This is a genomic window from Streptomyces sp. NPDC053474 (genome assembly GCF_044544845.1).
GTDB lineage: Bacteria > Actinomycetota > Actinomycetes > Streptomycetales > Streptomycetaceae > Streptomyces.
On record NZ_JBITXV010000002.1, the window covers coordinates 55,528 to 111,466 of the forward strand.

Here is a 55,939-nt window from a genome sequence, read left to right on the forward strand (position 1 = left end):
GACGGTCGTGCCGTACGGCCGCATGCAGCTCGTCGAGGTGACCTCGGGCCCCGTGGAGCGCTACTTCGGCCTCGCCGGGGTCCAGCTGCACACCGCGGCGGCCGCCACGGACGCGCGCGTCCCCGGCCTCGACCCGCAGGAGGCCGAGCGCCTCCGCGACCGCCTCACCGAGCTCGGCGAGGCCCGATCGGCGGGGCTGTGACCGGGGAGCCGACCGCCGGGCCGCGCGCGGAGGCCGCGCCCGAGCCGCAGGCCGTCCGGGAGGGCCCGGCGGAGCGGCGGCTGCATCCCGTGACCCCGCTGCGGCGGGCCTGGGCGCCCGTCGCCGTGCTCATGGGCTGGGCCGTCCACGACCCGGACGGCGCCCAGCGCCGCATGGCCGACATGACCGCCACCTCGCTCGCCCTGGTCGCCACGGCGGTCGTCGTCGGCGGCTCCCTGTACGGCTTCCTCAGCTGGTGGTACACGCACTACGCCGTCACCGACACCGAACTGCGCATCCGTACGGGCCTGGTGTTCCGGCGCACCGCGCACATCCGGCTCGACCGGCTCCAGGCCGTCGACCTGACCCAGCCGCTCGCGGCCCGCGTCGTCGGCGTCACCAAGCTGAAGCTGGACGTCGTGGGCACCGACAAGAAGGACGAGCTGGCCTACCTCGGCGAGCGCGACGCCACCGCGCTGCGCGCCGAGCTCCTCGCGCGGGCGGCCGGTTTCGCCCCCGAGACGGCCCACGAGGTCGGCGAGGCGCCCTCGCGGCGGCTGCTGCACGTGCCGCCGCGCATGCTCGCCGTCTCCGTCCTGCTCACCGGCGCGCCCTGGCTGCTGCTGCTCGCCACGCTCGTCGTCCCGACCGTCCTGTGGTTCCTGACGCACAGCGTGTGGACGGTCATCGTGACCGGCATTCCCATGCTCGGCGGCGCCTTCGCCAGCAGCGTCGGCCGCTTCGTCGGGGAGTACGACTGGACGGTCGGCGAGTCACCGGACGGTCTGCGCCTGGACCACGGGCTGCTCGACAAGGCGCACGAGACGGTGCCGCCGGGCCGCGTGCAGTCCGTACGGCTCGTGGAGCCGCTGCTGTGGCGCCGGTTCGGCTGGGTGCGGGTCGAGCTGGACGTGGCCGGGTCGGCGAACGGCGTGCTCGTCCCGGTCGCCCCGCGCGAGCTCGCCGAGTCGGTGATCGCGCAGGTCCTGCCGGGGGTGCGGGTGCCGGGCCCGGACGAGCTGTCCCGGCCGCCCGCGCGCGCGTCGTGGTGCGTCCCGGTGTGGTGGAAGGGGCACGGGCTCGCCGTCACCGACGCGGTGTTCGCCGCGCGGCACGGTCTGCTCCGGCGGCGGCTCTCGCTGGTGCCGCACGCGAAGGTGCAGAGCGTGCGTCTCGTGCAGGGGCCCTGGGAGCGGTTCAAGGGCGTCGCCGACGTGAAGGTGGACACCGGGGCGGGCCGTACGGTTACGGCTCGGCTGCGGCCCGCCGGGGAGGCGGCGGAGCTGTTGCGGGGGCAGGCGGAGCGCTCCCGTACGGGGCGCCGGGCCGCTCGGCCCGACCGGTGGATGGCCTGACCCTGGCCGCCCTCCGCTACCGCGGCGGGGTTTCCCACCCACCCACCCGAAACTCCTCAGCGTTGCCGCCCCGGCCCCGACGCGGAGCGCTGCGGCTGAGTGGTCGGTTCCGCCGCTACCGCGGCGGAGTTTCCCACCCACCCACCCGAAACTCCTCAGCGTTGCCGCCCCGGCCCTCGGCTCAGGCGCGCAGCGCCGTGCGGAGGCCCTTCAGGTCGATCTGCTCCGTCTCGTCGTGCGCGGTCAGGTCGATGACCTGGCCCACGCCGCGCTCCGCGTCGGTCGTCGCGTCCGACGGCTTGAACTCGGCCTCGGCCTCCGCCTTGTGGACCGCGAGGGCCTCCTCGCCCACGACGTCGGCGAGGTCCTCGTTCTGCACGGCGTCGAGGGCGGCCGGGGCGGCGCCCTTCGTGCCGAAGAAGTCGAAGCCGCCCTCTCCGGCGGTCCTGCGAACCGGCGCGGGCGGCACGACGGCCGCCGCGGCCGGAACCAGCAGGTGCGCGCCGGTCGCACGCTCGTGGCCGTCCGTGGCCTCGTCGGGCTCGTCGGCTGCCTCGGGCTCGTCGGCCGCCTCGGGCTCGGCCTCGGGCTCGCCGTGCCGTCCCGCGAGGCGTTCGAGCGCCGCGTTGGCCCGCTCGTACAGCGAAGCCTCGGGCGTCTCGGAGGAGTCCTCCGCAGCTCCCGCGGGCAGCTCCCGCGTGGACGTCGTGGCCTCGATGGCGAGCAGCCGCTGCCCTTCGAGGGCGCTGGCCCGCTCGGTCTCCGCCGTCGCGTACCGGCGCAGCAGCGCGGCGTGTTCGTTGCGCAGCGCGGCCAGCTCCGCCCGCTTGGAGCGCAGCTTGTTCTCCAGCTTGGAGCGCAGCTCACGCGCCTCGTCGAGCTCGGACTCGCACTCCGCTATGCGCTCCTCGTAACGCCACTCCTCGCTCGCGCGCGCCCTGCCGAGCTCCGCGACCCGCTTGCCCGCGGCCCGGTCCCAGCGGCGCATGACGACGGAGCCCAGGACGGCGCTCGCGGCCGCGGCGGCGGCGAGGCCGCGCAGCACGACGGGTTCCGCGAACAGCCAGGCGCCGCCGGCCGCGGCGAGGGAGAAGCCTGCGACCGCCGACGGAGGAAGCAGCCTGTGCAGTGGTGGGGAATGGCGGTGACGTCCACGTGGCATGGCCAGAAACTTACCGCGCGTAGGCGAAGTCTGGTGCCCCGCCCGCCAAAATCCCGGTGCCCCCACCGCAACTCCCCACCCCGCCGAACCACTTCTTCTCCGACCGGCCACTCCACCGCCTCAGGACGGATTCCGCAACCCGGCACGCGATCTCCGCGCCTACTTCTCGATCAGGCCCTTGGACTTCAGATAGTCCTTCGCGACATCGCCTTCCTTCTGGCGCTCCTCGTCGACCTTGCGGTTCAGTTCGATGAGGTCGTCCGTCGTGAGCGTCTTGGTGAGCTTGCCGAGGGCGTCGGCTATCTCCTTGTCGCCCGCCGACTTCTCGTTCACGACGGGAAGGATGTTGTCGGCGTTCTGGAGCTTCTTGTCGTCCTGGAGGATCACGAGGCCGAAGTTCTTCAGCGTCGCGTCCGTGGTCGTCGTCAGGACCAGTTGGTCCGTGCCGTTCTTCACGGCCTGCTTCGACTGGGTGGTGCCGACGCCCTTGGGGTCGATTCCGGCGACGTCGATGCCGTACTTCGTCTTCAGGCCGGGGGCGCAGAACGGCCGCTCCTCGCATTCGTCACCGGCGGCGATCCTGACCTTCTCGCCGGACTTGCCAAGATCCGAAAGCGTCTTGAGCTTATGCTCCTTCGCGTAATCCTTGGTCACCGCGAACGCGTTCTGATCGACCGCGTCACCCGCCGGAAGCACCTTGAGGCCGCGCGCCTTCGCCAGCTCGGTCAGTTCGCCGACCGTCGCCTTGACGTCACTGGACGCGACCGGCTCGGCGTCCGAGCCGTTCTTCTTCCGGTTCAGGAATTCCGCGAGTGTGGCCGCGTATTCGGGGGTGACGTCGATGGAGCCCTTCTTCAGCTCCGGCTCGTACACCTCGCGGTTCTGCACGGTCTTCACCGACGCGTCGTATCCGGCGTCCCGCAGCACGCCCGCGTACAGCTCGGCGAGCACCTTCTGCTCGGTGAACCGCGCCGAGCCCACCACGATCGCGCCCTTGCCGCCGACCGAGTCCTTGTCGTCCTCCAGGCTGTCGCCGCCGCACGCGGCGAGGCCCGCGCCCAGCGTCACGACGGCCGCGGCCGTCCCTGCCATCCGTCGCGCGCGACGCGTTCTGCTGTTCATCGGTGAACCACCATTCGAGAGTTTCAGGACCACAGGTGTAGAGAGAGGAGGGCCCGAGGCCCCGTCAGGCGCTCAGGCACGCATACGGGACCGCCCCCGCATCGGGTCGCAGGCCCAGCCGACCGCGACGAGCACACCCTCCACGGCCAGGGCGAGCAGCGCCACCAGGAAGGCGCCCGCGACGACCTGCGGCGTGTTCTGCAGATTGAACCCGGCCGTGATGATCCGGCCCAGGCCGCCCTCGCCCGCCATCGCGGCGAGCGTCGCCGTGGCGACGACCTGCACCGCGGCCGACCGCACCCCCGTCATGATCAGGGGGTACGCCAGCGGCAGCTCGACCCGCCCGAAGACCTGACGGCCGCTCATCCCCATGCCGCGCGCGGCCTCGACCACCGAGCGGTCCACCTCGCGCATGCCCACGTAGGCGTTCGTCAGGAGCGGCGGCACGGCGAACAGGACCAGGGCGATCAGCGTCGGCACGTCCCCGTGCTCCCCGAGCGGGGTGAGCGTGAGCAGGATGAGCACCGCGAGGGTCGGGACCGCCCGCCCCACGTTCGAGATGTTCACCGCGAGGGCGCCGCCCTTGCCGATGTGCCCGAGCAGCAGGGCGATCGGCAGCGCGATGGCGCACGACACGGCGAGGCAGACCCCGCTGAAGTAGAGGTGCTCGGCGAGCCGGTGCCACACCCCCTTCTCGCCCTGCCAGTTGGCGGACGTGGTCAGCCACTCATAGGCACCGGATATCGCGTTCATACGGGCTCAGCCACCTTGCCCACACCGGGGGCCGCGTCCGCCTTGCGCGAGAAGCGGCTCGTACGTATTCGCTGCGCCCGGGTCCACGGGGTGAGCCAGCGCTGGAGCGCGAGCAGCAGCAGGTCGGCCGCGAGCGCGAGCAGGACGCACAGCACCGACGCCGTGAGCACCTGGGCCTTGAACTGGGTGTCGAGGCCGTCGAGGATCATCGTGCCCAGGCCGCCCTTGTCCACGATGGCGCCGACCGTGGTGAGCGCCACCGTCGAGACCGTGGTGATGCGCACGCCGGCGAGCAGCGAGGGCAGCGCCAGCGGCAGTTCGACCTCCCACAGCAGCCGCAGCGGGCCGTACCCCATGCCCTTGGCGGCCTCCCGGGCCTCCTCGGGCACCGCGCGCAGGCCCGCGAGGATGTTCCGCACGAGGATCGTCAGGGAGTACAGGACGAGGCCCGTGACCACGAGTGACGCGGACAGGCCGAAGAACGGGAGCAGCAGCGAGAACATGGCGAGCGACGGGATCGAGTACAGCACCGTCGTCACGCCGAGGATCGGGGCGGCGAGGAACCGCCAGCGCCGCGCGAGCAGGGCGAGCGGCAGCGACACCGCCACGCCTATCGCCACGGACACGGCCGTGATGCCGATGTGCTGCACCGTCGCGTCGATCAACTCCTGACTGCGCGAGCGGACGTACTCGCCGCAGATCCAGTCGTTCGTCACGAGACAGTTCCGCTTGCTCACCCGCCCCGCCTCCCCCGATTCCCCGAAGCCATGCCGATCGCGCGTGTGCTCCATCGCACACGCGCCGCGTGTCCTGTCGACCGCACAGGCCGACCCGGTGCGCGGGCCGCGTGCGCCGACCGCGCGCGGCCCCTCCACCCGGGCCCCGCACGGACCGTGACACGTGCCCAAACGCACACGTCCATCTGTCCCGCGACCCTAACGCCGAGCACTGACAATCGCCGAGACTCGTCGTGCGGGCGCAACACGGCCTTCACAGACGTGGGCGCACCATGGCCCTCTCAGCACACGCGCCACAATGGGGACTCATGATCCGGTTCGAGCATGTGACCAAGCGGTACGCGGACGGCACGACGGCCGTCGACGACCTGTCCTTCGAGGTCAACGAGGGTGAACTGGTCACACTCGTCGGCCCTTCGGGCTGCGGCAAGACCACGACGATGAAGATGGTGAACCGGCTCATCGAGCCCACCAACGGCCGGATACTCCTCGACGGCGACGACATAGCGGACATCGACCCGGTCCAACTGCGCCGCCGCATCGGCTACGTCATCCAGCAGGTCGGCCTGTTCCCGCACAAGACGGTCCTGGACAACACGGCGACCGTCCCGCACCTCCTCGGCGTCAAGCGCGCCAAGGCCCGTGAGCGCGCCGCGGAGCTCCTCGACCTCGTGGGCCTCGACCCGGCGGTGTACGGCGACCGCTACCCCGAGCAGCTCTCCGGCGGTCAGCGCCAACGCGTGGGCGTGGCGCGGGCGTTGGCGGCCGACCCGCCGGTGCTCCTGATGGACGAGCCGTTCGGCGCGGTCGACCCGGTGGTGCGCGAGCACCTCCAGAACGAGTTCCTCCGCCTTCAGCAGGCCGTGCGCAAGACCGTGTTGTTCGTCACGCACGACATCGAGGAGGCGGTCCGGCTCGGCGACCGCATCGCCGTCTACGGCCACGGCCGCATCGAGCAGTTCGACACCCCGTCGACCGTCCTCGGCGCGCCCGCCACGGAGTACGTCGCGGACTTCGTCGGGGCGGACCGGGGCCTGAAGCGCCTCTCCGTGACGCCGATCGAGGAGGGCGACCTGGAGCAGCCGCCGGTCGTGCACCTCGACGACGCGCTGCCCAGGGAGCTGGACGCCCGCTGGGCCGTCGTCCTGGACGGCGAGAACAACCTGCACGGCTGGATCTCCGCGGAGCACGCGCGCGTGGGCACCGGTACGGTGCGCGAGTACGCGCGGCGCATGGAGGCGTGGCTGCCGGTGGGCGCGAGCCTGAAGCAGGCGTTCTCCACGATGCTCCAGCACGACGCGGGGTGGATCGCGGTCATCGACGAGCGCAGCGAGGGGCGGTTCCTCGGGGTGCTGACGCCTGCGCGGCTGCATGAGGCGCTGCGGCGCTCGACGACGGCGGACGCGCTGGACATCGCGCGCGGGGACGTCGAGCTGGAGAGCGTGGCTTCGGTGACGGGCGGCTGAAACGGTTGCTCGGCACCCCGATGCCGAGCAACCGTTTCAGCCCTCCCGAGCGGGCCCCGAGGGCTACCGCACGTCCGAACCGCCCGTCAGGCGTTCGCTCATCCACACCAGGGACCCCGGGATCTCCCGCCGCCACGTGTTGAAGTTGTGGCCGCCGCTGTCGAGGATCATCGACGAGACGCGCGTCGGCGGCTTCACCTTGTCGATGAACTTCAGGGTGTCCTTGTAGTTGCCCTCGCCCTTCTTGCTGCTGCTGAGCAGCAGGGAGGTCTTCGGGGGCGGCATGTGCTCCAGGTACCACATGAGGTTGGCCTGGTTCTCCAGGTCCTTGTCCCCGTGGAAGAGGTTGCCCGTGGTGACGTCCTGGGCGGCCTTGTAGTAGCCGGACAGGCTCGCCCCGGCGCCGTAGACGTCGGGGTGGTGCATCGCGAGCTTCAGCGCGCAGTAGCCGCCCGTGGAGTCGCCGATGATGCCCCAGGAGTCGGGCTTCTTGCCCGCGCGGTAGTGCTGGGTGATGGCGTCCGGCAGGTCCCGGGCGAAGAAGGTCTCCGACTGCGGGCCGCCGGGGATGTCCACGCACTCGGTGTCGCGCGGCGGTGCCACGGTCGGCCGGAGCATGACCAGGATCATCGGCTGCATCTTGCCCTGGCGGGCCTGCTTGTGGGCGGTCTGCGGGTAGTGCAGGCCCTTGATGAGCGCCTCGGCGGTCCCGGGGTAGCCGGTCAGGACGACGGCCGAGGGGAAGGTGCGGTGCTTGTACTGCGGCTGGAAGTACTCCGGCGGCAGGTACACGTACGCGGGGCTGGCGATCTTCGAGTTCCGGCCCTGCACCTGGACCTTCTGGATCTGGCCACCGATACGGGGCGTCTCACCGCCGGGGACGTCCACGGTCTGCGTGTCCGTCACCTTGACCGGGCCCTTCTCGCCCTTGAGCACGTCGTGGTCCACGACGACGCCCTGCTCGGTCTCCTGGCCGAGCAGATCCGCCCAGCTGGCGTAGAACCCGAACGCCTGGTTGGTGTAGAGACCGATGGACGCGAAGACCGCGACCTGCGTGGCGAGGAGCAGCCCGACGCGCCCGGTGATGGCACGCCAGCTGCGACGTGCGAGCCGCGGCCACAGCCAGATCGTGCCGATGAACAGCAGCACGGCCAGCGCGATCGCGAGTGCCAGCACTTTGTTGCTCGTGAGACCCATGGGAAGATCCTGCCTGCGCTTTCTGCCTGTTCGCTCCCGGGGGCCGGAAGGGCGGGCTCCGGTATCGGGGCAGAGCCCTGGGCCCGGGTCTGGCCGGGGGGCTTTCCTCGGCCTTGCCATGCCTTTTCCGCCAGCTTTGAGCTGGTTTTCCGGTTCGGAGTGAACCCGTGTCCCCGCAGGACCGTCCTAGAGGGCGCAATATTGCCGGTTGCCGGATTTGGCACCGGATCGAAGCTCTCTCGCGGAACTACGGGATGCGATGTCTGTCAGGATAGATGGGGAAATGTCGGGTGTGGTTCCAGGAGGTAAGGGTGGGCTGCGCCGCATCCTCCGCGGCCCCCGCCCCGAAGCCGTCCCCACCCTGGTCGCCAGAGCCTGCGCACTCGTAGGGCTCCTGAACGTGGCGGCGGGGGTGTTCCCCCGCTTCCGCCACAGCCGTCTGCACACGTTCGCCGAGGTCCTGCCCGGTCTGTTCGGGCCGTTCGCGGCCGCGCTCGCGCTCAGCTGCGGCGTGCTGCTCCTGCTCCTCGCGCACGGTCTGCGCCGCAACAAGCGCCGGGCGTGGCGCGCCGCCGTGGTGCTGCTGCCGCTGGGCGCCGTGGCACAGTTCACATACCGTCACTCGTTCATCGGTGTGCTGATCTCGATCGCGCTGCTCGTCCTGCTGCTCCGGCACCGCAAGGAGTTCGCCGCGCTGCCCGACCCGCGCAGCCGCTGGCGGGCGCTCGCCAACTTCGTGGTGCTCGGCGCCGGGTCCCTCGCGCTCGGTCTGGTGATCGTCAGCGTGCACCCGGACAAGGTCGTGGGCGACCCCAGCATCTCCGAGCGCCTGATGCACGTCCTGTACGGCCTCTTCGGCGTCGAGGGCCCCGTCGACTACACGGGCCGCACCCCCTGGACCGTCGGCTTCTCGCTGGGCGCCCTGGGCCTGCTCACCGCCCTCACCACCATCTACCTGGCCTTCCGTCCGGAGCACCCGGCGGCGCGCCTCACCGAGGACGACGAGACGCGCCTTCGCGAGCTGCTCGCCAAGCACGGCGGCCGCGACTCGCTCGGCCACTTCGCGCTGCGCCGCGACAAGGGCGTGGTGTTCTCGCCGAGCGGCAAGGCCGCGGTCACGTACCGCGTCGTGTCGGGCGTGATGCTGGCCTCCGGTGACCCCATCGGCGACGTCGAGGCCTGGCCGGGCGCGATCGAGCGCTTCATGGACGAGGCCAAGGCCCACTCCTGGACGCCCGCCGTCATGGGCTGCTCCGAGACGGGCGGCCAGGTGTGGACGCGCGAGACCGGACTCGACGCCCTGGAGCTGGGTGACGAGGCGGTGGTGGAGGTCGCGGATTTCTCCCTGTCCGGGCGCGCGATGCGCAACGTGCGCCAGATGGTCAAGCGGATCGAGCGCAATGGCTACGAGACGCGCGTACGGCGCATCCGTGACCTCGGCGAGCAGGAGCTGGAGCGCATCCAGCGGGCCGCCGACGACTGGCGGGGCACCGACACCGAGCGCGGCTTCTCCATGGCCCTCGGCCGCATCGGCGACCCCTCGGACGGCGACTGCCTGATCGCGACCGCCCACAAGACCGACGAACAGCCCGGTCCGTACGGCGACCTGAAGGCCGTGCTGCACTTCGTGCCGTGGGGCAAGGACGGCGTGTCGCTCGACCTGATGCGCCGTGACCGCAGCGCCGACCCGGGCATGAACGAGCTGCTGATCGTGGCCGCGCTGCAGGCCGCCCCGCAGCTCGGCATCGCGCGCATGTCGCTGAACTTCGCGATGTTCCGCGCCGCCCTCGCGCGCGGCGAGAAGCTGGGCGCGGGGCCGGTCCTGCGGGCCTGGCGCGGACTGCTCGTCTTCCTCTCGCGCTGGTTCCAGATCGAGTCGCTGTACAAGTTCAACGCCAAGTTCCGACCGCGCTGGGAGCCGCGCTTCGTGGTCTACCGCTCCAGCCGCGACCTCCCCCGGATCGGCTTCGCGGCCATGCAGGCGGAGGGCTTCGTGACCCTCGCGCTGCCGCGGTTCCTGCGCCGCCGCACGGCGGGGCCCCGCCCCTGCCCGCACCAGTCGGTGCGGTCGGCCGAGCAGCACGAGGTCCGCGCGGCGTAACACCCGCGCACCCGGGCCTAGGCTGGAGGCATGAGTACGTTGCGCGGGCGGGGATCGGTCGAGGGGCTCCCCCAGTGGGACCGCTGTGCGGTCATGGGTGTCGTGAACGTGACCCCTGACTCCTTCTCCGACGGCGGCCGCTGGTTCGACACCACGGCCGCCGTCAAGCACGGCGTCGACCTGGTCGCCCAGGGCGCCGACCTGGTCGACGTGGGCGGCGAGTCGACCCGGCCCGGCGCCCCGCGCGTGGACGAGGACGAGGAGCTGCGGCGCGTGGTGCCCGTCGTACGGGGCCTGGCCGCCGAGGGCGTCACGGTGTCCGTGGACACCATGCGCGCCGCCGTGGCCCGCCAGGCGCTCGCGGCGGGCGCGGTGCTCGTGAACGACGTCTCCGGAGGGCTCGCCGACCCGGACATGGTGCCCTCGGTGGCCGCCGCGGGCGCGCCGTTCGTGGTGATGCACTGGCGCGGCTTCCTCACGGACATGCACGCCAAGCCGGTGTACGAGGACGTGGTCTCCGAAGTCGTCGACGAGATCCACGCGCGCGTGGAGGCCGCGATCGCGGGCGGCATCGCCCCGGAGCGGATCGTCATCGACCCGGGCCTCGGCTTCTCCAAGGACGCCGAGCACGACCTGGCCCTCGTGGCCCATCTGGAGCGGCTGCGCGGCCTCGGCCGCCCGGTGCTCGTCGCGGCCTCCCGCAAGCGCTTCCTCGGCCGGGTCCTCGCGGGCCCCGGCGGCTCGCCGCCCCCCGCCCGCGAGCGGGACGCGGCCACGGCCGCCGTCTCCGCGATCGCCGCGCACCAGGGCGCCTGGGCGGTCCGGGTGCACGAGGTACGGGCGACGGCGGACGCGGTCCGGGTGGCGCAGGCCGTGACGGACGCGGGCGCCGCGGGAACGGCCGGAGCGGCGGGCGCTCGGTGACACGCGCCAGCACGGACATCGAGCAGGTCGAGAGGGCGAACACCGCCTTCTACGAAGCGCTGGAGCGCGGCGACTTCGACACGGTCACGGACCTCTGGCTGGACCCGGCGGACCTCGCGGACGGCACCGGCAGCGGCGGCCCGTCGAGCCTGACCAGCGCCCTCTCCCGCCTCCCCGTGGAGCTGGAGGACGACGAGGGCCCCGGCACTCCCGACGGAGCGGACGACGACAGCCGCGACGGCGGCGCCGACGGGTTCGGCGACGACGAGGACGACGGGGCCGCGATCTCCTGCGTCCACCCGGGCTGGCCGGTCCTCACCGGCCGCGGCGAGGTCCTGCGCTCGTACGCGCTGATCATGGCCAACACGGAGTACATCCAGTTCTTCCTCACCGACGTACGGGTCAGCGTGGCCGGGGACACGGCCCTGGTGAGCTGCACGGAGAACATCCTCAGCGGCGGCCCGGCGCCCCGCGACGGCGACGAGCTCGGCCCGCTCGTCGGACAGCTCGTGGTCGCCACGAACGTGTTCCGGCGCACCTCCGACGGCTGGAAGCTGTGGTCGCACCACGCGTCACCCGTGCTCGCCGAGTCGGGCGACGACGAGGACGACGAGAGCCCCTCCTGAGGGAGTGGGGCCCCGCCCCGAGTGGGTAGGGGCACCGGCGGACGCCGACGGCGAGGCCTTCCGGCGGCCCCGCGGGCGAACGCTGTCGGTGCCCGCAGGTAGATTCGAATGTGGCTGGGGTGCCGACCGCACTCGGCAGGGACCGGCCGTACCGACGACTGTCAGGAGTGATTCGCGTGGATCGTGTCGCGCTGCGCGGCCTGAAGGCCCGCGGGCACCACGGTGTCTTTCCGCGGGAGCGCGAGGAGGGCCAGACCTTCATCGTGGACCTGGTCCTGGGCCTGGACACCCGTGCGGCCGCTGCCGACGACGACCTGGCGAAGACCGTGCACTACGGCATCGTGGCGGAGGAGGTCGTGGCCGTCGTGGAGGGCGAGCCGGTGAATCTCATCGAGACGCTCTCCGAGCGCATCGCCCAGGCCTGTCTGAAGCACGACGGCGTCCTGGAGGTCGAGGTCACCGTGCACAAGCCGGACGCCCCGATCACCGTCCCGTTCGACGACGTGACCGTCACCATCACCCGGAGCCGCGTATGAGCCCCCACAGCGACCCCACCGTCCAGCCGGTACCCGCCTCCGTGGTGGAGCAGGTGGACGCCGCCGACACCACGCTCTCGAACCCCCACCGCGCCGTGCTCTCCCTCGGCGCGAACCTGGGCAACCGCCTGGAGACCCTCCAGGGCGCCGTCGACGCCCTGGAGGACACCCCGGGCCTGCGGGTCAAGGCAGTCTCCCCCGTGTACGAGACGGAGCCCTGGGGCGTCGAGCCCGGCTCGCAGCCCGCGTACTTCAACGCGGTGGTGGTCGTGAAGACCACGCTCCCCCCGGCCTCGCTCCTGGAGCGCGCGCAGGCCGTCGAGGAGGCCTTCCACCGCGTCCGCGACGAGCGCTGGGGCGCCCGCACGCTCGACGTGGACATCGTGGCGTACGCCGACGTCGTCTCGGACGACCCGGCGCTCACCCTGCCGCACCCGCGCGCGCACGAGCGGGCCTTCGTGCTCGCCCCGTGGTACGACGTGGAGCCGGAGGCGCGGCTCACCGGCCACGGCCCGGTCGCGGACCTGCTCGACGACCTCACCCGCGAAGGCGTCACGCCGCGCGCCGACCTGGAACTCCGCCTGCCCGAGTAGTCGTTAGGGTCTACCGAGAAGGCGGCAGCGGGACAGAGGCAAAAAGGGGCGACCTCCGGAATGAAGCAACTGCGCGTGAGGACGCTGGCAGGTCTCTTCGTCGTCGCCGGGGTGCTCTCCTGGGCGGGCGCCCGGCTGTGGAACTCCGTGGACACGCTGCCGCGCGTGCCCCTCGCCGCGCCCATCGTCCTCGCGGTGATCGCCGTGGTGCTCCTCGCCACGGCGATCTCGCTGCGCGCCCGGCTGCGGGCCCAGCGCGAGCGGCGGCCCGGAGCCAAGGGCGTCGAGCCGCTGATGGCGGCCCGCGCGGTGGTCTTCGGCCAGGCGAGCGCCCTGGTCGCGGCCCTGGTGTGCGGGATGTACGGTGGCGTGGGCGTCTTCCTGCTCGGGTTCCTCGACATCCCCGACCGCCGCGACCAGGCGTACTACGCGGCCTTCTCGGTGGTCGCGGGCATCGGCGTGATAGCGGCCGCGTTCTTCCTGGAGCGCGTGTGCAAGCTGCCGGAGAACGGCGACGACGAGCACGGCGGCGCGGCCCCGGCGGCCTGACCTCCCGCACCGCCCCGCCCCGCCCGCACCACCTCGCCACCCCGCCTCGCCCGCACCGCCTCGGACGTACCGCCTCGCCCGCACCACCTCGGGCGTACCGCCGACCCGGCCCGCCCGCGACGGCGCGACCGTCCCGGCCGCGCGGCTGTCCCGGTGGCGCGGCTGTCCCGGCAGCACCCCGGCTGTCCCGGCGGCGTGACACACGGCGCCGCAGCTGAGCGGCACGCACCGGACCCCAGCGGCGTATACCGGGCACCCCCGCCTGCCCCCGAGCGGCCCCACCCGACGCCCCACGGCGCCTCAAGGGCCCCACAGACGCCCGCGGCCCCCCGCAGAAGCTCCCGCTCCCCCGGAGGGCCGCTACGCCGTGTACAGGCCTCTCAGCCGCCTCAGCGCGCCAGTATCAGGCTCATCGCCTCGGCCCGGGTCGTCGCGTCCCGGAGCTGGCCGCGCACCGCCGACGTCGTGGTCTTGGCACCGGGCTTGCGGATGCCCCGTACCGACATGCACATGTGCTCGGCCTCCACGACGACGATCGCGCCGCGCGCTTCGAGGATGCGCATCAGGGAGTCGGCGATCTGCGTGGTCAGCCGCTCCTGGACCTGCGGACGGCGGGCGTACACGTCGACGAGCCGGGCCAGCTTCGACAGACCCGTGATCTTGCCGGAGTCCGCGGGGATGTAGCCGACGTGCGCCACGCCGTGGAACGGCAGCAGGTGGTGCTCGCAGAGGCTGACGATCTCGATGTCCTTCACCAGGACCATCTCGTCGTGGCCCAGGTCGAACGTGGTCGTCAGGACGTCCTCGGGCTCCTGGCGGAGCCCGGAGAGTATCTCCCGGTAGGCGCGCGCCACCCGGGCCGGAGTGTCGCGCAGGCCTTCGCGATCCGGATCCTCGCCGACCGCGATCAGCAGCTCCCGCACGGCGTTCTCGGCCCGCTTCTCGTCGAACTCGCCGATCGAGCCCTCGCCGGCCAGCGTCACGGGGTCGGTCATCTGTGCCTCGTTCCTGGTTCCTGTACTTGCGGACGGCCGAAAAGAGCCGTGCCCCCCAGGCTAGAACCAGGGGGGCACGGCATCCATTCCGGGCCTGCTGAGGCGCGCGGGATCAGCTCTCGGGGCGGTCCTCCGGGGCCACCTCGAGGGACTTGGTCTCCGCGCTGGAACCGCTGGAGGCGGTCACCGCGGAAGAGGCCCCGTTCGCGCCGTTCGTCAGGGACAGCTCCTTGGGCGAGAGCACCGGCGGGCGGGTCGACGGCGTGCGCCGCGTGGAACCCGTCCAGGCCGGGCGGGCCGGGCGCTTGACGATCGGGGCGAAGACCTCGGCGATCTCCTCCTTGCCGAGGGTCTCCTTCTCGAGCAGCGCGAGGACCAGGTTGTCCAGGACGTCGCGGTTCTCGACGAGGATTTCCCAGGCCTCGTTGTGCGCGGTCTCGATGAGCTTCTTGACCTCTTCGTCGACCAGCGCCGCGACCTCTTCCGAGTAGTCGCGCTGGTGCGCCATCTCGCGCCCGAGGAACGGCTCGGTGTTGTCGCCGCCGAACTTGATCGCGCCGAGCCGCTCGGTCATGCCGTACTGCGTGACCATCGCGCGGGCCGTGGCGGTGGCCTTCTCGATGTCGTTCGCCGCACCGGTGGTCGGGTCGTGGAAGACGAGCTCCTCCGCCGCGCGGCCGCCCAGCATGTAGGCCAGCTGGTCCAGCATCTCGTTGCGCGTGGTGGAGTACTTGTCCTCGTCCGGGAGGACCATCGTGTAGCCGAGGGCACGGCCGCGGGACAGGATCGTGATCTTGTGAACCGGGTCGGAGTTCGGGGAAGCCGCCGCGACCAGGGCGTGTCCGCCCTCGTGGTACGCGGTGATCTTCTTCTCCTTGTCGGACATGATCCGGGTCCGCTTCTGCGGGCCCGCCACGACGCGGTCGATGGCCTCGTCCAGCATGTGGTTGTCGATGAGCTTCTTGTCGCTGCGGGCGGTGAGCAGCGCCGCCTCGTTCAGCACGTTGCTCAGGTCGGCGCCGGTGAAGCCCGGGGTGCGGCGGGCGACCGCCGCGAGGTCGACGTCCGGGGCGACCGGCTTGCCCTTCTGGTGGACCTTGAGGATCTCCAGACGGCCCTGCATGTCCGGGCGGTCGACGGCGATCTGCCGGTCGAAGCGGCCGGGCCGCAGGAGGGCCGGGTCGAGGATGTCCGGGCGGTTCGTGGCGGCGATCAGGATGACGCCGCCCTTCACGTCGAAGCCGTCCATCTCGACGAGCAGCTGGTTGAGCGTCTGCTCGCGCTCGTCGTGACCGCCGCCGAGTCCGGCGCCACGGTGGCGGCCGACGGCGTCGATCTCGTCGACGAAGACGATCGCCGGGGCGTTCGCCTTGGCCTGCTCGAAGAGGTCACGGACACGGGAGGCACCGACACCGACGAACATCTCGACGAAGTCGGAACCGGAGATCGAGTAGAACGGCACGCCCGCCTCGCCCGCGACGGCGCGCGCGAGGAGCGTCTTGCCCGTGCCGGGCGGGCCGTAGAGCAGCACGCCCTTGGGAATCTTGGCGCCGACCGCCTGGAACTTGGCGGGCTCCTGGAGGAACTCCTTGATCTCGTGGAGCTCCTCGACCGCCTCGTCCGAACCGGCAACGTCGGCGAACGTCGTCTTGGGGGTGTCCTTGGTGATGAGCTTCGCCTTGGACTTGCCGAAGTTCATGACCCGGCTGCCGCCGCCCTGCATCTGATTCATCAGGAACAGGAAGACGACGACGATCAGGACGAAGGGGAGGAGCGACAGCAGGATGCCGACGAACGGGTTCTGCTTCGACGGCGAGACGGTGTAACCGTCGGGGATCTGCTTGTCCTCGTACTTGGCCTGCAGCATCTTGGCGATGTCGACGCCCTGGTCGCCGATGTAGCTCGCCTGGATCTTGCTGCTGCCCTTGACCTTCTGGCCGTCCTTGAGCTCCACCTTGATGGTGTGATCGTCACCGGTCGTGAGCTTGGCCGACTCGACCTTGTTGTCGTTGATGGCCTGCACGACCTGGCCGGTGTCCACCGTCTTATAGCCGCCGCCCGAACCGACGACCTGCATCAACACGACCACGGCAAGGACGGCCAGCACGATCCACATGACTGGCCCACGGAAGTATCGCTTCACGTCCATCCACACGGAGCGATGCCGCTCCGTACCTCCTGCCATAGTGAGTTTGATAAAAGACTGTTCTTCGGACGGTACCCCAGCATTGTCACCCGAAGCCGCACGGGACGGCTGGCAATCCCGCCTTCGCATGCTCCAACGGCGGGAAACGGCTGGGGGTTCCCGGGCGTCTTACGCCGCCCGGGCCACCCCGCGCAACTCGCGCGCCGTCAGCCGCCGTACACGTGCGGGGCGAGGGTGCCCACGAACGGCAGGTTGCGGTACTTCTCCGCGTAGTCCAGGCCGTACCCGACGACGAACTCGTTCGGGATGTCGAAGCCGACCCACTCGACGTCGATCGCGACCTTCGCGGCCTCCGGCTTGCGCAGCAGCGTGCACACCTTGAGGGACGCGGGCTCGCGCGAGCCGAGGTTGGACAGCAGCCAGGACAGGGTCAGGCCGGAGTCGATGATGTCCTCGACGATCAGGACGTGCTTGCCCTTGATGTCGGTGTCGAGGTCCTTGAGGATCCGGACCACGCCGGAGGACTGGGTGCCCGCGCCGTACGACGACACCGCCATCCAGTCCATGGTGACCGGGGTGGACAGGGCGCGAGCCAGGTCCGCCATGACCATGACGGCGCCCTTGAGCACGCCGACGATGAGCAGGTCCTTGCCCGCGTACTCCGCGTCGATCTTCGCGGCCAGCTCGGCCAGCTTCGCGTCGATCTCTTCCTTGGTGATGAGCACCGACTGGAGGTCGGTGCCCATGTCTTTCGCGTCCACCCGCATCACTTTCGGTCGTCCCACCGGCCCGCGGAGAAGAGTCGGGAAAACAGCTGGAACCAGTTGCCACCGGTCTTCCGCGTCAGCCTTGCCGGATCACCAGTCTGCCACCCTGCCGCTGAGCGACGACTTTGCCCGGGAGATTGATGGCGCCCTGGCCGCGCCATCCGGTGATGAGCCGGTCGACCTCTTCGATGTGCCGGGCGAACAGCGCGCCCGCCGGAGCACCGGCCTCGATGGCCGCCCGGCGCACGATGCGGCGGCGCACCGCGGGCGGGAGGGCGTAGAGCTTCGCGCACTCCAGGCGTCCGTTCGCGTCGCGTACGGACGTCTCGGCCTGGGCGGCCCAGGCGTCAAGGGCGTCGGCGTCGTCCCGGGAGAGCTGGGCCGTCCGGGCGAGGGCCTCCACGACGCCCTTGCCGAGCGCCTTCTCCAGGGCGGGCAGGCCCTCGTGGCGCAGGCGGGAGCGGGTGTAGGCCGGGTCCGCGTTGTGCGGGTCGTCCCAGACCGGCAGGGACTGGACCATGCACGCCTTGCGCGCGGTCTGCCGGTCGATGTGCAGGAACGGCCTGCGGTAGCGGCCCTGGGTGCCGGAGACGGCGGCCATGCCGGACAGGGAGCGGATGCCGGAGCCGCGCGCGAGGCCGAGCAGGACCGTCTCGGCCTGGTCGTCGCGGGTGTGTCCGAGCAGCACGGCGGCGGCGCCGTGGCGGTCGGCGACGGCGTCGAGGGCCGCGTACCGGGCGTCACGGGCGGCGGCTTCCGGGCCACCGCAGCGGCCCACCGACACGGCGAGCGACTCGACCGGGTCGAGGCCGAGGGCGGTCATGCGCGCGACGACCTCGGCGGCCCGCAGGTCGGAGCCCGCCTGGAGGCCGTGGTCGACGGTGACGGCGCCGGCGCGGATGCCCAGCTTGGGGGCCTCGAAGGCGAGGGCGGAGGCGAGCGCCATGGAGTCGGCGCCGCCCGAGCACGCCACGAGCACGAGCGGCGAGGGGAGCGGCTCGTGTGCGGGCGGCGTGGGGCGTGCGGTCGGGGAGGCGTGTGCGTCTGCGTGGGGGGCGTGCGGGGAGTCGAGTTCGCGCTGGGCGGCAACGTCGGTCAGTACGTCGTGAAGTACGCGGCGGACCGCCAGGCGTATCGCCGCGACCGCAGGATGGGGACCCATTCCGGTTGGTTCCCTTCATGAAGTTCGGGGGGTGAGCCTCGGGGCTGTCACTCAGCGCCCTCGCGTGGGGGTCGCGAGGTACGGATCCCATGATCCCCACACAATCGGTCACTGAGAGTGTGTCGATGGTGACAGAACCGAGCCGTTACCCGAGCATTGCACGCCTACCCATGGCTCACGGTCCCTCGGACGGGTGATAACGGGGGCGTTCTCCTGCCGTCGGCCGCATCTGTTCGCTCAGTCTGCCTTACGGTGCACCCGCGCGACCCAGTCCGCTGGTTTGGCGATCTCCGCCTTGGTGGGAAGCGTGTTCGGAGAGGTCCATACGCGGTTGAAGCCGTCCATGCCGACCTCGTCGACGACGGCCCGCACGAAGCGCTCCCCGTCGCGGTACTGCCGCAGCTTGGCGTCCAGGCCGAGGAGCTTGCGCAGGGCCTGGTCGAGGCGGCTCGCGCCGCGCTGGCGGCGCTCCTTGAACTTCTCGCGGATCTCGCCGACGGACGGGACGACACCGGGGCCGACGCCGTCCATCACGTAGTCCGCGTGGCCCTCCAGGAGGGACATCACGGCCGTCAGGCGGGCCAGGATCTCGCGCTGCGTCGGGGTCTGCACCAGGTCGACGAAGGAGCGGCCGCCGTCGTCCTCCTCGGCCTCCGGACGGCCGCCCGCCAGGCTCTGCGCGGCCTCCCTGATGCGCTCCAGGACAGTCATCGGGTCCACCTCGGTCTCGCCGAGGAAGGCCTGGATCTCGCTCTCCAGGTGGTCGCGCAGCCACGGCACGGACGAGAACTGGGTGCGGTGCGTCTCCTCGTGCAGGCACACCCAGAGGCGGAAGTCGTGCGGGTCGACGTCCAGTTCGCGCTCCACGTGCACGATGTTCGGCGCGACGAGGAGGAGCCTGCCGCCGCCGTTCGCCCCGGCGGGCAGCTCGCGGGTGGCGGGGGCGAAGGTCTCGTACTGGCCGAGGACGCGGGACGCGAGGAAGGACAGCAGCATGCCGAGCTCCACGCCCGTCACCTTGCCGCCGACCGCGCCGAGGACGGCGCCGCCCGGGCCGCCGCCGCGCCGGTCCTTCATCTTCTCCAGGAGGGGCTTGAGGACCTCCCGGAACCCGGCCACGTTCGCCCGGACCCAGCCCGCGCGGTCGACCACGAGCACGGGTGTGTCATGGGTCGCGTCGGTGCCCATCCTGGTGAAGGAACGGACGTGCTCCTCCGAGGACTTGGCGTGCCGGCGCAGCTCCGCGACCACGGCGCGGGCCTCGTCCCGGCTCACCTCCGGGCCCGGCCGCACGAGCCGGGTCGCGGTCGCCACCGCGAGATTCCAGTCGACCATCTCCGCACCACCGAGGCTCGTCATGCGTCAACGGTACGTGGTCGGCCGCGCGCGCGTACCGGGTTGGGGCGCCCTTCGGCCGGGCCCGCCGCCCGCGCCGGGGCCGGTGGGCGCGGCTACGGGGCGCAGCCGCAGGCGGCTGTCGCCGAGGCCATGGCGTCCAGGGCCGCCTGGGCCCCGCCCGCGTCCGTCGTGCCCGTCGTCATGAAGGCGAAGGCCAGGAGCCGCCCGTCGGCGGTGACGACCGTGCCGGCCAGGGCGTTGACGCCGGTGAGCGTGCCGGTCTTGGCGCGGACCAGGCCCGTGCCCGGCGACCCCTTCGGGTAGCGGTCGACGAGGGTGCCGGTGAAGCCCGCGACGGGCAGGCCGGTGACCACGGAGCGCAGTTCGGGGTGGTCGCGGTCGGCGGCGCGGGCGAGCAGCGCGGCGAGCAGGTCCGCGCTGAGCCGGTCCGCGCGGTCGAGGCCGCTGCCGTCGGCGAACTTCGCCCCCGACAAGGGGAGGTCGAGCTTCTTCAGGCGGGCGCGGACCGCCCGGGAGCCGCCGTCGAAGCTCGGCCGCTGGCCGCTCGCCCTGGCGGCCTCGCGCGCGAGGGCCTCGGCGATGTCGTTGTCGCTGTGGGTCAGCATGCGCTCGACGAGCACGGAGAGGGCGGGCGACGAGGTCCGCGCCAGCTTGCCCGCGCGCGGGGAGGCCTTGGCGCGGGCGGGCTCGCCCTGAACGTCGACGCCCCGCTCGCGCAGCAGGTCCGCGAACTTCAGCGCGGCGTCCGCCGCCGGGTCGGTGGAGCGCGGGGCGGGGCCCGAGGTGGAGTCGTCGAGGCGGCCCTCGTCGACCATGAGGGCGCTGACCGGCGTGATGTTCTCGTTCGGCCCGATGGGGTGCTGGGCCGGGCCCGCGTACCGGGAGGTGTCGTAGGCGAGCGTCACCCGGCCCCTGGTGCCGCGCTTCTTCAGGGCGCGGGCCGTGTCGTCGGCCAGGGCGCGCAGGCTGGCGAAGCCCGTCACGTACCGGCCCTCCTTGCGCGCGGTCAGGGTGGGGTCGCCGCCGCCGACGAGGACGACCTTCCGGGAGCCGGGTTCGAGGACGGTCCGTGTGGTGAGCCGGTGGTCGGGGCCCACGGCGGAGAGCGCGGCCACCGCGGTGGCGATCTTCGTGGTGGAGGCCGGGGTGAGGGCGTCGCCCGCGCGCTTGCCGTACAGGCGCTTGCCGGTGGTGACGTCGACGACGACCGCGGCCCGCTCGGGGCCGAGCGCCCGGTCCTTCAGGACCGGATCCAGGACGTCGGAGAGCGCCTTGGCGCCCGGCTTCGCGCGGGCCGGGGCGCCGAGCCCGGCGAGCACGGCCGGGGCGCTCGGAGCGGCCTGCGGGCCCCGCATTCCCGGAAAGCCGAGGTGATCTGCGCCACCCCCGGCTTCCTGAGAGGCGGCGGAGCGACGCTCCGCCGTACGCTGACCGGAGGAGTCCCAGGGCCCGGCCGCGGTGACCGCCACCGCCGCGACGGCGAGGCCCACGGCGGCGGAGCCCGTCGTGACCTGCCACGTCTTGGCTGTCCGGAGCTGTCCGGCAGGCCCGACGGCAAGCCGCCGCAGCAGCGGCAGCGGCCGCCGAAGCCACCGCCGAGTCATGCGCTCGTCCACGACGACCTGCCCCTTTCGCGATCACACATCTGCGTGAGGGACACTTAACCACCCGAAGTATGTGCTGATCATGGAGGAGCCACCCGTGGAGTTCGACGTCACCATCGAGATTCCGAAGGGTTCGCGGAACAAGTACGAGGTCGACCACGAGACCGGCCGCATCCGCCTGGACCGTCGACTCTTCACGTCCACCAGCTACCCGGCGGACTACGGCTTCGTCGAGAACACCCTGGGCGAGGACGGCGACCCGCTGGACGCCCTGGTGATCCTGGACGAGCCGACCTTCCCCGGTTGCCTCATCAAGTGCCGCGCGATCGGCATGTTCCGGATGACCGACGAGGCGGGCGGCGACGACAAGCTGCTGTGCGTCCCGGCCTCCGACCCGCGCGTCGAGCACCTGCGCGACATCCACCACGTGTCCGAGTTCGACCGCCTGGAGATCCAGCACTTCTTCGAGGTCTACAAGGACCTGGAGCCGGGCAAGTCCGTCGAGGGCGCCGACTGGGTCGGCCGCGCCGACGCCGAGGCCGAGATCGAGGCCTCGTACAAGCGCTTCCAGAGCAACGGCGGCCACTGAGCCGTAGGCACCCGAACGGGCCGTGTGACCCCTCCTGAGGTCACACGGCCCGTTTGTGTGCCCGGACGCATACTGAGACGAGCGAAAACGGCAACGATCAATTGAGACACCCCCACGGCGGGTGACCACATCCGCGAGAGCGGCGCGCCGGTGCGGGCGCATGGAAGGGAGCGAGGGGAAGCGGTGGCTGACCCGGAGGACGAGGACCGCAAGCCGCAGTCGGACGAGGCGCGCAGCGCCTTCGCCCCGGTGGGCGGGGTCGAGCAGACGGCGGTGCCGGAGGACGATCATCCGTCCTCGGAGTTCACGATCCCCACGGGGCTGAGAATTCCCGTCGTGCCCGAGGACAAGGAGTCCTCGGCCTTCACCACGCCGCAGGCGTACGACGGACGGCAGTCGCCGCCCGCCTTCACGCCGCCGGGCGGTGTGCCGATGGTCCGGCTCACCAAGGAGGCGCCCTGGCAGGACCGGATGCGCACGATGCTGCGCACCCCGGTCGCCGAGCGCCCGGCCCCCGAGGCCACGCAGCGGCACGAGGACGAGTCCGGGCCCGCCGTGCCGCGCGTGCTCGACCTGACGCTGCGCATCGGGGAGCTGCTGCTCGCGGGCGGCGAGGGCGCCGAGGACGTGGAGGCGGCGATGTTCGCCGTCACGCGCGCGTACGGCCTGGACCGCTGCGAGCCGAACGTGACGTTCACGCTGATCGCCATCTCGCACCAGCCCTCGCTCGTCGACGACCCCGTCACGGCGTCCCGTACGGTACGCCGCCGGGGCACCGACTACACGCGGCTGCAGGCCGTCTTCCGGCTCGTCGACGACATCAGCTCCGAAGAGGTCGACGTCTCCCCGGAGGAGGCCTACCGGCGTCTCGCGGAGATCCGGCGCAACCGCCACCCCTACCCGGGGTGGGCCCTGACAGCGGCGGGCGGGGTGCTCGCGGGCGCCGCGTCCGTGCTCGTGGGCGGCGGGGTCGTGGTGTTCGTCGCGGCGGCGATCGGCGCGATGCTGGGCGACCGCCTTGCGTGGCTGTGCGCCGGGCGCGGGCTTCCGGAGTTCTACCAGTTCGTGGTGGCGGCGATGCCGCCCGCCGCGATGGGCGTGGCGATCAGCCTCCTCGACCTGCCGGACGTACGGGCCTCCGCGGTGATCACCGGTGGTCTCTTCGCGCTGATCCCGGGGCGGGCCCTGGTCGCGGGCGTGCAGGACGGTCTGACCGGCTACTACATCACCGCCGCGGCCCGGCTCCTCGAAGTCGGGTATCTGATCGTCGGGATCGTCTGCGGCGTCCTGCTCGTGCTCTATCTGGGCGTGCAGCTGGACGCGGGGCTCAACCCGGAGACGTCGATCCACTCCACCGACCGGCCGTTGATCCAGATCCTCGCGTCCATGGCGCTGAGCTGCGCCTTCGCGATCCTGCTCCAGCAGGAACGATCCACCGTGCTGCTCGTGACCCTGAATGGCGGCGTGGCGTGGGTCGTGTTCGGCGCGCTCGCCCGGGCCGGGGACATCTCGCCGGTGGCCGCCACGGCCGTCGCGGCGGGCCTGGTGGGCCTGTTCGGGCAGCTGCTCTCGCGCTACCGGTTCGCGTCCGCGCTGCCGTTCGTGACGGCGGCGATCGGCCCGCTGCTTCCCGGTAGCGCCACGTACTTCGGGCTGCTGGAGATCGCCCGCAACAACCTCAACCCGGGGCTCGCGTCGCTGTCCAAGGCGGCGGCGCTCGCCCTCGCCATCGCGATAGGGGTGAACCTGGGCGGGGAGCTGTCGCGGCTCTTCCTCAAGGGACCGCGGCCGCCGCAGGAGGCACAGGGGCGCCGCGCGGCCAAGCGGACGCGCGGCTTCTAGTCCGTCCTGCCCGGTCAGTAGCGGGGGTGGCCCTGCTGGGGCTCTTCGGGGTGCTGCGGCTGCTGCCCCGGGTACGGGTGCTGCTGGCCCTGCTGCGGGAGCTGCTGGTGCGGGTACGGCTGCTGGGGCTGGTACGGCTGGCCGTCCGCGGGGGCGGCGTACTGGCCGTTGTGCTGGCCCTCGTACTGGCCGTTGTGCTGGCCCTCGTACTGGCCGCCGTGCTGGTTCCCGTACTGGCCCTCGTACTGGTTCCCGTACTGGTTGTCGTAGGGGGACGGCTGCTGGGGCTGGTACTGCTGCTGGCCCTCGTACGGGGAGGCGTACTGCTGGTGGTCGGCCTGGCCGCCGTACTGCTGGTGCTGGGGCTGCTGGCCGGGGTGCTGGTACTGCTGCTGGTACGGACCGCCGGGGTACTGCGGCTGCTGGGCCTGGTACTGGGACTGGTCGGGGTACTGGCCCGGGTACGAGGACTGCTGGTGCTGCTGGTGCTGCTGGCCCGGGTACTGCGGCTGCTGCGGCTGGTACGGGCGCGCGGCCTCGGGGGTGCTCGCGGGGGTGTCGTCCTGGGCCGCCGGGGGGGCCGGGGCCGCCGCCGGGGCCTGGGCGTCCGCCTTCTTCTTCTGCGAGCGGGCCCGCAGGAACTCGATGATGATCGGGACCACCGAGATGAGGACGATCAGGATGAGGATCGCCTCGATGTTCTTGTGCACGAACTCGTGCTTGCCGAGCCACGCGCCGAGCAGCGTGACCCCCGCGCCCCACAGGATGCCGCCGATGACGTTGAACGTGATGAACGAGCGGTAGCGCATGCCGCTGACGCCCGCGATGATCGGCGTGAACGTGCGCACGATCGGCACGAAGCGGGCCAGGACCAGGGACTTGGGGCCGTGCTTCTCGAAGAACTCGTGGGCCTTGACCACGTTCTCCTGTTTGAAGAGCTTGGAGTCCGGGCGGTTGAACAGGGACGGGCCGACCTTCTTGCCGAAGAGATACCCGGCCTGGTCACCGGCGATCGCGGCGATGCAGATCAGGATGCAGGCCAGCCACAGCGGAGTGTCCAGCTTGTCCGTCGTGATCAGCAGGCCCGTGGTGAACAGGAGCGAGTCGCCCGGCAGGAAGAAGCCGATGAGCAGCCCCGACTCGGCGAACACGATGAGGAGCAGGCCCCACAGACCGAACTGGTTCAGCAGGTAGTCCGGATCCAACCAGGTTGGTCCGAGCGCAAGCGTCTGCACGGTTCCGGGCTCCTGTGGGTGTGAGGCGTATGGCGGAGGGGGTGCGGGGCGGGCCGTGCGTAGTGATGGCTTCGGCCACGCTGCTCAAAGCTATCAACGCGGGCCGGGAGCGACAGGTTCCACCGACGGGATCACGCTAGCCGCACCGCCTCCGCCACTCACCCCCTCAGGAGCCCTGCCGCGCCGCGTTCGCCACGATCGCGTCGCGCAGGTACACGGCGAGCCCCGGGCGGATCGCGTCGTACGTGGCGGTGAAGCGCGGGTCGTCCACGTACATGGCGCCGAAGCAGACGTGCAGCTCGTGCGGGCAGGCGCAGTAGCTGTCGGCGATCAGCAGCCGGTGCTCCTCCGCCGTGTCCATCGCCTCCGGAGAGGCGGCGGGCGTCCCGGCGTCCATCAGGTCCGCCATGCGCGTGTGCAGCGCGTCCATGGCGCCGGTGATCCGCTGCCAGTCCTCCTTGGTGTACGAGGCCGCGCGGCGGCGCGACTCGGCGTACGCCTCCGTGTCGCCCCAGCGCTCCTTGACCTCGTCCTCGTACTGGTCGGGGTCGTGGTCTCCGAAGACCTCGAACTTCTCTTCAGGGGTGAGGTTGATCCCCATGCGTCTCGCCTCCATGGCGGTCTCGACGGCCGTGGCCATCTCCTGCAGCTTGGTGATGCGCTCGGTGAGCAGCCCGTGCTGGCGCCGCAGGTGCTCCTGCGGGTCGGACGCGGGGTCGTCGAGCAGTACGGCGATCTCCTCCAGCGGGAAACCCAGCTCCCTGTAGAAGCGGATCTGCTGGAGGCGGTCCAGGTCGGCGTCGCTGTAGCGACGGTGTCCGGCGTGGCTGCGCGTGCTGGGCGTGAGGAGCCCGATCTCGTCGTAGTGGTGCAGGGTGCGCACCGTGACCTTGGCCAGGCGCGCCACCTGGCCGACGGGATAGGAACCGCTCACCGCCCGCTCCTTTCGCTGCTGTCGTGCGGGTACGAGGACCAGCCTGGGTCCTCACGTCGCGTGAGGTGCAAGCCCGGATCGCTCGGGATGCTACGTCCCTTTTGCCCGCCTACGGTGGCCGGGAGGAGCGCCTGAGGGGCGCCCGACCCTTCGGAGGCACCGCCATGTCGCTGCACCGTGGCGCGGACGACCGCCGTGACGACCGCCCGCTGTCCGTGAACCCCTTCTTCGGAGAGGCGAACCCGGTGGGCGGCATGACCGAGGCCCCGCCCAAGCACCGGCTGCCGAAGGACCCGCTGCCGCCCATGACGGCGTACCAGCTGGTCCACGACGAGCTGATGCTCGACGGCAACTCCCGGCTCAACCTCGCCACCTTCGTCACCACCTGGATGGAGCCGCAGGCGGGCGTGCTCATGGCGGAGTGCCGGGACAAGAACATGATCGACAAGGACGAGTACCCGCGCACCGCCGAGCTGGAGCGGCGCTGCGTGGCGATGCTCGCCGACCTGTGGAACGCGCCGGACCCGGCGGCCGCCGTGGGCTGTTCGACGACCGGGTCCAGCGAGGCGTGCATGCTCGCGGGCATGGCGCTCAAGCGGCGCTGGGCGCGGCGCAACGCCGACCGGTACCCGTCCCGCGAGGCCCGGCCCAACCTCGTCATGGGCGTGAACGTGCAGGTGTGCTGGGAGAAGTTCTGCACCTTCTGGGAGGTGGAGGCGCGGCAGGTCCCCATGGAGGGCGACCGCTACCACCTCTCCCCCGAGGCCGCGGCCGCGCTCTGCGACGAGAACACGATCGGGGTCGTCGCCGTCATGGGGTCCACGTTCGACGGCTCGTACGAGCCCGTGGCGGACGTCTGCGCGGCCCTCGACGCGCTCCAGGAACGCACCGGGCTCGACGTCCCCGTGCACGTGGACGGGGCCTCCGGGGCGATGGTCGCGCCCTTCCTCGACGAGGACCTCATGTGGGACTTCCGGCTGCCGCGCGTGGCGTCGATCAACACCTCCGGGCACAAGTACGGGCTCGTCTACCCCGGGGTCGGCTGGGCGCTGTGGCGCACGCCCGCCGAGCTGCCGGAGGAGCTGATTTTCCGCGTGAACTACCTGGGCGGTGACATGCCGACCTTCGCGCTGAACTTCTCCCGGCCCGGGGCGCAGGTCGTCGCGCAGTACTACACGTTCCTGCGGCTCGGCCGTGCCGGGTACCGGGCGGTGCAGCAGGCCTCGCGGGACGTGGCCCGGGGGCTCGCCGGGCAGATCGAGGGCCTCGGGGACTTCCGGCTCCTCACGCGCGGGGACGAGCTGCCGGTGTTCGCCTTCACGACGTCCGACGACGTGCGCGCGTACGACGTCTTCGACGTGGCCCGGCGGTTGCGGGAGCGGGGGTGGCTGGTGCCCGCCTACACCTTTCCCGCGCACCGGGAGGATCTGGCGGTGCTGCGGGTGGTGTGCCGCAACGGGTTCTCCGCGGATCTGGCGGGGCTGTTCGTGGAGGATCTGGGGCGTTTGCTGCCGGGCCTGCGGCAGCAGCCCGGGCCGCTGACCCGGGACCGGGGCGGGGCTACGGGGTTCCACCACTGAGGTGCCCTCGCGGGTGGCGCCCCAGACCCGCCCCTTCCCGATTCCTGGGGGCTCCGCCCCCAGACCCCCGCTCCTCAAACGCCGGAGGGGCTGTTCATAGCCCGTCCGGCGTTTGAGGACGAGGCGCGAAGCGCCGAAAAAGCGGGGCACGGGGGCGGCGGCCCCCGGATCGGGAAGGGGCGGGTCTGGGGCGCCCCGCGAGGGCCGTTGCTAGCGGCTCAGCGCGCCGAAGCGGCGTACTGCCAAGGGGAGGAACACCGCCACCAGGGCCAGGGGGGACAGGAGGGCCAGGAGGTCGGCGTGGGTGGTGGCCCAGGAGGGGGCGGTGGAGGCGGGGGTGTTGCCGAACAGGTCGCGGGCCGCCGTGGCGGTCGCCGACATCGGGTTCCACTCCACCGCCGCGCCCAGCCAGTCCGGCATGCTCCCCGGCACGGTGAACGCGTTGGAGAAGAACCCGACCGGCCAGACCAGGATCTGCACCGCCGCCACCAGCTCCGGCCTGCCCGCGACCATCGCCAGGTAGATGCCGAGCCACAGCATCGCGAACCGCAGCAGGAGCAGCAGCCCGACCGCGCCCGCCACTCCGCCGGGTGACCCGTGCCAGCGCCAGCCGATCGCGAGGCCGACGCCCATCATGACGAGGAGGGAGGCGAAGGACTGGAGCATGTCCGCGAGGGAACGGCCCACGAGGACCGCGCCGTTGGTCATCGGCATGGAGCGGAAGCGGTCCACCACGCCCTTGTTGAGGTCTCCGGTGACCGCGACCATCGTGGCGTCCAGGCCGAACACCATGGTCAGCGCGAACATGCCGGGGACGAGGAACTCGACGTAGTCCCCTTCGACGCCCTTCCCGCCGCCGATCAGGTAGTTGAACATCAGCAGCAGCATGACCGGGAAGGCCAGGCCGACGACGACCTGCACGGGCTGGCGCGCCCAGTGGGCGAGCTCGCGCCGGGTCATGGTCCAGGAGTCGGCGACGGCCCAGCCGACGGCCGTGCCCGCCCCCGCGCTCACCCGCGTACTCGTGCTCGTGCTCATACGGTCTCCTTCGCGCGGTCGTCGGTCTCGGCGCGTCCCGTCAGGCGCAGGAACACCTCGTCCAGGGTCGGCCTGCGCACCGCGATGTCCTCCGCCTCGATGCCCGCCTCCTGGAGCGCCCGTACGACCCGTGTCAGGGCCTCCACGCGGTCCACGACGGGCGCGCTGGCCAGGCGGCGGTCGGCGTCGACCGTGACGTCACCCGGGTCGCCGGGGAGCAGCCGGGCCGCCCGCACCAGCTGGGCGCCGTCGCGGACGACGACGTCGATGCGGTCGCCGCCCAGGCGCGCCTTCAGCTCGTCCGCCGTGCCCTCGGCGATCACCTGGCCGCTGTCGATCAGCGAGATGCGGTCGGCGAGCTGGTCGGCCTCCTCCAGGTACTGGGTCGTCAGGAGCACCGTCGTGCCGCCGCCCACCAGGGAGCGCACCGCGTCCCACACCTCCGCGCGGCCGCGCGGGTCCAGGCCCGTCGTCGGCTCGTCGAGGAACAGCACCTCCGGCTCCGTGATCAGCGACGCGGCGAGGTCGAGGCGGCGCCGCATGCCGCCGCTGTAGCGCTTGACCGCCTTGCCGCCCGTGCCGTCGAGGCCGAAGCGGGCCAGCAGCTCCTCGGCCCGCACGCCCGCGCGCCGCACGCCCAGGTGGTAGAGCCGCCCGAACATCTCCAGGTTCTGCCGACCGCTCAGCTCCTCGTCGAGCGCCGCGTGCTGGCCGAGCAGGCCGATGCGGCGGCGCACCTCCCCGGCCTCGCGCCGTGCGTCGCACCCGGCGATCTCCACGCGGCCCTCGTCGGCCGTCAGCAGCGTGGACATGATGCGCACCGCCGTGGTCTTGCCCGCGCCGTTGGGGCCGAGCACGCCGTGCACCGTGCCGCGCCCGGCCACCAGGTCGAGCCCGTCCAGGGCCCGCTTCTCGCCGTACCGCTTCCGTACGCCGTCCAGGACGATCGCGTCCGTCATCCGACTCCTTCCGGGCTCCACCTGTGCGATCTAGTCAAGTTTGACTAGGTCGAGACAGAGGAAAGTACTCCCCTGGAGTCGGGTTAGTCAAACTTGATTACTTGATCTGAAGGGAGGGCCCCTACGGGCCACTCCCGCCTAGCGGCGGTCTCCGGAGTGCTTCTCCCCCGTCGCGAACGGGTTCTCCTCGCCATCGCCGAGGACCCCGACGAACGGCTCCCCTTCACCGGCGAAGGCGTACGCGCCGTTCTCGATCCGCTCGATGAGGCCCTTCGTCCACTCCGCGCCCGCGTCGGCCGAGTGGACCCAGAGGTTCATGATCTCGCCGATGTGGCCGAGCTGGCCGGGGCCGTCCTCGGGTGTGTAGTACTCCGTGACGCTGTGGCGCCAGTCCTCGATGGCGCGCACCCGCTCCTTGAGGAGCGAGACGACCTCCTCGCGCGGCAGGAAGACCATGAAGCCGACGGCCGCCGAGAGCGCGTCGGACTTCTGGTCGTGCGCGACGGCGGTCAGGGCCGCACGGAGAAGGGCCAGGAACTCCTCGGTGCCCTTCTCCGTGATCTCGTACTCGGTGCGGGGCGGGCCGCCCGCCGTGGAGGGCGCGGTCTCGTGCTCGTGCAGCAGTCCTTGCTTGGTCAGCTGCCGCAGGGCGTGGTAGATCGACCCGGGCTTGGCGTTGGACCACTCGTGGGCGCCCCAGTACTCCAGGTCGTTGCGCACCTGGTAGCCGTGCGCCCGTCCGTGCTGGCGGACCGCCCCGAGGACGAGCATCCGGATCGCCGACATTCACCGCACCCTTCGGCTTGCAGTCATCAACTTTGACTAGGGTACGGCCCGGGAGGCCCCTGTCGCCTCAGCCCCAGGACTGGCCCGACTCCAGCGCCACCAGTTCGAAGGCGGTCTTGCCGTCCAGGCTCTCGCGGATGATGTCCGCGTGGCCCGCGTGGCGGCCGATCTCCTCGACGAGGTGCAGCAGCAGCCAGCGCATCGACACCGCGCCGCCCTGGGGGAACCACGGCGCCTCGGGCAGCGGGAAGGTGTCGTTCAGGCTCGGCACGGACCGGATGAACTCCTCGGTCTCGGCGGCCACTTCGGCCCAGAAGGCGAGGGTGCCGGCGAGCGTCTCGCCCTCGACGAGCCGGAAGCTCTCGCCCCAGGTCTCCTGGGTCCGCTGGCGCTCGTTGGGCTTCTGCTGGGCCATGCGCAGCCAGTTCAGCTCGGTCTCGGCGACGTGCTTGACCAGGCCCCCGAGGGTCAGCTCGCTGGCGGTCGGGCGGCTGGCCGCCTGCGTGTCGTCCAGGCCGAGCACCGAGCGGCGCAGCCCGCCGCGCTGGGCCTCGACGAAGGCCAGGAGCGCGCCGCGCTCGTCGCCGTGGGCTTCCGCGTTGACGTGAGTGGGCATGGGATCCGCCTCTCCCGAAGGGTGCTCGCCGGGCTTTCCGACACCTCAGACGCTACGGACCCTTGCGGACAACTACTGTCCTCAATGGTCCGGGGCTTTCAGGTGTCGGATCAGGACTCCCTGCGCCCCACGTGTTCGATGTGCAGCGTTCGCGCCTCCGCGTCGACGCGGTAGAGGATGCGCCAGGGTCCGTGGTGAAGGCGGCGGCAGTCGACGCCCCAGACCCGAGAACCCTCCGGCCACTCGTTCTCCGCGAGCTGATCGGCGGCCCGAAGCAGGGCGTCTACACCCCCGGGGTCACTCTTGAGGTGCCCCGTGGCCGCGTCCAGCGCGGCGGACTCCCACAGGACCCGTCAGGTCACTCGCCCCTCCCGGCCGCTTCGAGCAGCGTGCGGCGCGCTTCGTCGTGCGGGATCGGCGCTTCCGCGCGCCCGAGCGCCCGGTCCCGCTCCAGACGGGCGAGGGCGAGGGCGTCTTCAAGGTCTTCCAGCTCGGCGGGGGAAATGAGGACCGCCGCCGGGACCCCGCCGTCGGTAAGAGTGATGTGCTCGTGCTGGGCGGCCCGACGCACGAGATCCCCGAGCTTGCCCCTCGCCTCGGCGATGGGATACGTAGCAGACATGCATCTACTGTCCACCTAGATGCATGTCTGGAGGCGGCTTCGGTCAGAGGCGACCCCGCGCCCCGGCCCCGCTCAGAACGGGAAGCGCGAGCGGCCGTGTTGGACTGAGATCCACTTCAGGGCGGTGAAGGCCTCGACGGTCGACTCGCCGTTCAGGCGGCCCACGCCCGAGTGCTTCTCGCCGCCGAACGGCACGATGGGCTCGTCGTGGACGGTGCCGTCGTTGATGTGGATCATGCCGGTGCGGATGCGCCGGGCGACACGGACGCCGCGCTCGGTGTCGCCGGTGTGGATCGCGCCGCTCAGGCCGTACGGCGTCTCGTTGGCGATGCGGACGGCCTCCTCCTCGCCGTCGAACGGCAGGATGAGCGCGACCGGGCCGAAGATCTCCTGGCGCAGCACCGGGGAGTCGTCGGGCAGGTCCGTGAGGACGGAAGGGGACACCAGATTGCCGTCGGTGGCGCCGTGCAGCAGGGCCGTGGCGCCCGCCTGCACGGTCTGGGCGACCAGCGACGAAACGCCTTCTGCCTGCGAGGAGTTGATGAGCGGGCCGATGTGCGTCGACGGGTCCGCGGGGTCGCCGACCTTCAGGGTCTTGACCTTGGCGACGAACTTCTCGGTGAACTCGTCCCGCAGCGAGCGGTCCACCAGGATGCGGTTCGCGGCCATGCACACCTGCCCCTGGTGCACGAAGCGGCTGAACACGGCGGCGTCCACCGCGTAGTCGACGTCCGCGTCGTCCAGGACGATCAGCGCGCTGTTGCCGCCCAGTTCGAGGATGCAGCGCTTGAAGGTCTGGGCGCAGACCGTGGCGACGTGGCGGCCCACGGCGTCCGAGCCGGTGAAGGAGATGACGCCGGGCACGGGGTGCTCCAGGAGGGCGTCGCCGATCTCGGCGATGTCCGTGATCACGACGTTCAGGACGCCCGGGGGGAGCCCGGCCTCCTCGAAGATCTTGGCGACCAGGCTGCCGCCGAGCACCGGCGCGTTCTGGTGCGGCTTGAGGACGACGGCGTTGCCGAGCGCGATGGCCGGGGCGACCGACTTCAGCGAGAGCAGGAAGGGGAAGTTGAAGGGGCTGATGACGCCGACGACGCCGACCGGGACGCGGTAGAGGCGGTTCTCCTTGGTGTCGTCCGGCGAGGGGAGTATCCGGCCCTGCGGGGCGAGCGCCAGGTGCACCGCCTCGCGCAGGAACTCCTTGGCCAGGTGCAGCTCGAAGCCCGCCTTGACGAGGGTGCCGCCGAGCTCCGCGACGATCGCCTCGGTGATCTCGGCCTCGCGCTCCTCGACTATGCGCAGGGCGCGCTCGAAGACCGCGCGGCGCGTGTAGGGGTTGGTCGCGCCCCAGGACTCCTGCGCGCGCTGGGCGGCGCGGTAGGCCTGGTCGATCTCGTCGGCCGTGGCGACCGTGATCGACGCCAGCTTCTCCCCGTCGTACGGGTTGAAGTCGATGATGTCCCAGGAACCTGAGCCGGCCTTCCACTCACCGTCGATGTACTGGTGAGCCAGATCGGTGAAGAAGGACATGAGTCGGAACCCCTTGCCGCGGATGAGCAGACATCTGAATTCCAGTCATACTACTGACGATTCAGGTCAGTTGGAGTAGACCACGGAGAAGGTCGCGGCTGTCGGCCGGATTCGGACAGTCCTCCTGGAGCTCGGCCATCGCCCGCTCGTACTGGGCCACTTCCTCCCGCTTGTCCAGATAGAGGGCGCCGGTCAGCTGCTCCAGATAGACGACGTCCGAGAGATCGGACTCCGGGAAGCTCAACATCGTGAACGCGCCGCTCTCGCCCGCGTGTCCACCGAAGGTGAAGGGCATGACCTGCAGCGTCACGTTCGGCCGCTCGGAGATGTCGATCAGGTGCTGGATCTGTCCCCGCATCACTTCCCGGTCGCCGTACGGCCGTCGCAGCGCGGCCTCGTCGAGGACGCACTTGAACTGCGGCGCGCGCTCTGACACGAGGAGCTTCTGTCGCTCAAGGCGCAGGGCCACCCTGCGGTCGATGTCGGCCTGGCTCACTTTGGCCGGGCGGCCGGTGCGTCCCCGGCCTGCGGCCTTGCCCGCGGCGACCTTCATGCCGCGCTCGACGACGGCGTGGGCGTACGCCTCCGTCTGCAACAGGCCGTTGATGAACTGGACTTCGTAGACACGGATGAGGGACGCCGCGCCCTCCAGGCCGATATATGTCTGGAACCAGCCCGGCAGGACGTCGGAGTAACTGTGCCACCAGCCGGTCAGGTTGGCCTCCTTGGCGAGCGAGAGGAGCGCGGAGCGCTCGGCCTCGTCGATGACGCCGTAGAGCGTGAGGAGGTCTTCCACGTCCCTGGACTTGAAGCTCACCCTGCCCAACTCCATGCGGCTGATCTTCGATTCGGACGCGCGGATCGAGTATCCGGCCGCTTCGCGGGTGATGCCGCGTGCCTCCCTCAGGCGCCTCAGTTGCGAGCCCAGCAGGATGCGCCGTACCACCGAGCCGCTCGACTCCCCAGCGGTCACTTCGCTCAGTCCTCCCCAAGGTGTTGAGACTCGCAGTCTGCCATTAAACGCTTCGGGCGGTACTCGTTCGGTTACGGAAAGGGAAAGCGTAAGGCAGGTCTCCGCAAGAAACCGTAGGAAGAAATGGGCAAGAAGCGCCCTAGGAGCGGTCAAGTCCGGCGCGTGCACGTGCATCTGCCCTTGCATCTGCTGTACGCATTCGGAACCATGGTCGGCGCGCCACTTCTGTGCCGCTGCTCCACCGACCAGCTGTACCGACCGCGCCACCGTTCGATCGCTTTGTACCGCGAGCCGCGAAAACCGGGGAGTGCCTCGCATGGGGACGAATGGATCAACCATGCTCGAGCCATTACGGCAGGGGCTACCTCCGCTCGATCCCTCCGCGGTCTCCAGCGCCGCCTCCTGCGCCCTCCCCGCCCGCTACGAAGCCGTGGGCAGCGCGCGCCGGTTCACCCGCGAGACGCTCACGTCCTGGGAGCTCGACGACCGCTTCGACGACATCGCGCTCGTCGTCTCCGAACTCGTCACCAACGCCCTGAGACACGCGCTTCCCGGTGACAGGACGCACACCGAGGTGCACTGCGTCGTCGGCGAGGACTCGCCCGTGCGGCTGCACATGATGCGGTGGACCTCACGCCTGGTGTGCGCGGTACGGGATCCCAGCGACGACGGTCCGGTGGCGCGCGAGACCGGTGACGCCCTCGACGACTTCGCCTCGGAGTCGGGCCGCGGGCTGTTCCTGGTGGACTCGTTCAGCGACGGCTGGGGCTGGCACCCGCTCGCGGGCGCGCTGAGCGGCAAGGTGGTGTGGGCGCTGTTCCAACTGGCCTGAAGGACCGGCCCCGCCGTGGGCCGGGCGGCCTTCCGGTCGGCCGGAACAGCCCTGCCCCCCGTCTCCCGCGGGTGTTCACCCCCCGCGTCCCCGTGAACGATCGCCTTCCGTCGCGGTTTCCCCCACGGACGATCGTTTCTGCTGGCCCTGCTTGCCTTGCTTCCGCTTGCGCGCTCCTCGTCGACCGGTCGGATCGAAGTGGTCAGCCGCCGAGCAGATGGTCGAACTCGCCGTCCTTCATGCCGAGCAGCATGGCCTCGATCTCGGCGCGCGTGTAGACGAGCGCGGGCCCGTCCGGAAAGCGCGAGTTGCGGACGGCGACGTCGCCGCCCGGCAGCTTCGCGAACTCCACGCAGGAACCCTGCGAGTTGCTGTGCCTGCTCTTCTGCCAGACCACCCCGTGAAGATCCGTGGCCGCCATGCCGTTGAACACGTGGTGCACAGGTCGCTCCCCGGTGGTGCCGTGGCTGTTGTTGTAGCCGTCAACTGTCCCGGATCATAGCTGTGTTCATGTGCCGATGCATGGGCAGATGCACGTGCACGCGGCGTGGTGAGCTGGTTACAGCTCCCTCGCCACCACGCCGAACCCCGCATGACATGCGAACGCCAGCCCCCGTCCATGATCTTCCGCGCCCTCCTCCGCGCGGGGTTGGCCGGATCCGATGACCTCGTACATGAGGAACAGACGCGCGCGGAGGCCTTCTGGTGGCAGGTGAATTTTCCGGCGGCGCGCGGCGGGGGCCGGTACGGGCTACTCCGGGGGCTCGCTCGTGCGCTCGCACGTGCGTCGACACGTGCGTTCGTGCCAGAGGCGTTCGTACGGTCCCAGCCAGTCGCGCACCTCGGCGAGGCGGAATGCTTCGATCCGGTAGATGCGTTGGCGGCCCGCGCGCTCCCCGGAGACGAGACCGGCCTCCCGCAGCACCTTCAGGTGCTCCGAGAGGCTGGGCCTGCGCATGTCGAAGTGCGAGGCGAGGGCCTGTACGGGCTGTGGGCCGCGGTCGCGCAGGAGGCGCAGGACCTCACGGCGGGTGCCGTTGGCCAGCGCGGCGAACAGCCGGTCCTCGTGTTCGCCGGTGCTGGCCATGGTGGGTGCCGCCTCTCCTCGACCTCGGGGCCCATGGGTCTGCCCGGTGGCAGGGGGGCCGCCGTCCGGGGGGACGAACAAGATCCGTCGGGGGGTTCCCGGTGGGGGCGGGGCCCTGGTCGGGCGGAAGCGCGGGCGCTGCGCGTGCGCCCCCCTGGGGGCTTCGGGCGCCCTGGGGCCGGGGGGCCTGGTTGGCTCGGGCCTGGTTGCGCGGCTGAGCGGCACCTAGGGCTGTGCCCACCCTTCCCCAAGCTCTCGGCTTCGCTCGAGCAGGGGAGACCCCACTCGCCCTGCGGGACGATTGCCCACAGCAAGGAGGCTAGATCTCCAAGAAGGCGTCGAACGCCGGGGGTAGGGACTTCCAGGCCGTGCGGCCTGCCGCGTATTCCTCGTCCGTGAGGAGGCAGGACTCCAGGACCTCGGTGAGGGCGTCGCGGTCGAGGCCCGGCGAGGTGAACACCAGGTGCTGGCAGCAGTCGCCGTGTTCGGGGTGCCAGTCGAGCGCGGCGGCCGCGCGGCGCACCGGCGGCACCAGGTCCCAGGCGGCGTCCGGCAGGGACGCCAGCCACGGCCCCGCGCTCTCGACGCACAGCGCGCCGCCCGCCGCGTCCCAGGCGAGCAGCGTGTCCGGCCGGTCCGCGAGCCAGAACCGGCCCCGGCTGCGGGCGGCCGCGCAGGTGAGGTCCTCCAGGGCCGCGTACAGGCGCTCGGGGTGGAAGGGCCTGCGGCGGTGCCACACGAGCGTGGCGACGCCGCTGTCGTCGGCCTCGGCGGGCAGCAGCGCGCACGCCGGGTGCTGCTCGGCGGCGGCCGCCTCCACGTCGAAGCCCGCGAGCGCGGCGCCCGCCAGGTCGCCGCGCTCGATCGGGACCTGGCGGGCCGTCGGGTGGAGCTGGGCGAGCAGCGCGCGGTCCTCGGCGTCGGCGCCCGCCGTGTCCAGGACGGCGAGGACCGGCGGGTACTCCAGCTGGCGCGCCCAGGTGTCGGCGACGGTGCGCCGGTCGCCGGGGGCCGCGGCGAGCCCGACGTCCGCCAGGTCGTCGCCGTTGGCGAGGCAGGGCAGGAGCAGGCTCGGGTCGACGGCCGTGATGACGCCGCTCAGGCGCAGCGCCCGCGAGCCGTGCCCGGCGATGACCTCGGCCATCGCCTTCGGTTCGACGGAGTCCCACAGCTCGACGACCGCGAGCCGGGTGAGCCCGCCCGCGGCGAGCCGCTCCAGCTCCGGGACGAGGTCCTCGCGCAGGGCGCAGCAGGCGCAGTCGTTGACGAGGGGGGTCTCGTCGGTGGAGAGGACGCCGGTGGCGTCGCGCACGGTCCGTACGACCCGGCCGGTGGCGGCAGTGGAGAGGTCGTGGTGCAGGGCCACGCTGTCGGGGACGGTGGCCAGGAGCCGCGCCACGGCCGCGGCCCTGGCCTCGGTGTGCAGGCCCCCGACGAGGGCGACGGCCAGGGTGGCGCCCATCAACGGGCCCCGTCGTCAGCGGTGTCGGGCGCCGCGGACGCGCGGGCGCTCCCGTAGCGCCGCTCGAAGCGCTCCACGCGGCCCGCGGTGTCGAGGACGCGCTGCTGGCCCGTGTAGAAGGGGTGGCTCGCGGAAGAGACCTCGACGTCGATGACGGGGTACGTGCGGCCGTCCTCCCAGTCGACCGTCTTGTCGCTGGTGGCCGTCGAGCGGGTGAGGAAGGCGAAGCCCGCGGCCTTGTCGCGGAAGACGACGGGCCCGTACGGCGGGTGGATTGCGGGTCGCACGCGGATCAGCGCTCCTCTCGGAAGTCGACGTGGCGGCCTGCCACGGGGTCGTACTTGCGCAGGGTCAGGCGGTCGGGGTCGTTCCGGCGGTTCTTGCGGGTCACGTACGTGTAGCCAGTGCCTGCGGTGGACCGGAGCTTGATGACGGGGCGGAGTTCGTTGCGAGCCATGAGGGCTAGTATATGAAAATGGTTCCCGTTTCCAAATGGCCGGGACCGCGACCGAACGAGAGGTGCGTCACCTTGTCCGCCCACTGCCAGCTGACCGGCGCGAAGCCCGGCTTCGGCAAGAACGTCTCCCACTCCCACCGGCGCACGTCGCGCCGCTTCGACCCGAACGTCCAGAGCAAGCGCTACTGGCTGCCGAGCGAGCACCGGTACGTGCGCCTGCGGCTGAGCGCCAGGGGCATCAAGACCGTCGACGTGATCGGCGTCGAGGCCGCCGTGGCCAGGATCCGGGCGCGCGGGGAGAAGGTCTGATGGCCAAGAAGAGCAAGGTCGCGAAGAACGAGAAGCGGCGCGAGGTCGTCGCCCGGTACGCCGCGCGGCGAGCCGAGCTGAAGGAGCTGCTCCGCAGCCCGTCCACGCCGGACGCCGAACGGCTCGCGGCCCGGCGGGAACTGGCGCGCCAGCCGCGCGACGCCAGCGCCACGCGGGTCCGCAACCGCGACAGCGTGGACGGGCGGCCGCGCGGGTACGTGCGGGCGTTCGGGCTCTCCCGGGTGCGGCTGCGGGAGCAGGCGCACGCCGGGTTCCTGCCCGGCGTGCGCAAGTCCTCCTGGTAGCGGGGCCGCCAAGCGCTTCGCTGGAATGACCGCGATGGGCCGTCGGTCGTCTGCGGGTACGTCGTGGCTGGTCGCGCAGTTCCCCGCGCCCCTTCGGGGCGCTAGCTGTCGGTGCCGTCTACCAGCATCGGCGGCGGCGTGGTGTCCAGGGCGTCGGCGAGGTCGTCGAGGGCCTGGAGGAGCAGGCCCGTGCCGCGGCGTACGACGCGGTCCGGGACGCCCTCGCCGTCCCAGGCGGCCAGGGCGTCGCGCACCGGGCCCCAGTCGGGGACGCGGCGCTCGCGCACGGCCCGCGCGCCCTGGGCGGTCGCGGTGCGCAGGGCGTCCGCGAAGCGGGCGGCGGCCGGGACCGGGGGCGCGCCGCGCTCGGGCAGGTGCGCCTCCATCAGCATGGCGACGCGGCCGATCTGCACCAGGGCGAGCTCGGCGTCCTGCGCGGCGGCGCGGGACAGGCCGCGGTGGCGCACGGGCTCCCGCTGGGCGCGCTCGGCCGCCTCCTGCCAGGCGATGCGGGCGTCGCGGGCGGCGAGCAGGGCCTCGCGGACGTCCGGGCAGGACTTGCCCGCGGGCTCGGCGTAGTGGCCGACGACGGCGGCGGCGTACCGGCCGTCCGCCGCCAGCCAGTCCGCGAGGCGGGTGCGCAGGCGCGGGGTCTCCCAGGCCGGGTAGCAGGCGTACGCGAGCATCGCGAGGGCGCCGCCGAGCAGCGTCAGGAAGACGCGCTCGGGGACCGTCTGCGTCCACTCCTCGCCGCCCATGCCGAGCAGGAACACCACGTACGCGGCGACGCAGGCCTGGGCGGCGAACTGGCCGGTGCGCATCAGCAGGTACATGAGCCCCGCGCAGAGGACGGCGAGGGCAGCGGAGAGGCGGGTGCCGGGGTGGACGAGCTGGACCAGGCCCGTGGCCAGGGCCACGCCGACGAGGGTGCCCGCGAAGCGGGCGACGGCGCGGGAGTACGTCTGGGAGAAGTCCGGGCGCATCACCATGACCGAGGCCATGGGGGCCCAGTAGGCGTGGCCCAGGGGGAGGTGGGTGCCCAGGGCGTAGCCGACGGTGGTGACCGTGGTGACGCGCAGGGCGTGGCGGGTGACGGGGGAGCCGCGGCGCCGGAGCTCGGCGCGCATGGCCTTGGCGGCGACGGGGGCCAGGGCCGCCAGGCCCGGGCGGAGGAGGTTCTTGGCGCTCGCCCTGGTGTCCTCCCCCTGGGCGGGGGGTGCGGATGAACGGCCGCCCGCCACTTCCACCACGTCCTTGAGCAGGGCTCCCAGGCGCGTCGCCGCTCGGTGGGGCGGGCCCTGGAGGATGGCGCCCGTGTCGGGGGTCTGGAAGGCGGCCACGGCGGGGGGCGGGAGGCGGACGGGGGTGCCGTGGCGGATGGCTCGGGCGGCGGCGTCGAGGATGTCGGCCGCGGCGGCGAGGAGTTCACGGGCGCGGGCGCGTTCGGGGCCCTCCTCGGGGACGCCCATCGCCGGGTCGGCGAGCGAGGCGAGTACCGGGCGGATGCGTTCGGCGAGGCCGCGGGCGCCGTGGAGTTCGGCGGGGCGGGTGCGGGCCTGGCGGGGAGTGATCGTCGCAGCGTCGCGGGCCGCCATCAGCGGCACCGGGTCGAAGGGGGCCGCCGGGTCGTGGCGCAGGCGGCGGGCGTAGTCGGCCTCCGCCGCCAGGGCGTCGGCCAGGGCGTCGCGGTGGGCGCCCCAGCGGCGTACCGGGAAGACGACCACCAGGGCCGCCTGGACGAGGCCGCCGACGACCATCATCGCGGCGTGGCCCGCGGCCGCCGCGATCGAGGTGGGGAGGGTGATGGTCACCAGCATGATGGCGACGTTGGACGTGGCGATGAGGCCGATCGTGGGGCCCGCCGCCCAGCTCAGGCCCGCGAGGAAGGTCCACAGGGCGAGCAGGGCGAGGAACAGCGGCTGGTGGGAGCCCGTCACGTAGCCGAGGAAGGTGGAGACGGCGAGGCTCGTGCCGGAGGCGATGGCGAGCTCGGGGCGCGGGCGCCAGCTGCGCTGGAAGGTGGCGATGGCCGCCTGGTACGCGCCGAACGCGGAGCTGGCGGCGACGGCGGGGCCGAAGAGGGTGAGGCTCGCGCCGATGACGAGGGCTAGGCCGGTGGCTCCGCGGAGGGCCACGAGGGGTTCCAGGCGGCGGCGCTCTACGGACAGGCCTGTGTGGGCGGTCTGTCTGAGTGCTCGCCACCAGGTCACTCCGTGATGGTACGCAGGGGTTTGGGGGTTTATGGGGTGGGGCTCGGTGTGCTGGTGCGGCCGCGGTGGGGGCGGGGGTGGGGTTCGCGTCGCGCGGCGGGCCGCCCTGTGCCCGCCCGTTCCGCCCCCTGGGCGGACCAGCCGCCCACAGGGCGGGGGGGGAAGCCGCCCACAGGAGCGGAGGGGCGGGCGGGCGTAGGGGTCAGGCTGGTTGTTGGGCTCGGGTTTGGGTTACCGCTTCTAGGTATTCCGCGATCGCGTCGCGGTTGCGGGTCAGGCATTCGACGCGTTCGGTCATGCGGTCGCGCTCGTGTGCCAGGGTGGCGAGCATCTCCGGCGTCGCGTCGGGGAAGTGGATGACGCGGGGCTTGTTCAGGCAGGGCAGGATCTGCTTGATGATGCGGGTGGGCAGCCCGGCCTCCAAGAGGCCGCGGATCTGCAGGACGCGGTCGACGTAGAACTCGTCGTAGTCGCGGTAGCCGTTGGGGGCCCGGTCGGCGACGATCAGGCCCTGTTCCTCGTAGTAGCGCAGCAGTCTGCGGGACGTGCCGGTACGTTCCGCCAGCTCTCCGATGCGCATGTCAGTCCCCCTTGTCCGTACGGGTGTCCGGAAGCCTCACACGTGCGTGAAGGTTAGCGCCCGCCGCCGCGGCCGCGCCCTCGGCCCAGCCCGCGCCGTCGTGCACGCCTCGCACGCGGGTCGTGGTGGTCTCGGGGAACATCCGCTCCGTGCGGTCGGCGACGGAGACGTCCCGGGCCGCGAGCACCGGGAGCAGCGCGCCGTCGCCGCCCTCGTGCGTGACGGGCGCGGCCGCGGCCTCCAGGCGGGCGCCGACGCGGTGGGCGTACGCCATCCAGAAGGCCTGGCGGAAGGTCTTGGTGCGGTTGCGGCCGCCCGCGCGCTGGCCCGCCTCTGCGGTGGTCATGGCGGCGGCGCCCTGGACCAGGAGGGAGGCGTACAGCAACGCGACGACGTCCAGGTCCGGTTCGAAGCCGACGACGGTGGAGAAGGCGAAGGCCTCGTTCCACACGGCGCGGCAGCGGTTCGCGGTGGCGACGGCGTCGAGGAGGATCGCCTTCGCGGTCTCGTACGGGGCGTCGACGCCGACGCGGCAGGCGCCGGGCGTGCCGGTGGCGTGCGTGCGCGCGGCGAGCAGCGCCTCGTCGACGCTGTACCGGGCCGTCAGCTCCTGCGCCTTCGCGGTCAGGGCCTCCGCCTCCTCCGGGAACGTGGTCGCCTCGGCCTTGGCGAGCAAGGCACGGATCCGGGTCAGGGCGCGCGGCTCGCCGTGCGCGGGCGGAGTGTCGAGCGGGCCGCGGGCGCCCGGGGGCGGGCCGACCGGCTCGATGGCGGGCAGGCGCAGGAGGAGGCGGTAGAGGGTGAGCAGGGCGGTGGCGCGCGTGAAGCGGTCCGGAGCGCGCCACGGGGCGAGCGCGTCGAGGTCGGCGAGCTGGCCGGGCCAGCGGGCGGGCAGCTCCTCGGGGGCGTAGCGGCGGGTCTCGGCGCGGATCAGCTCGGCGGCGAGGCGTACGTGGTCCTCGTCGAGGTCGCGGCGGACGAGCCGGAGGACGTCGGCGGGCTGCCAGCCGCGCTCCCAGGCGCGGCGCACGAACTCCTCGCCGCGGCGGGCCACTTCGGCGTCGGCGGCGGGGGCGGCGGCGAGCAGGGAGGCGGCCGTGTCGAGGGCGTCGTCGACGTGCCGCGCCGCGGCGGCACCACGGCCGCGCCGCCCGCGCCGCCCGCGTCCGCTCGTGCGGTCGTCGGGCCCGGTGGTCTTGTCAGGGGGCGTGTGCGCGTACAGGGCCGCCGCGAACGCCTTGTCGATCACCGAGTCCATACCCCTAAGGGTAGGTCTGGCCCTACCTCCGATCCGCCCGCCAGGGGGCGTGAGGCGGGCGGCCGGGGGCGGTTCGCTTGGGGCATGATCTTTGCTTCGCTCCGTTCTCGCTGGGCCGGGTTCCTCGGGGCCTTCGTCGCCATCGCCCTCGGGGTGGCCCTGACCGCCGCGATGGGGGTGGGGCTCGCCGCGAGCACGGGCGGCGTGGAGCGCGAGCCCCGGCGGTTCGCCGGGTCGCCCGTGGTCGTGGCGGGGCGGGACGCACTGAGCGTGCCGGTGCGGCGGGGGCCGCGGACCGAGCACGTCGAGGAGCGGCTCGCCCATCCACACCCTGTGGACAGGGAACTGCTCGCGGACCTGCGGCGGCTCGGCCCGGTGCGGGTCAGCGGCGGGCCGGACGCCGTCGGCGTGCGCGCGCCCGTCGGCGCGGTGCGGGCCGCCGTCGCCGCGTCCCGCACCGGGGCCCGCGTGCTCACCGGCGCGGACCGCGCCCGCGTCGACCCGGGCGCGGAGCGGGACGGGCGGGCGCTCGTGGCCGTGAACGCGTTCCTCGGCACGGCGGGCGGGGTCGCCGTGTTCGTCTCGGCGTTCGTGACCGCGTCCACGTGCGCGTTCGTGGTGGCGCTGCGCCGCCGTGAGCTGGGGCTGCTGCGGGCGGCCGGGGCGAGCCGGGGCCAGCTGCGGCGCTGGCTGCTCGGCGAGGCCCTGGTGGTCGGGGCCCTGGCGGCCGCCACCGGCTGCGGGCTCGGGGCCTGGGGCGCCCCGCACCTCGCGCGGGCCCTGGTGGACGCGGAGGTCGCACCGCCGTGGTTCACGGTGGCCGAAGGCCTGCGCTGGACCTGGTGGCCGTATCAACTCGCCTTCTGGACCGGGCTCCTCGTCGCCCTGGCCGGGGCCTGGAGCGCGGCGCGGCGCGCGGCCCGGGTCAGCCCCGTGGAGGCGCTGCGCGAGGCGTCGCTCGACACCGGGGTGATGCCGCCGGGCCGCCGCGCCGCGGGCGCCGCGCTGCTCGCGGGGGCGCTCGGGCTGCTCCTGTGGACGCTGTGGTCGGACCCTTCGGACCTGCTCAAGCGCAAGACGTACACCACCCAGCCGATGATCCTCGCGACAGCGGTCGCCGCGCTCGCGCCGCTGCTCGTACGGCATGTCGTGGCGCTGTTCCGCTGGCCCTCCCCCGCGCGGCCGGGGCGGGCCCGCCGGGCGGCCGTCCTCGCCCGGATCGTCCGCGCCAACTGCGGTGCCGGGGTGCGCCGCACCGCCGCCGTCGCCGCGCCCGTCCTCGTCACGGTGGCGCTCGCGGGCTGTCTGTTCGGCTCGGCGGGGACGGTCGGCGCGGCGAAGGCGGCTCAGGCCCGGCAGCGCACCGCCGCCGACCTCGTCGTCACCGGCGCGGGGCTGCGTCCCGTGGGCCCGGTCGCGGGCGCCACCCTCGCCGCGTCCGCCGCCACCGCCGTGTTCGTGCCCGAGGACGACGGGTCGGCGGTGGTCAGGGCCGAGGCGCGGGCGGTGGCCGACCCGGCGGCGTTCGCGGCGGTGTCCCGGCTGCCGGTGGTGGCGGGCGACGTGCGCGACCTCGACGACCGTTCGATCGTCGTCGACGAGGAGTGGCAGCGGCACCGCGTCGGCGAGCGGGTGTCCGTGTGGCTCGGCGACGGGCGGCGGGCCCGGCTGCGGATCGTGGCGGTCCTCGCGCGCGGCACCGGCGACAACGGCGCGTACGTGACCGCCGCGAACGCGGTGGGCGCGCCCGTGGACCGCCTCGACGTCCGGCTCGGGGCCGGGGCCGACCGCGCCGCCGTGGCGCGGGCGCTGCGCGCGAGCGGCGGTGCGGTGCGGCCGGTCGACGACTGGCTCGCCGCGACGTACCCGCGCATGCGGGAGCAGACCCGGCTCGGCCTGCTCATGCTGCTCGCGCTCTGCCTCACGTACGCGGCGATCTCCCTGGTCTCCACGCTCCTGATGACCGCGCCGGTACGGGCTCCTGAGCTGCGGTCTCTGCGCCTGGCGGGGGCGACGGCGGGTCAGCTGCGGCTTGTCGCGGCCGGGGAGGCGGTGCTCTCGGTGGCGGTGGGTGCGGTGCTCGGGCTTGCGGTGACCGCGATTGGGCTCGGTGGGCTCGCGGTGGCTCTGGCCCGGCTCTCGGTGCCGGGGCACGTGGTGGTTCCCTGGTCGGCGATGGGCTTGTGTGCGGGGGTGTGCGGGGTGGTGGCCGTGGTGGCGGGGGCGTGGCGGGTGCCTCGGGCCCACCGGGCCTCGGGCGGCTGAGCGTGTGGCCCGAGCCGGAGACTTTCAGCCCGTCGAGGGGGTACCCCCTGCTCCTTAAGAGCTTGGGGGAGTTTGAGGACGAGGCGCGGAGCGCCGATGACGGCGGGGCGCCTGCCTAAGAGTCGCCGCCCTCGTCGATGAGGCGGCGGACCTCGCGGTCGATGAGGCCGAGGCGGGCCTCCGCGACCAGCGGGACCGCGCGGCGCTGGCGCCGGGCCTCGTGCAGGTCGATGTCGACGGTGACCAGGCCCGGCTCCCACTTGGGCGCCTGCGCGACCACCGTGCCGCGCGGGTCCACGACGCGTGAACCGCCCCAGAACGTGGCCCCGTTCTCGTTGCCGACGCGGTTCACGAACACCACCCAGCACTGGAGCATGCGGGCCGTGTACGACAGCAGGGTGTCCCAGTACAGGCCCGTGTCCATCGCCTCCGGGTCGAGGCTCGCCGCGCTGTTCGTGGGGACGACGATGACCTCCGCGCCGTCCTGCACCGCGAGCCACGGAAGCACCGGCTGCCAGGCGTCGTTGCAGATCAGCGTGGCCGCGCGGCCGTGCCCGCCGGGCAGGTCGTAGGCGCGCAGGTGCTGGCCCGGGCTGACGTGCTTGCGCTCCTCCCAGGCGAGGTAGTTCGGCAGGTACAGCTTGCGGTGCGCGTGCCGCAGGGCGCCCGCCGCGTAGTAGCCCGACGTGTTGTACGCGCGCAGGCTGGTGTGCTCGTGCAGGCCGACCAGGACGTCCGGGCCGAGCAGGGACAGGCCGAGCAGGCGCGGGTCGTCGGCGGGCAGCGAGGTGTCCCGCTTCAGGGCGCCCAGGTGGTAGCCGTGCAGGCTCAGCTCGGGGAACACCACGAGGTCGGCGGACTGGGCCCGCGCCTGGGCCACGCACTCGCGGGCGACCTCCAGGTTCTCGTCCACCTCGCCGAGCGCGCAGTCGGTCTGGGCCAGGGCGACGCGCATGGCACCGAGCGTGGCAGGGGCGGCCGGGTGCGGCACGCGGGGTGGGCCATGCGGGGTGCGGCCGGGCGGCCGCCCAGGTCCGGGGCCCGATTGTCAGTGGCGGGTGCGATCGTCGAGGCGTGGAAGCGCAACGGTGGGCCATCGCGGAGGACGGGCCGGGGGTGCTCGTGGCACAGCTCGGGGACGACGGGCTGCCCGTCGGGCCCGCCGTGCGGGAGGACGACCTCGCCGGGGCGGTGCGGCGGCGCCCCGGGGTCGGACGCTGGGTGTGGCGGTCCACCGCCGAGATCTATCCCCGGCTGCTCGCGGCGGGCGTCCGCGTCGAGCGCTGCTACGACGTGGAGGCCGCGGAGGCGCTGCTGCTCGGGCACGAGGGGCGGCTCGGCGAGCCCCGTTCGGCGGCGGCCGCCTGGGCGCGCGGCAGGCGAAGACCCGTGCCGCCGGACCCGCCGCCCCGCGCCGCGGTGCCCGGCGCGCAGGACTCCCTCTTCGAACCGTCCGCGTCCGCCCCGCTGCCCTTCGACGCCCTCCTTGAGGTGTACGCGGAGCAGCTCAGACGGCATGGGGCGACCGCGCACCCGGGGCGGATGCGGCTGCTCACGGCCGCCGAATCGGCGGGCATGCTCGTGGCCGCGGAGATGAACGGAGCCGGGCTGCCGTGGCGCGCGGACGTCCACCGCGACGTCCTCACCGAGCTGCTCGGCGAGCGGTACGGCGGCGGTGGCGAGCCCCGGCGCCTGGCCGAGCTGGCCGACGAGGTGTCGGCGGCGTTCGGGCACCGGGTGCGCCCCGACCTGCCCGCGGACGTGGTCAAGGCGTTCGCGCGGGCGGGCGTCAAGGTCCGCTCGACCAGGCGCTGGGAGCTGGAGGAGATCGACCACCCCGCCGTGCGCCCGCTCCTGGAGTACAAGTCGCTGTACCGCGTGTGGACCGCCCACGGCTGGTCCTGGCTCCAGGACTGGGTGCGCGACGGCCGCTTCCGCCCCGAGTACACGCCGGGCGGCACCGTCACCGGGCGCTGGACCACGAACGGCGGCGGCGCCCTGCAGATCCCCAAGGTCATCCGCCGCGCGGTGGTCGCGGACCGGGGCTGGCGGCTCGTCGTCGCCGACGCCGACCAGCTGGAGCCGCGCGTACTGGCCGCCATCTCGCGCGACCCGGGCCTGATGGACGTGGCGGGCAGCCCCGACGACCTGTACACGCGCCTTTCGGACCGCGCGTTCTCCGGCGACCGCGAGCACGCCAAGCTGGCGCTGCTCGGCGCGGTCTACGGCCAGACCTCCGGCGACGGCCTGAAGAACCTGGCGGCGCTGCGCCGCCGCTTCCCGCGGGCCGTCGCGTACGTCGACGACGCGGCGCGCGCGGGCGAGGAGGGCCGTCTCGTCCGGACCTGGCTGGGCCGGACCAGCCCGCCCGCGGCCGGTGCGGGCGAGGACGCCCTCGGCGAGGCGGGCCTGCCGCAGGAGGACGCCGCCGAGCCCGACGACACCCCCCGGGAGGGCGCGTTCACCCCCGGGTACGCCTCCACCAACGCCCGCGCCCGCGGCCGCTTCACCCGGAACTTCGTGGTGCAGGGCAGCGCCTCCGAATGGGCTCTGCTCATGCTCGCCGCGCTGCGCAGGGCCACCGCGCACCTCCGCGCCGAGCTGGTCTTCTTCCAGCACGACGAGGTGATCGTGCACTGCCCGGCCGAGGAGGCGGAGGAGGTCGCGGCGGCCGTGCGGGAGGCCGGGGACCTGGCCGGTCGGATCGCGTTCGGCGAGACCCCGGTGCGGTTTCCGTTCACCACGGCGGTCGTACGGTGCTACGCCGATGCCAAGTGAAGCGTGTGGCCGCGCTTCGGACCGGGCCCTTTCGCGCTGCGCGCTCGTCCTCAAGCGCCGGACGGGCTCGATGCTCCGCCCGTGAGTTCTCGCAGTTCGGTCACCACTTTCGGGCTCGCCCCGTCCAGGGACTCCAGGGCGGTGAGGGCCGAGCGCCACTGCTCCTGGGCCTGTTGGGGGTGGCCCTGGGCGTGGAGGAGGAGGCCGTGCTGGTGGCGGGCCAGGCCGGTCATGTGGGTGTCGCCGCGGTGGGCGGCGCGCTCCAGGAGGAGGGCGCAGGCGCGGGCCGCCTCGACGGTGCGGCCCAGGGCGCGCAGGGCGCGGACCAGGCCGAGGCGGGTGTGGGACTCGCCGTGCCAGTCCTCGTACTCGCCGTGTACGCGCAGGCTGACCTCGAAGTGGCCGAGGGCGGCGGCCGGTTCGCCGAGGGCGAGGTGGGCGTAGCCGATGTTGCAGTGCGCGGACTGGCGGACGACGGCGTGGCCGATGCGTTCGCCGATGGCGAGGCTGCGCTCGTGGTGGACGATGGCGAGCCGGGCGTCGCTGTGCTCGTAGAGGTTGCCGAGGTGGCTGAACGTGATGGCCTCGCTGAGCGGGTCGTCCAGGGAGCGGGCGAGTTCCAGGGCCCGGGTCAGGGCGTCCACGGCCTCCGCGCGGCGGCCCAGGCCGTCGAGCAGCAGGCCCCGGTGGTTCAGGCCGCGGCGCACGCAGGAGGCGCGGCCGATGCCGTGCCACAGGGCGAGCGCCTCGTCGTTCAGGGCCAGGGCCTCGCCCGCGCGGCCCGTCATGAAGCGGTGGCCCGCGAGGTCGGTGAGGGCCTGCGCCGTCACGGCCGGGTCGCCGTGCAGCCGCGCGGTGTCCACGGCGATCGCGGCGAGGGTGCCCAACTCGGCGAGGCGGCCCCGGCGTTGCAGATACGGGAAGAGGTTCCGCACCAGCGCGGGCACGAGCCCGGAGGTGTCGCCGGTGTGGCGCTCGGCGAGGGCGACGACGTTGTCCAGCTCCTCGTCCGCCCAGGCGAACGCGGCGTCGAGGGAGCCGAAGCCCTCCAGGTCCTCGGGCTCGGGGGCGGTGGGCGCGGGCACGGCGAGGCGGTCCTCGCGGTCCCGGCCCTGTGGGGCGATCGCGAGCAGCGCCGCGCGGGCGGTGTCGCCGTACCAGCGCAGGGCCGTCGCGCCGAAGGCGTCCGCGGGGCGGGGCTCGCGGTGGGCGCGGGCGAAGTCCCGTACGAGGTCGTGCGGGGCGTAGCGGCCGTACGCGGTCTCTTCGAGGAGGGCGACGTCGACGAGGCGGTCCAGGGCGGCCTGGGCGCGCCAGCGCGCCAACCCGAGCAGCCGGGCGAGGAGCGGCGCGCCGTACGCGGGCAGGTCGAGCGCGCCGATGACGCCGAGGGCGCGGGCGGCGTCGCGGTCGCTGTCGCGGTCGGAGGTGCGCAGCGCCTCCAGGGCGACGTCGAGGGAGCGCCGCACGCTCAAGTCGTCGTACTCCAGGTGCCTCAGGCGGCCCTCGCAGTCCGTCAACAGGCCCGCGAGGGCGTCCGGGGTGAGCGCGCTGCGGGCGGCGAGCCGGGCCGCGACGATCCGCAGCGCGAGCGGGAGGCGGCCCGTGAGCCGCACCAGCGGGTGCCCCGCGCCGAGGTCGGCCCGCCCCGACGCGGCGCGCAGCAGCGCGGTGCTGTCCTCGGCGGACAGCGGGGGCAGCGGGAAGCGGGCGGCGCCGTCGAGCGCGGTGAGCGGGGAGCGGCTGGTCACGAGGGTGCCGCAGCCCGCGCCGCCGGGCAGCAGCGGCCGGACCTGCGCGGCGCTCGCGGCCCCGTCGAGGACGAGGAGCGTACGGGTGGGGGCGAGGAGCGAGCGCAGCAGCGCGGCCGCCGCGTCCGGGTCGTCGGGGGCGTGCCGGGCCTCGGCGCCGAGGTCGCGGAGGAGCGCGGCGAGGGCCTGGCCCGGGGTGAGCGGGGCGACGCCGGGGGTGGCCCCGTGCAGGTTGACGTAGAGCTGGCCGTCGGGGAAGCGCTCGCGCAGGCCGTGCGCGACGTGCAGGGCGAGGGCGCTCTTGCCGACGCCCGCCATGCCCGAGAGGACGACCACGGGTGGGGCGCCCGCGCCGCCGCCGGTGAGTCGTTCGCGCAGCTCACGGGCCGTGTCCTCGCGGCCGGTGAAGTGCGAGGGCGCGGGCGGGAGCTGGGCGGGGCGGGGCGCGCGGCGCGGCGGTGACGTGGTGGGGCGGCCCCCGGCGAGGACGGCGCGGACCGGCCGCGCGGCGGGGGTTCCGGGGCTGCTGAGGATCTCCCGGTGGGCCGCGCGGACACCGTCGCCCGGCTCGACGCCGAGCTCCTCGACCAGCCTGCGGCGCAGGGCGCGGTGCACGGCCAGGGCCTCCGCCTGGCGGCCGGTGCGGTGCAGCAGGAGCATGAGCTGGCGGTGGAACGCCTCACGGAGCGGATGCTCGGTGACGAGGGACGCCAACTCCGGTACGAGGGAGGAGAGTTCGGCCTCCCGCTCGGGGGCGCGCTCCAGGGCCGCGTCGTAGCGCCACTCCAGGACGAGCAGGCGGGCCTCCTCCAGGCGCTGGACCAGGGCGTCACCGGCGGTGGTCGTGGAGAGCCCGGAGAGCGGGGCACCGCGCCACAGGCCGAGGGCCGCCGCGGCCTCGGCCTCGACGGTGTCCCAGTCGCGGGCGGCGTGGGCCGCGCGGGCCGCGGCGGCGTGCCGCTCGAAGACGCGGACGTCGAGTTCGCCGTCGGCCACGCGCAGCCGGTAGCCCGGCGGTACGGCGTGCAGCCGGGCCGGGTCGTCGAGGAGGCGGCGCAGCCGGGTGACGTGGTTCTGCAGCGAGGCGCGGGCGGAGGCGGGCGGCACGTCGCCCCACAGCGCCTGGGTGAGCGCGTCGGCGGAGACCACGCGGCCCGGGGCGAGCAGCAGCGCGGTCAGCAGGGCGCGGGCCTTGGGGCCGCGGAGCGGGCGGGGTTCGCCCGCGGCGTCGTACACGGCGGGCACGCCGAGGAGCCCGAACCGCAGCTCGCCTGCCATGCGTGCCCTACTCCCCCAGTGCCCGCAGCCCCCGTTGGCTGTCGCGGCCACGCCAAAACGGGGGCCGTTGGGCACATGTTAGCCATCTGTTGGCGAGGCCTGATCTGATCCCTGCATCGGACCTGGCCCCGACGGTGCATGCGCTTGGCGCGTGGCTCGGGGGAGTGTCGCCGCCGCGGCCGGGTCCGCCCAAGCTGGCCCCTGGCCTCGAACGGTAGGGCTGAGCCCCACCACCCTCCCGCTACCGCGGCTCGAGAGGCTTCTCCCCCACCCACCCGCCCTCTCCCCTACGGCCCGGGCTCAAAGCACCGCGCGCTCCCCCAACGGCTCAGGTCACACCACCGCGCTAACGCGCTCGTCCTCAAACGCCGGACGGGCTCAATACGTGCTCTCGGCTTACGCACCGCTGTCGTCCGCCGGTCACTGGCTGGTTTTCCCCGCCCACCCACCCCTTGGGGACGGCGGGGGAGCCGCTAGGGCGGGGCCCGGCCTGGTCGCCGGGCAGGAACGGGTGGGTGGGGGTTGGGTTAGGTGATGGGGAAGTAGAGGGTGAAGGTGGTGCCTTGGCCGGGGTCGCTCTCGGCGGAGACCGTCCCGCCATGCGCCCGCACAAGGTCACGCACGATGGCCAGCCCCAGCCCACTCCCCCCCGTGGCCCGCGTACGCGACTTGTCCGCGCGCCAGAACCGGTCGAAGACGTGCGGAAGATCCGCCGCGGAGATCCCGACCCCCGTGTCCGCGACCGCGATGGCCACCCGCCCGGAGACGACCCGGGAGGTGACGGTGACGCTGCCCCCGGCGGGCGTGTGCCGGACCGCGTTGGAGACGAGGTTCCCGATGGCCTGCCGCAGCCGCAGCGGGTCGGCGGTCAGCCACGGGTCGCCCTCCGCGCGGGCGAGGAGACGAACGCCCGCCGCGTCCGCCCGCGCCTGGTGCGCGGCCACAACCTGCTCGGCGAGGTCGGCGGCGCAGGCGGGCTCCCGGTGCAGCCGCAGCGTCCCGGCGTCGGCGGCCGCGAGGTCCTGGAGGTCGTTGACGATGTGCTGGAGCAGCAGCGCCTCCTCCAGGAGCGAGGTGACGAGTTCGGGGTCGGTGGCGACGACCCCGTCCTCGGCGGCCTCCAGCCACCCCCGGATGTTCGAAAGAGGCGTACGCAGCTCGTGCGCGACGTCGCTGACCATGGCCTTGCGCTGCTCCTCCAGGGCCTTGCGGTGCGCCGCCATGTCGTTGAAGGCAGCCGCGAGCTGGCTGATCTCGCCCGCCGAGCGGGCGGGCACCGGCTCGGTGGCCTCGCCGGTCTTCAGGCGCTGCGTGGCCATGGTGAGCGCGCGCAGCGGCCGGGTGAGCCGGGTCGCGGCGAAGGCGGTGACGGCGACGGTCAGGGCGAGCACGACCGCGGCGAGCCCGACGAGCCGCGCGGTGTTGGCGCCGGAGAGCCGGAAGCCGCTCGCGGAGGGGCGGCTGCCGTCGGGACTGGTGATGAAGAGCAGCGCGGGCGAGGAGACGTACGGGCCGAGCTGTTCGCGGCGCGCGCTGTCCACGCAGTTGGCGGCGAGCGCGGCGACGGGGTCGTTGGCCGAGGTGGGCCCGGTGACGGACGGCGCGGGCGCCGGGACCACACCGCCGACGGCGGCCTCCTTGGGGGGCGCGACCGGCGACTTCACGCCGCTGCCGGAGCCCGAGGTCGCGTACAGCCAGGGCGAGCCGCCGCGCGAGATGGTCAGGCCTAGTTTCACGGGCTCGCTGCCCTTGCGGCGCATGCACGCGCCGGCGAGCTTGCTGACCTTGTCGAGGGCCTTGCGCTCGGTGGCCGTCGGTTCGTTCAGGGCGATGGCGCCGCACCGGTACTCCATGAAGTCGCTGCCCTCGCCCGCCATCTCCAGGTACGGGCGGCCGCTCGGCCCCTCCACGCTCTTCACCGTCGTACCGGCGTCCTGGGCGCAGCCGACGACCTTCTCCGCGAGGGCCCGCAGGTCGGCCCGCTCGTGCGCGGGGAGCCGGAACGGCCCCACGGCGCGCGGGTCGATGCGGTCGACGGCGCCCGTGCCGCTGTCGATGCCCGCGTCGCCGCCGAGGCCGACCGCCCTGTCGGCGTCGCGCCCCGCGGCCAGCGTCGAGTCCACGGCCAGCGGGTCGACGACCGCCGAGGCCCGCGCGGGCAGCCGGGAGCCGGGCGGGCCGCCCTTGCCGCCCGCCGCCGAGTCGGCGATGACCTCGCGGTCCTGGGTGGTCAGGGCGATGCGCCGCCCCGTCTCCTGGGAGAGCTCGCGCACGGTGCGGCCCGCGCCGCGCCAGTTGGGCGTGCCCGCGGCGAGGCCGAGGAGCCGGTCGTAGATCCGCGCGTCGTCGGCGAGCACCTGGCCCTGTTCCTGCCGGATGGCCCCCGACGTGGTCTGCGCGGCGAGCCAGGCGGTGGCGGCGATCGACAGCACGGAGACGAGGACGGACACCGCGAGCAGCCGCGTGAGCAGGCTCTTGCGCACGGGTACGCGGGTACGGACCGGGGCGTCGCCCGGCGCCCCCGCCCCACGCTTCCCGGCCTTGGCCTTGGCCTCGGTCCCGGCCCTGGTCTCACGCCTCACGACGGGCCGGATCCCGGTACGCGACGAGCTTGTACCCCACCCCGAAGACGGTGACGAGGCGGCGCGGGGTGCGCGGATTGGCCTCGATCTTCTTGCGCAGATTCAGTACGTGGACGTCGACGGTGCGCACGGATATGTACCCCGACGAGCCGTGGATCCGGTCGAGCAGCTGGGGGCGCGTGAACACCCGCTCCGGCTCCGCCGCCATGGCCGCCAGCAGCTCGAACTCGCCCGGCGTGCACTCCACGCGCTGCCCGTCCACGGTCACCTCGTGCCGCAGCGCGTCCACGACGAGGCCGCCCGCGCGCAGCACCCGCGCGTCCGCCTCGGGCGCCGGGCTGTGCGCGGCCCCGCTGGCGCGGCGCAGCAGGGTGCGGACGCGGGCCATCAGCTCGCGGGGGCTGTAGGGCTTGGTGAGGTAGTCGTCGGCGCCGAGGTCGAGGCCGAGCAGCAGGTCGTCCTCGGTGGAGCGGGCGGTGAGCATGAGGATGGGCAGCGTGCCGGTGCCGCGCCCGGCCGCCTCGGTGCCGGGCGCCGGTGCCGCGCGCAGCACGCGGGTCACGCCGAGCCCGTCGATCTCCGGCATCATCACGTCGAGGATCAGCAGGTCGGGGTCGTGCAGCCGGACCCGCTCCAGGGCGGTGCGCCCGTCGTGGGCCACGCCGACGGTGTGCCCCTCACGCTCCAGATAGCGGCGGATGAGGTCGGCCTGCTTCTCGTCGTCCTCCGCGACCAGGACAAATGCGCACATGCGCCGAGCATAGGTGGCCGCCGCACGATTCCGGTCGGCTTGTCAGCGCCCTGACAGGATCCTCATAACCCGCGGCCGTGCGGTCCGCCGGTTCAGCCGTGCGGTACGACGACGACCTGGACGTCGTCCTCGTAGATCACCCGCCCGGGATCGGCGGAGCGCACCTCGCGGCACGGCACGCCGTGCGCGGCGAGGAGCTCCAGGTATCCGGGGACCCGCTCGATGAGGTGCGTGGCGGTGGTCTTGAACCAGGCGACGGCGCCGGGATACCGCTCGGGGTCGTAGAAGGACGCGTCGGGCTTCGGGTACGCGGCGTCGTACCAGTCGTTGCCCTCGCGCCAGAAGCGCCACTGCGCGGCGGTCAGCCGCCCGGACCGCGCGAGCCCGTTGGCGAGGGCGAACACGCCGGGGAAGTGGCCGCGTTCATGGCGCTGCGGGGATTCGAAGCGTATGTACGTCACCGTCTCCGCGGATGCCGCTGTGGTCGTTGCGTCCGTTGTGGCCGTCGCGTCCTCAGAGTTCATCGCCGCATCCTCGCACCGCCGTGAGCGCGGCCCGGGCGGTGGCCGCCCAGTGCGGGGCCCCGGCGCGTTCGGCGACGGCGAGGGCGGTGCGGTAGTGGGCGGCGGCGGGGCGCCCCAGGGCCACGGCCAGGTCCCCGAGCTCCTGGGCGACGGGCCCGAGCGCGACGAGGCCGCTGCCCGCGCCCGCCAGCTCGTCCCCGGCGGGCAGCAACCTGCGGTACGCGTCCGCCATGGCCACCGCGTCCCCGGAGCGCACGGCGGCGCGGGCGTCCAGGCACAGCCGCACGTCGAGGAGCTGCCCCGCGTCGGGCACCTCGGCGTCCTCCACCAAGCCGAGGCACCGCAGGGCGAGGCGCAGCAGTTCGTCCTCCGGCATGCCGCTCATCCCGCTGCCGCGCAGCCGCCCGGCGGCACCGCGGTACGCGGCCTCCGCCTCCTCAGCGCGCCCGGCGACGGCGGCGCGCAGCGCGGCGTACCAGGACGTGAACACGCCCACGAGCGGAAGGCCGTACCGCTCGGCGAGCCGGTCCGCGGCGGCCGCGGCGGCGTCGGCGCGGGCGAACTCGGCGCGGGCGGCGTGCGCCTGGATCAGCATGAGGTGGCCGAGGACCTCGAAGCCGACGAGCCCGTGGCGGGCGGCGAGGGCGACCAGGTCCGCCCCGATGCGGGCGCGCTCGCGGGCGAGTCCGGGGCGGTGGAAGGTGTGCAGGAAGCGCCCGTTGAGCGCGTAGGCGAGCAACGCGGCGTCCTGCTCCGGGCGTTCGCCGTCGGCGCCCGCCCCGGTGACCAGGTCCCGCGCGGGCGCCTCCGCCGCGCGGGCCGCGGCGACGCCCGCGCCCGTGGTGTCCCCGCGCGTCTCCATGGCGATGGCGCTCAGGAGGCGGCAGCGGGTGACCCGGCGGGCCCGCGTCCCGTCGTCGGGCAGCGCGTCGAGGGCCCGCCGGGCGGCGGCCACGACGCGGCGGGACAGCTCCTCGTCGTCGTTGCGGGCCCAGATGCCGGGTACGTCGAAGGCGCCGATGACGCGAGCCGTGAGGGCCGGGTCGCCGTCGGCCTCGGCGGCGGCGAGCGCCTCGGCCCGGTACCGTCGGGCCGCCGCGAGGCCGCCGGTGACGGCGAGGCCCCGGACGAGGCCCATGAGCAGGGTGAGGCGCTCGGCGGGGTCCCGCTGCGCCGCCCCGCGGTCGTACGCGTCGAGGGCCGCGCCCCAGAGCCGCCGGGCCCGGTGCGGCGCTCCCGCGGCCTCGGCGCGGCGGGCCGCGCGGCTCGCGTGGGTGACGGCGCGGGCGGCCGTGGCGCGCGTGCCCGCGCTGAGGTAGTGGTGGGCGAGGGCGTCGGCGGCGTCGGGGCGCAGCCGCTCCAGGGTCTCGGCGACCGCCGTGTGCAGCCGGGCGCGGCGCGGCCGCGACAGGTCGTCGTACACCGTCTCGTGGACCAGCGCGTGGGCGAA

General features: G+C 73.2%; 52 protein-coding genes (2 of these 52 running past the window's edge). 17 read left to right on the forward strand and 35 right to left on the reverse strand.

The window, feature by feature from the left end; genetic code table 11:
* Positions 1-202, forward strand: partial view of a PH domain-containing protein gene (locus ACIG3E_RS03880; protein ID WP_399610899.1) — the end only. The gene continues 311 nt to the left of window position 1, outside the view; only the last 202 of its 513 coding nucleotides appear in the window; its start codon lies beyond the left edge, outside the window; its stop codon occupies positions 200-202.
* An 80-nt stretch (positions 203-282) separates the two neighbouring features.
* Positions 283-1,557, forward strand: a complete 1,275-nt coding sequence (locus ACIG3E_RS03885) for a PH domain-containing protein (RefSeq protein WP_399612144.1) — start codon at positions 283-285, stop codon at positions 1,555-1,557.
* Positions 1,558-1,738: 181 nt separating this feature from the next.
* Here the strand turns inward: ACIG3E_RS03885 and ACIG3E_RS03890 are convergent, their stop codons facing one another.
* From ACIG3E_RS03890 to ACIG3E_RS03905, 4 genes are all read right to left on the reverse strand, one after another.
* Positions 1,739-2,719, reverse strand: a complete 981-nt coding sequence (locus tag ACIG3E_RS03890) for a hypothetical protein (protein WP_399610902.1) — start codon at positions 2,717-2,719, stop codon at positions 1,739-1,741.
* A gap of 159 nt (positions 2,720-2,878) precedes the next feature.
* Positions 2,879-3,841, reverse strand: coding sequence for an ABC transporter substrate-binding protein (locus ACIG3E_RS03895; RefSeq protein WP_399610905.1), 963 nt, complete (start codon positions 3,839-3,841; stop codon positions 2,879-2,881).
* A 72-nt stretch (positions 3,842-3,913) separates the two neighbouring features.
* Entirely contained in the window at positions 3,914-4,594 is a 681-nt protein-coding gene (locus ACIG3E_RS03900; protein WP_138961108.1) for an ABC transporter permease, read from the reverse strand.
* Entirely contained in the window at positions 4,591-5,331 is a 741-nt protein-coding gene (locus tag ACIG3E_RS03905; RefSeq protein ID WP_399610907.1) for an ABC transporter permease, read from the reverse strand. Before ACIG3E_RS03905 ends, ACIG3E_RS03900 begins: the two co-directional genes overlap by 4 nt.
* 308 nt (positions 5,332-5,639) lie before the next feature.
* On the opposite strand from ACIG3E_RS03905, the gene ACIG3E_RS03910 reads away from it, so the two are divergent.
* The gene (locus ACIG3E_RS03910; protein ID WP_399610910.1) at positions 5,640-6,797 is read left to right on the forward strand and encodes an ABC transporter ATP-binding protein; all 1,158 of its coding nucleotides are present in this window, start codon (positions 5,640-5,642) and stop codon (positions 6,795-6,797) included.
* Positions 6,798-6,860: 63 nt separating this feature from the next.
* Here ACIG3E_RS03910 and ACIG3E_RS03915 read toward each other — a convergent pair whose 3' ends face one another.
* Positions 6,861-7,994: an alpha/beta hydrolase gene (locus ACIG3E_RS03915; protein ID WP_399610913.1), complete on the reverse strand. Its 1,134-nt coding sequence runs from the start codon at positions 7,992-7,994 to the stop codon at positions 6,861-6,863.
* Between the two features lie 283 nt (positions 7,995-8,277).
* On the opposite strand from ACIG3E_RS03915, the gene ACIG3E_RS03920 reads away from it, so the two are divergent.
* From ACIG3E_RS03920 to ACIG3E_RS03945, 6 genes are all read left to right on the forward strand, one after another.
* Positions 8,278-10,095, forward strand: coding sequence for a phosphatidylglycerol lysyltransferase domain-containing protein (locus ACIG3E_RS03920; RefSeq protein ID WP_399610916.1), 1,818 nt, complete (start codon positions 8,278-8,280; stop codon positions 10,093-10,095).
* 30 nt (positions 10,096-10,125) lie between these two features.
* Entirely contained in the window at positions 10,126-11,019 is an 894-nt protein-coding gene (gene folP / locus ACIG3E_RS03925) for a dihydropteroate synthase (protein WP_399610918.1), read from the forward strand.
* Positions 11,016-11,645: a nuclear transport factor 2 family protein gene (locus ACIG3E_RS03930; protein ID WP_399610920.1), complete on the forward strand. Its 630-nt coding sequence runs from the start codon at positions 11,016-11,018 to the stop codon at positions 11,643-11,645. The genes folP and ACIG3E_RS03930 overlap by 4 nt, the downstream gene beginning before the upstream one ends.
* A 176-nt stretch (positions 11,646-11,821) precedes the next feature.
* Entirely contained in the window at positions 11,822-12,181 is a 360-nt protein-coding gene (gene folB / locus ACIG3E_RS03935) for a dihydroneopterin aldolase (protein ID WP_138961101.1), read from the forward strand.
* Positions 12,178-12,774 (forward strand): 2-amino-4-hydroxy-6-hydroxymethyldihydropteridine diphosphokinase, encoded by a 597-nt coding sequence (gene folK / locus ACIG3E_RS03940; protein ID WP_399610924.1) that lies wholly within the window; start codon positions 12,178-12,180, stop codon positions 12,772-12,774. The genes folB and folK overlap by 4 nt, the downstream gene beginning before the upstream one ends.
* 60 nt (positions 12,775-12,834) lie before the next feature.
* Entirely contained in the window at positions 12,835-13,323 is a 489-nt protein-coding gene (locus ACIG3E_RS03945; RefSeq protein ID WP_242720558.1) for a DUF3180 domain-containing protein, read from the forward strand.
* Between the two features lie 389 nt (positions 13,324-13,712).
* Here ACIG3E_RS03945 and folE read toward each other — a convergent pair whose 3' ends face one another.
* The 6 genes from folE to dacB all read right to left on the reverse strand — a co-directional run bounded on the left by folE (position 13,713) and on the right by dacB (position 21,356).
* Entirely contained in the window at positions 13,713-14,318 is a 606-nt protein-coding gene (folE, locus tag ACIG3E_RS03950; protein WP_138961098.1) for a GTP cyclohydrolase I FolE, read from the reverse strand.
* Between the two features lie 112 nt (positions 14,319-14,430).
* The gene (gene ftsH, locus ACIG3E_RS03955) at positions 14,431-16,467 is read right to left on the reverse strand and encodes an ATP-dependent zinc metalloprotease FtsH (protein ID WP_399612147.1); all 2,037 of its coding nucleotides are present in this window, start codon (positions 16,465-16,467) and stop codon (positions 14,431-14,433) included.
* 203 nt (positions 16,468-16,670) lie between these two features.
* Positions 16,671-17,231 (reverse strand): hypoxanthine phosphoribosyltransferase, encoded by a 561-nt coding sequence (gene hpt, locus ACIG3E_RS03960; protein ID WP_030679974.1) that lies wholly within the window; start codon positions 17,229-17,231, stop codon positions 16,671-16,673.
* Between the two features lie 76 nt (positions 17,232-17,307).
* Positions 17,308-18,393, reverse strand: a complete 1,086-nt coding sequence (tilS, locus tag ACIG3E_RS03965; RefSeq protein ID WP_399610926.1) for a tRNA lysidine(34) synthetase TilS — start codon at positions 18,391-18,393, stop codon at positions 17,308-17,310.
* Between the two features lie 237 nt (positions 18,394-18,630).
* Positions 18,631-19,752: a zinc-dependent metalloprotease gene (locus ACIG3E_RS03970; protein WP_138961095.1), complete on the reverse strand. Its 1,122-nt coding sequence runs from the start codon at positions 19,750-19,752 to the stop codon at positions 18,631-18,633.
* 92 nt (positions 19,753-19,844) lie between these two features.
* Positions 19,845-21,356: a D-alanyl-D-alanine carboxypeptidase/D-alanyl-D-alanine-endopeptidase gene (dacB, locus tag ACIG3E_RS03975; protein ID WP_399612150.1), complete on the reverse strand. Its 1,512-nt coding sequence runs from the start codon at positions 21,354-21,356 to the stop codon at positions 19,845-19,847.
* A gap of 97 nt (positions 21,357-21,453) precedes the next feature.
* Between dacB and ACIG3E_RS03980 the strand changes: the two genes are divergently transcribed.
* The gene (locus tag ACIG3E_RS03980; protein WP_138966881.1) at positions 21,454-21,945 is read left to right on the forward strand and encodes an inorganic diphosphatase; all 492 of its coding nucleotides are present in this window, start codon (positions 21,454-21,456) and stop codon (positions 21,943-21,945) included.
* Positions 21,946-22,128: 183 nt separating this feature from the next.
* Positions 22,129-23,787, forward strand: a complete 1,659-nt coding sequence (locus ACIG3E_RS03985; RefSeq protein ID WP_399610930.1) for a threonine/serine exporter ThrE family protein — start codon at positions 22,129-22,131, stop codon at positions 23,785-23,787.
* A gap of 14 nt (positions 23,788-23,801) precedes the next feature.
* On the opposite strand, the gene ACIG3E_RS03990 is transcribed toward ACIG3E_RS03985, so the two are convergent.
* Together ACIG3E_RS03990 and ACIG3E_RS03995 are read right to left on the reverse strand one after the other, a co-directional pair.
* Entirely contained in the window at positions 23,802-25,022 is a 1,221-nt protein-coding gene (locus ACIG3E_RS03990; protein ID WP_399610932.1) for a DedA family protein, read from the reverse strand.
* A 166-nt stretch (positions 25,023-25,188) separates the two neighbouring features.
* Positions 25,189-25,956 carry a MerR family transcriptional regulator gene (locus ACIG3E_RS03995; RefSeq protein WP_399610935.1) on the reverse strand — a complete coding sequence of 256 codons (768 nt, stop codon included), beginning with the start codon at positions 25,954-25,956 and terminating at the stop codon, positions 25,189-25,191.
* A 164-nt stretch (positions 25,957-26,120) separates the two neighbouring features.
* Between ACIG3E_RS03995 and ACIG3E_RS04000 the strand changes: the two genes are divergently transcribed.
* On the forward strand, positions 26,121-27,536 hold the full coding sequence (locus ACIG3E_RS04000; protein ID WP_399610938.1) for a glutamate decarboxylase: 1,416 nt from the start codon (positions 26,121-26,123) through the stop codon (positions 27,534-27,536).
* Positions 27,537-27,746: 210 nt separating this feature from the next.
* On the opposite strand, the gene ACIG3E_RS04005 is transcribed toward ACIG3E_RS04000, so the two are convergent.
* The 8 genes from ACIG3E_RS04005 to ACIG3E_RS04040 form a co-directional block, all read right to left on the reverse strand.
* Positions 27,747-28,574: an ABC transporter permease gene (locus tag ACIG3E_RS04005; RefSeq protein WP_399610940.1), complete on the reverse strand. Its 828-nt coding sequence runs from the start codon at positions 28,572-28,574 to the stop codon at positions 27,747-27,749.
* Positions 28,571-29,533 carry an ATP-binding cassette domain-containing protein gene (locus tag ACIG3E_RS04010; protein ID WP_399610942.1) on the reverse strand — a complete coding sequence of 321 codons (963 nt, stop codon included), beginning with the start codon at positions 29,531-29,533 and terminating at the stop codon, positions 28,571-28,573. The genes ACIG3E_RS04005 and ACIG3E_RS04010 overlap by 4 nt, the downstream gene beginning before the upstream one ends.
* Positions 29,534-29,671: 138 nt before the next feature.
* Positions 29,672-30,319: a PadR family transcriptional regulator gene (locus ACIG3E_RS04015; protein WP_399610944.1), complete on the reverse strand. Its 648-nt coding sequence runs from the start codon at positions 30,317-30,319 to the stop codon at positions 29,672-29,674.
* A 67-nt stretch (positions 30,320-30,386) separates the two neighbouring features.
* A complete protein-coding gene (locus tag ACIG3E_RS04020; protein WP_399610947.1) occupies positions 30,387-30,935 on the reverse strand; it encodes a DinB family protein in 549 nt (182 codons plus the stop codon).
* 110 nt (positions 30,936-31,045) lie between these two features.
* Complete coding sequence (locus ACIG3E_RS04025; protein WP_399612153.1) at positions 31,046-31,282, reverse strand: type II toxin-antitoxin system RelE/ParE family toxin; 237 nt, start codon at positions 31,280-31,282, stop codon at positions 31,046-31,048.
* Positions 31,283-31,293: 11 nt separating this feature from the next.
* Positions 31,294-31,557, reverse strand: a complete 264-nt coding sequence (locus tag ACIG3E_RS04030; protein WP_399610949.1) for a type II toxin-antitoxin system prevent-host-death family antitoxin — start codon at positions 31,555-31,557, stop codon at positions 31,294-31,296.
* Between the two features lie 72 nt (positions 31,558-31,629).
* Positions 31,630-33,087: an aldehyde dehydrogenase family protein gene (locus ACIG3E_RS04035; RefSeq protein WP_399610952.1), complete on the reverse strand. Its 1,458-nt coding sequence runs from the start codon at positions 33,085-33,087 to the stop codon at positions 31,630-31,632.
* Positions 33,088-33,148: 61 nt separating this feature from the next.
* Positions 33,149-34,060, reverse strand: coding sequence for a helix-turn-helix domain-containing protein (locus ACIG3E_RS04040; RefSeq protein ID WP_399610955.1), 912 nt, complete (start codon positions 34,058-34,060; stop codon positions 33,149-33,151).
* 316 nt (positions 34,061-34,376) lie between these two features.
* Here ACIG3E_RS04040 and ACIG3E_RS04045 point away from each other — a divergent pair, with 316 nt between their 5' ends.
* Positions 34,377-34,892 (forward strand): ATP-binding protein, encoded by a 516-nt coding sequence (locus tag ACIG3E_RS04045; RefSeq protein ID WP_399610957.1) that lies wholly within the window; start codon positions 34,377-34,379, stop codon positions 34,890-34,892.
* A 202-nt stretch (positions 34,893-35,094) separates the two neighbouring features.
* Here the strand turns inward: ACIG3E_RS04045 and ACIG3E_RS04050 are convergent, their stop codons facing one another.
* The 5 genes from ACIG3E_RS04050 to rpmG form a co-directional block, all read right to left on the reverse strand.
* Positions 35,095-35,334: a DUF397 domain-containing protein gene (locus ACIG3E_RS04050; RefSeq protein ID WP_171075823.1), complete on the reverse strand. Its 240-nt coding sequence runs from the start codon at positions 35,332-35,334 to the stop codon at positions 35,095-35,097.
* A 309-nt stretch (positions 35,335-35,643) separates the two neighbouring features.
* Positions 35,644-35,979 (reverse strand): ArsR/SmtB family transcription factor, encoded by a 336-nt coding sequence (locus tag ACIG3E_RS04055; RefSeq protein ID WP_399610959.1) that lies wholly within the window; start codon positions 35,977-35,979, stop codon positions 35,644-35,646.
* A gap of 319 nt (positions 35,980-36,298) precedes the next feature.
* The gene (locus ACIG3E_RS04060) at positions 36,299-37,441 is read right to left on the reverse strand and encodes a CobW family GTP-binding protein (RefSeq protein WP_399610961.1); all 1,143 of its coding nucleotides are present in this window, start codon (positions 37,439-37,441) and stop codon (positions 36,299-36,301) included.
* Positions 37,441-37,728 carry a type B 50S ribosomal protein L31 gene (locus ACIG3E_RS04065; protein ID WP_399610964.1) on the reverse strand — a complete coding sequence of 96 codons (288 nt, stop codon included), beginning with the start codon at positions 37,726-37,728 and terminating at the stop codon, positions 37,441-37,443. Before ACIG3E_RS04065 ends, ACIG3E_RS04060 begins: the two co-directional genes overlap by 1 nt.
* A 5-nt stretch (positions 37,729-37,733) precedes the next feature.
* Positions 37,734-37,898 carry a 50S ribosomal protein L33 gene (gene rpmG, locus ACIG3E_RS04070; RefSeq protein ID WP_030361075.1) on the reverse strand — a complete coding sequence of 55 codons (165 nt, stop codon included), beginning with the start codon at positions 37,896-37,898 and terminating at the stop codon, positions 37,734-37,736.
* Between the two features lie 72 nt (positions 37,899-37,970).
* On the opposite strand from rpmG, the gene rpmB reads away from it, so the two are divergent.
* Both rpmB and rpsN read left to right on the forward strand, forming a co-directional pair.
* Complete coding sequence (rpmB, locus tag ACIG3E_RS04075) at positions 37,971-38,207, forward strand: 50S ribosomal protein L28 (protein WP_399610966.1); 237 nt, start codon at positions 37,971-37,973, stop codon at positions 38,205-38,207.
* A complete protein-coding gene (rpsN, locus tag ACIG3E_RS04080) occupies positions 38,207-38,512 on the forward strand; it encodes a 30S ribosomal protein S14 (protein ID WP_399610968.1) in 306 nt (101 codons plus the stop codon). Before rpmB ends, rpsN begins: the two co-directional genes overlap by 1 nt.
* 101 nt (positions 38,513-38,613) lie before the next feature.
* On the opposite strand, the gene ACIG3E_RS04085 is transcribed toward rpsN, so the two are convergent.
* The 3 genes from ACIG3E_RS04085 to ACIG3E_RS04095 form a co-directional block, all read right to left on the reverse strand.
* Positions 38,614-40,722, reverse strand: a complete 2,109-nt coding sequence (locus ACIG3E_RS04085; protein WP_399610970.1) for an FUSC family protein — start codon at positions 40,720-40,722, stop codon at positions 38,614-38,616.
* 202 nt (positions 40,723-40,924) lie between these two features.
* Entirely contained in the window at positions 40,925-41,302 is a 378-nt protein-coding gene (locus tag ACIG3E_RS04090) for a MerR family transcriptional regulator (protein ID WP_399610973.1), read from the reverse strand.
* A 1-nt stretch (position 41,303) separates the two neighbouring features.
* On the reverse strand, positions 41,304-42,560 hold the full coding sequence (locus ACIG3E_RS04095) for a DUF2786 domain-containing protein (protein ID WP_399610975.1): 1,257 nt from the start codon (positions 42,558-42,560) through the stop codon (positions 41,304-41,306).
* Between the two features lie 84 nt (positions 42,561-42,644).
* Here ACIG3E_RS04095 and ACIG3E_RS04100 point away from each other — a divergent pair, with 84 nt between their 5' ends.
* Positions 42,645-44,825: an FtsX-like permease family protein gene (locus tag ACIG3E_RS04100; RefSeq protein WP_399610978.1), complete on the forward strand. Its 2,181-nt coding sequence runs from the start codon at positions 42,645-42,647 to the stop codon at positions 44,823-44,825.
* Positions 44,826-44,940: 115 nt separating this feature from the next.
* On the opposite strand, the gene ACIG3E_RS04105 is transcribed toward ACIG3E_RS04100, so the two are convergent.
* The gene (locus ACIG3E_RS04105; protein ID WP_399610980.1) at positions 44,941-45,780 is read right to left on the reverse strand and encodes a nitrilase-related carbon-nitrogen hydrolase; all 840 of its coding nucleotides are present in this window, start codon (positions 45,778-45,780) and stop codon (positions 44,941-44,943) included.
* Positions 45,781-45,899: 119 nt separating this feature from the next.
* Here ACIG3E_RS04105 and ACIG3E_RS04110 point away from each other — a divergent pair, with 119 nt between their 5' ends.
* Positions 45,900-47,603 carry a bifunctional 3'-5' exonuclease/DNA polymerase gene (locus ACIG3E_RS04110; protein ID WP_399610982.1) on the forward strand — a complete coding sequence of 568 codons (1,704 nt, stop codon included), beginning with the start codon at positions 45,900-45,902 and terminating at the stop codon, positions 47,601-47,603.
* Between the two features lie 50 nt (positions 47,604-47,653).
* On the opposite strand, the gene ACIG3E_RS04115 is transcribed toward ACIG3E_RS04110, so the two are convergent.
* The 5 genes from ACIG3E_RS04115 to ACIG3E_RS04135 form a co-directional block, all read right to left on the reverse strand.
* The gene (locus ACIG3E_RS04115; RefSeq protein ID WP_399610984.1) at positions 47,654-50,632 is read right to left on the reverse strand and encodes a BTAD domain-containing putative transcriptional regulator; all 2,979 of its coding nucleotides are present in this window, start codon (positions 50,630-50,632) and stop codon (positions 47,654-47,656) included.
* Between the two features lie 527 nt (positions 50,633-51,159).
* Positions 51,160-53,214 (reverse strand): sensor histidine kinase, encoded by a 2,055-nt coding sequence (locus tag ACIG3E_RS04120; RefSeq protein ID WP_399610985.1) that lies wholly within the window; start codon positions 53,212-53,214, stop codon positions 51,160-51,162.
* Positions 53,204-53,965, reverse strand: a complete 762-nt coding sequence (locus ACIG3E_RS04125) for a response regulator transcription factor (protein ID WP_399610987.1) — start codon at positions 53,963-53,965, stop codon at positions 53,204-53,206. The genes ACIG3E_RS04120 and ACIG3E_RS04125 overlap by 11 nt, the downstream gene beginning before the upstream one ends.
* Before the next feature lie 92 nt (positions 53,966-54,057).
* On the reverse strand, positions 54,058-54,489 hold the full coding sequence (locus ACIG3E_RS04130; protein ID WP_399610989.1) for a hypothetical protein: 432 nt from the start codon (positions 54,487-54,489) through the stop codon (positions 54,058-54,060).
* On the reverse strand, positions 54,479-55,939 hold the 3' portion of the coding sequence (locus tag ACIG3E_RS04135; RefSeq protein WP_399610991.1) for a BTAD domain-containing putative transcriptional regulator. The gene runs 2,349 nt beyond the window's last position; the window shows 1,461 of its 3,810 coding nt (coding positions 2,350-3,810); the start codon falls outside the window, past its right edge — the gene reads right to left on this strand; it ends in the stop codon at positions 54,479-54,481. The genes ACIG3E_RS04130 and ACIG3E_RS04135 overlap by 11 nt, the downstream gene beginning before the upstream one ends.

Excerpts from the sequence above, each read along its gene's own strand:
- ACIG3E_RS04130 (WP_399610989.1), bottom strand. The coding sequence starts at position 54,489 with ATGAACTCTGAGGACGCGACGGCCACAACGGACGCAACGACCACAGCG.
- ACIG3E_RS03895 (WP_399610905.1), bottom strand. The coding sequence starts at position 3,841 with ATGAACAGCAGAACGCGTCGCGCGCGACGGATGGCAGGGACGGCCGCG.
- ACIG3E_RS04005 (WP_399610940.1), bottom strand. The coding sequence starts at position 28,574 with ATGAGCACGAGCACGAGTACGCGGGTGAGCGCGGGGGCGGGCACGGCC.
- ACIG3E_RS04095 (WP_399610975.1), bottom strand. The coding sequence starts at position 42,560 with ATGGACTCGGTGATCGACAAGGCGTTCGCGGCGGCCCTGTACGCGCAC.
- hpt (WP_030679974.1), bottom strand. The coding sequence starts at position 17,231 with ATGCGGGTGGACGCGAAAGACATGGGCACCGACCTCCAGTCGGTGCTC.
- ACIG3E_RS03900 (WP_138961108.1), bottom strand. The coding sequence starts at position 4,594 with ATGAACGCGATATCCGGTGCCTATGAGTGGCTGACCACGTCCGCCAAC.
- rpmG (WP_030361075.1), bottom strand. The coding sequence starts at position 37,898 with ATGGCTCGCAACGAACTCCGCCCCGTCATCAAGCTCCGGTCCACCGCA.
- ACIG3E_RS03920 (WP_399610916.1), top strand. The coding sequence starts at position 8,278 with ATGTCGGGTGTGGTTCCAGGAGGTAAGGGTGGGCTGCGCCGCATCCTC.
- ftsH (WP_399612147.1), bottom strand. The coding sequence starts at position 16,467 with ATGGACGTGAAGCGATACTTCCGTGGGCCAGTCATGTGGATCGTGCTG.
- ACIG3E_RS04105 (WP_399610980.1), bottom strand. The coding sequence starts at position 45,780 with ATGCGCGTCGCCCTGGCCCAGACCGACTGCGCGCTCGGCGAGGTGGAC.
- folE (WP_138961098.1), bottom strand. The coding sequence starts at position 14,318 with ATGACCGACCCCGTGACGCTGGCCGGCGAGGGCTCGATCGGCGAGTTC.
- ACIG3E_RS04055 (WP_399610959.1), bottom strand. The coding sequence starts at position 35,979 with ATGGCCAGCACCGGCGAACACGAGGACCGGCTGTTCGCCGCGCTGGCC.
- ACIG3E_RS04000 (WP_399610938.1), top strand. The coding sequence starts at position 26,121 with ATGTCGCTGCACCGTGGCGCGGACGACCGCCGTGACGACCGCCCGCTG.
- ACIG3E_RS04045 (WP_399610957.1), top strand. The coding sequence starts at position 34,377 with ATGGGGACGAATGGATCAACCATGCTCGAGCCATTACGGCAGGGGCTA.
- ACIG3E_RS03970 (WP_138961095.1), bottom strand. The coding sequence starts at position 19,752 with ATGACGAGCCTCGGTGGTGCGGAGATGGTCGACTGGAATCTCGCGGTG.
- ACIG3E_RS04015 (WP_399610944.1), bottom strand. The coding sequence starts at position 30,319 with ATGTCGGCGATCCGGATGCTCGTCCTCGGGGCGGTCCGCCAGCACGGA.
- rpsN (WP_399610968.1), top strand. The coding sequence starts at position 38,207 with ATGGCCAAGAAGAGCAAGGTCGCGAAGAACGAGAAGCGGCGCGAGGTC.
- folK (WP_399610924.1), top strand. The coding sequence starts at position 12,178 with ATGAGCCCCCACAGCGACCCCACCGTCCAGCCGGTACCCGCCTCCGTG.
- ACIG3E_RS03945 (WP_242720558.1), top strand. The coding sequence starts at position 12,835 with ATGAAGCAACTGCGCGTGAGGACGCTGGCAGGTCTCTTCGTCGTCGCC.
- ACIG3E_RS04030 (WP_399610949.1), bottom strand. The coding sequence starts at position 31,557 with ATGTCTGCTACGTATCCCATCGCCGAGGCGAGGGGCAAGCTCGGGGAT.
- ACIG3E_RS04020 (WP_399610947.1), bottom strand. The coding sequence starts at position 30,935 with ATGCCCACTCACGTCAACGCGGAAGCCCACGGCGACGAGCGCGGCGCG.
- ACIG3E_RS04125 (WP_399610987.1), bottom strand. The coding sequence starts at position 53,965 with ATGTGCGCATTTGTCCTGGTCGCGGAGGACGACGAGAAGCAGGCCGAC.
- ACIG3E_RS03915 (WP_399610913.1), bottom strand. The coding sequence starts at position 7,994 with ATGGGTCTCACGAGCAACAAAGTGCTGGCACTCGCGATCGCGCTGGCC.
- tilS (WP_399610926.1), bottom strand. The coding sequence starts at position 18,393 with ATGGGTCCCCATCCTGCGGTCGCGGCGATACGCCTGGCGGTCCGCCGC.
- ACIG3E_RS04115 (WP_399610984.1), bottom strand. The coding sequence starts at position 50,632 with ATGGCAGGCGAGCTGCGGTTCGGGCTCCTCGGCGTGCCCGCCGTGTAC.
- dacB (WP_399612150.1), bottom strand. The coding sequence starts at position 21,356 with ATGACTCGGCGGTGGCTTCGGCGGCCGCTGCCGCTGCTGCGGCGGCTT.
- folP (WP_399610918.1), top strand. The coding sequence starts at position 10,126 with ATGAGTACGTTGCGCGGGCGGGGATCGGTCGAGGGGCTCCCCCAGTGG.
- ACIG3E_RS04100 (WP_399610978.1), top strand. The coding sequence starts at position 42,645 with ATGATCTTTGCTTCGCTCCGTTCTCGCTGGGCCGGGTTCCTCGGGGCC.
- ACIG3E_RS04035 (WP_399610952.1), bottom strand. The coding sequence starts at position 33,087 with ATGTCCTTCTTCACCGATCTGGCTCACCAGTACATCGACGGTGAGTGG.
- ACIG3E_RS03890 (WP_399610902.1), bottom strand. The coding sequence starts at position 2,719 with ATGCCACGTGGACGTCACCGCCATTCCCCACCACTGCACAGGCTGCTT.
- ACIG3E_RS03910 (WP_399610910.1), top strand. The coding sequence starts at position 5,640 with ATGATCCGGTTCGAGCATGTGACCAAGCGGTACGCGGACGGCACGACG.
- ACIG3E_RS04090 (WP_399610973.1), bottom strand. The coding sequence starts at position 41,302 with ATGCGCATCGGAGAGCTGGCGGAACGTACCGGCACGTCCCGCAGACTG.
- ACIG3E_RS04010 (WP_399610942.1), bottom strand. The coding sequence starts at position 29,533 with ATGACGGACGCGATCGTCCTGGACGGCGTACGGAAGCGGTACGGCGAG.
- ACIG3E_RS04060 (WP_399610961.1), bottom strand. The coding sequence starts at position 37,441 with ATGGGCGCCACCCTGGCCGTCGCCCTCGTCGGGGGCCTGCACACCGAG.